We start from the raw sequence: 57,671 nt of genomic DNA on the forward strand, positions 1-57,671 counted from the left end.
GGGGGCTTACCCGGTGATCGACGACCCGCACCGACTCGCCCCGGACTCCGTGCCCGGAGAGTTCGTCGAGCACTTGCCGTGCGAGCAATTCACTGCTGGAAGGGTCCGGACTGGGCTTGAGACTGCATACCAGGGCGAGGGCCCGAAGATCGGAAGACATAACGGCACCCTACCCACCTCCGGTCTTGTTCTTCTGCGATTCAGGCGCTTCGATAAACCATTTTACAGAAGTATGGTGCCGACGAGTCCCTATCGAAGGACCTGAAAGACCTGAAGGGCCCACGAGAATAAGCCATGCGCCGTTGCGGGGTCGACAGGGTGTGCTCGGGCGACACGCTCCCACAACACCCGATGCGCGCAGCACACCATGACCGGCAGCACCGATCGGGGTCTGACTTATGAAAAGAGACCCTATTCGTGGATATTCTGCTAAAAGCCCGATTCCTGCTTCTTCCCAGCCCGGGCGTCCCTCTCATTTCATGCGCGAAGTGAAACAGGCGAGATGGAGAGCGCCACCACCAGAACCCGGACCGGTCCCCCAAGACGTTTCCCGCGGATCGCGACCCCACTTCGGTTCCCGCTCAGACCCTGCGGCGTTGGGCACGGACACAGCGCAGCAGTTCCTCCCCGTAGGGCAGGACGATGAAGCAGCCCACCGCCGCGGCGATCCCGGCGACATAGCCGCCGGACAGACGCTCACGTTTGGACTGGAGCTTCCATCGGTCGGGGTCGGTGCCGGCGAAGGCGCGGACCTGGTCCCAATGCAGGCAGGACAGGAAAGCGATGGCGGTCAGGGGCAGCACTTCCAGGAAGCTGTGGATGTGCTGCTCCACCGGACGTACCTCGCGGTCCTCGGTGGCCACGTGCACGTCCCACAGAGCCGTCGCAGCGTGGATGGCCGCGGCACCGTACATGGTGCTCAGTACCAGCGGATTGATGCGCGCGAACAGGCCCAACATGACCGGGACGCCGGCCTCGGCCATCATCAACGCGTGGATGGCGGACTCGCGGGTCCCGCTCGTGTGCTCGATGTCGGTGCGCCGATGCATGATGTGGTCGGCGACCGCCGGGACGAACCACAACGGCAGGACCCCGTACAGCAGAAACCGTCGCGTGATGACCTCGAGGTCCTCACTGCCCGCCGGGGCGGTCAACGTCGGTCGGCTGCGCCACCTGGCCACGGCCCGGCTCAGGGACTCGGAGAAACTCTGCATGCGCACGCTCCATAACCTCGTCTGTAGTGCCGATTCGGCCCATCACCGGGATCGACGTGCCGCTGCTCCGCAGCCGCGCCGCGCACGTGTGTGTTCGGGTGGACGAGGACGACCAAGATTCCGAACCAGCGCCACACCCACCTCACCGGCATTCGTGACCATTCAGACACAGGAACCCCGCCGGGGCCAGGACCGAGCGCAGCGCGTGCCGCGCGCCGCACGCGGTGCCCGTGTCCTCTGGCGGCGCTGGACGCCCGCCGTCTCGTTCCGTCTGCCTCATTTCGTTCCGGACCGGTCCTCGGCCTCCAGTTCCTGGACGATCTGCGCGACGGTCACCTTGGCGGTGCGCACCGCGCCGATCAGGGTGGCCGATGCCGACCCCGTCCAGTCCCCATAGCCCACCAGAGGCAAACGCGGTTCGGCCACCGACCGGGTGCCTTCCACCGCTACCCGCCCCTGCCCGTCCACGAGCCCGGAAGAGACGAGGGGGTCCAGCACCGGACGGAACCCCGTACACCACAGGACGGCGTCACATTCCATCGTGGTGCCGTCGGACCGGAAGACTCCCGTGCGGGTGAGGTGGTCGAACATCGGCTCGGCTTCGTAGGTCGGGGATGTAAGGGGCGTACCAAGTGCCGGTGGCACTGACGACCCGCCGGGCCGACCAGGTGTCGCCGTCAGCCATCAGCAGTCCCCGATGTGTCGCCCTCGGCCCTACCTTCCGGGGTACGGCTCATGGCCGCGCTACGCAACCTGGCCATGGTGCTGAAGACGGTGGGGATGGACGATATCGCCACATGATCCGGTGTCCACCCGAACGAACGCTGCCTTTCTTCGGTAACAGTCACGATCCCGACCTCTTGGGGGATTTGAAAGAGCCCTGCCCTTCATGAAGCCTCCGATGCCGCGTGGACTCCACTCGACCTCAGCCCACACGCACATTTCACGAGGACCTCACGAACGTCCGAATTCGAAGGCACAAAAGAGTCCTGCTCCGCAGAAAGACAGGCACGATCATGACATCGATCTCGGATAGGCATGTAAGACAATTCCACCTTCGGACCACGATTCGAAGAGTTGACAGTAACGCGCATCACAGTTACTCTATGTCAAGTATGTCGGAATTTGCATTGTTGGCGCAGCGCCGATCCAGGCTCGGACTCAAGGCGCGCCCTGCGACTCGAACCGCACTTGGCGACCGGTCCGGCTCGCATGCCACGCCTGACACGGTCGGCCATGAGAACGACTCATGGGCAGGAGTGGCGATCGGCTGGTGGGGCGGCGACCCCTAACCGAGAGCGCTCCGGGTGAATCGAAATCCCCAGGAACGGTGACCGGCACTTCCCGACATCTATGTGCGCGCAGAGATACACGCATGTCATTATGCGGCACCCTCGCCGGTGGGACCCCCTGCTTCTACCGGCGTTCGGTAGAAGCACCTCCACCCCTTCGATCCCCCTGATCGACCTTTCCCAACGCGCACTCGCGTCTTCCCGGACCCGATCTGCGCCTCTGTCTGAACATTCACGAGGAGGCCGAGTTCATAATGCCCGAAAACTCGAACCCAGGAAGAGATGAACCGAACCATCCCCCAAAAGGTCGCAAGGACGACAAAGACAACGATGAATCCTTGATCCCGCAGAATCGGACGGGCACCACGGCGTTCGGAAGCCTGGACTACAAGCATCCCGGATACCCCCACGACACGCACCCGGTCCTTGTTCCGGGTATTGCCATCGACGAACAGCGTCGCCGATACCGAATCGACTGGCTCGTGTTCGCGATCGCCGGTTCGCTGACGGTCGCTTTCGTCATCTGGGGCATTTTGTCACCGAGTAGCGTCGCCGGGGTCGCTGAGACAGCGTTCTACTGGTCGACCGACAACCTCGGGTGGATGTTCAACGTCGTGGCCATCGTCGTGCTCGTCGCTCTCCTGGGCATAGCGCTCTCGCCCTACGGGAACATCCCACTCGGAAAGGACGGTGAGAGGCCCGAGTTCAGTACTTTCTCCTGGACCGCGATGCTGTTCGCCGCCGGACTGGGTGTGGCGGTCCTCTTCTGGGGGCCTTCGGAACCCCTGGGCTACTTCATCTCGCCGCCTCCGCTGACCAGCGAGGCCGAGTCGGTCGAAGCCGTGCACACCGCTCTCGCCCAGATGTACTACCACTGGGGCTTTCACGCGTGGGCCATCTACGCGCTGGTCGGTGGATCCGTCGCCTACGCGGCATATCGCCGTGGTCGTTCCCTGCTCATGTCCTCGATCTTCTGCACGTTGTTCGGACAGCGTCTCACCGAGGGTTTCGCCGGGAAACTCGTCGACATCTTCGCGATCATCGCAACACTCTTCGGTACCGCCGCCGCTCTCGGTATCGCGGCCATGCAGATCGGCTCCGGCATCAGCATCATTTCGGGTGCCGGAGAGCTCACGAACGACATCCTGGTCGTCATCATCGCGGTTCTGACCATCGGCTTTATCATTTCTGCCGTATCGGGTGTGGCCCGGGGAATCCGCTACCTGTCGAACATCAATATCGTACTCACGATCGGTATGATCACGCTCGTACTCTTCCTCGGCCCCACACTGTTCCTCCTGAACCTGCTTCCCTCCGCGATCATGGAGTATCTCGGATCCATGTTCGACATGATGGGTCGCTCACTCTCGTGGGGTTCGGACACGCAGGAATTCCAATCACTGTGGACGGTATACTACTGGGCGTGGTGGATCTCCTGGTCGCCCTTCGTGGGTATCTTCCTCGCACGTATCTCCCGCGGCCGCAGCATCCGTCAGTTCACCCTCGGCACGATCCTCATTCCATCTTCGTTGCTCTTCATCGCATACGGGGTGATGGGTGGAACCTCCATCTGGATGTACCGGGGCGGCGCGGATGGATTCACTGACGACATGCCCGCACCCGAGGTGCTCTTCGCCCTCATCGGGAACCTGCCGTATGTCGAATGGCTGCCTTATGTCGTGATCCTGATACTCGCGATCTTCTTCATCACCGCGGCCGATTCCGCTTCGGTCGTGATGGGGATGCTCACCACACAGGGAGATCAAAAACCCCGCCGTTGGGTGGTCGTCTTCTGGGGCCTTGTCATGTCGGGAATCGCGATCGTGATGCTCCTTCTCGGTGATGCGCTGGCACTGGAAGGGTTGCAGCAACTCGTGATCGTCACAGCGGTGCCGTTCGCACTCGTGCTGCTCGTCGCCATCATCGCGTGGTTCAAGGAATTGCGTACCGACCCTCTCACGCTACGCATGCGCTATGTCGAGACCGCGGTGAACAACGCCGTGACCGAGGGGGTGGATCGGTACGGCGACGACTTCTCGTTGAAGGTCGTGGAATCCCCACCCGGAGGCGGGGCGGGTGCCGACATCGACTCCACCGATGAGAGTTACACCGAGTGGTATCAGCGCACCAACGAGGAGGGCGAACCGGTCGGCTACGACTTCGGGACCGGGGAGTGGGCCGACGGATATGAGGCGTCGCAGACCTGGGAAGCCCGTGGGGACCGCTGATTCCCTCGCCCCCGGCTCCTGTCCATCAGCCGACGTCGAGGGCCAGGCGAAGGCCCGCGTGGCCGAGGGTCGTGTCCGCGGTCGCCGCGATGCGTGCGGAGGTGCGATATCGACGGCAGTACGACGCGTGGCACAGGTACGATCCGCCTCGCAGCACGGGTCGTCCATCGGTATCGCCGAAGACGCCGGCGGTCCACTCCCAGACATTGCCCGTGGTGTTGTACAGCCCGTAGGCGTTGGGTGCGAACGACGCGGCGGGCACGGTGCCGACCACACCGGTCGGCCCGTCCGGGAAATCACCGGGGAAGGTGTTCATGCGAGGCACTCCGTCGGGTTCTCGCACGGCGCCCCAAGGGAAGGGCCGCTGTTCGAGTCCGCCGCGCGAGGCGAACTCCCACTCGGTCTCCGACGGAAGCCGGGCACCCACCCACTCGGCGTAGGCCATCGCGTCCCGCTGCGAGACGTGGGTTACCGGGTGCGCACCGCGGGACTCCACCGAGGACCCGGGGCCTTCGGGCCGGTGCCAGCAGGCACCCTCGACCCGACGCCACCATGGTGCCTGCGCGACCGCTGGGGCACCGCTGCGCAACCTCGCGGGCAGCAGTCCCTGGAAAACGAGGGAGTCCTCCAGCCTCTCGGCTTCACTGCGGTACCCGGTGTCGAGCACGAAGGCCGCGAACTCGGCCACCGTCACCGTCGTCGGGGCGATGGCGAACGGCTCGACCCACTCCTGGCGGACAGGTCCCTCTCCATCTTCCGGGTAGGCGAAGCGATCCGTGCTGCCCATGAGGAACGTGCCTCCTGCGAGGCCGACCATCCGCAGCTCGTCGTTCGCGGCGGCGGCAAGGCGCTCCAGCGTTCTCACGTCGGCGCCCGCCAAGCCCTCCGACCGTCTGCCGGTCGTGTCGCGTTCGGGACCACAGCAACTCATTCGGACCCCTTTGTTCCGTCTCGTCGAAAGGAAGACTCATGGCTCGGAACCGACCGAACATCATCGTGATCCAAGCTGATCAGATGGCCGCGCAGGCTCTCGGTGCCTACGGTGATCAGGCCGCGAGGACCCCGAACATCGACGCTCTCGCCGAGGAGGGGGCGGTGTTCGACCGTGCCTACTGCAACACCCCGTTGTGCGCCCCCTCTCGTGCGTCGATGATGACCGGCCGCATGCCCTCGGCGATCGGCTGCTACGACAACGGAGCCGATTTCGCGGCGTCCGAACCGACCTTCGCCCACCGGTTGCGGGCGATCGGGTACCACACGGCGTTGATCGGGAGGATGCACTTCATCGGACCGGACCAGCAACACGGCTTCGAGGAGAGACTGACCACTGACGTCTACCCGGCCGACCTCGACATGGTGCCCGATTGGAATCGCCGACCGGAGGACCGGCTTCAGTGGTATCACGACGCCGACGCGGTGTTCAGCGCCGGAGTCTCGAAGGCGACCGTGCAGCAGGACTTCGACGACGAGGTCGGGTTCCGAACCCTGCGGCACCTCAACGACAGGGTTCGTGTCAACCAGGCCGCCGGGGAGAGACGGCCCTTCCTGATGGTCACCTCGTTCATTCATCCGCATGATCCGTACGAGCCGCCACGCGAGCACTGGGACCGGTTCGCCGACGTCGATATCCCCGATCCGGTCCATCCCGAGGTTCCTGACCCCGAGCAGGATCCGCACAGCCACCGACTACGGGCGATGAGCGGGTTCGACGTACGGGAGCCCGGTATCGACGAGGTACGCAGGGCCCGTCGCGCGTACTACGCCGCGGTGAACTACATCGATGACCACGTCGGCCGCATTCGCGAGCGCGTCGAGGAGCTCGGTCTGGCCGACGAGACCGTCATCATCGTCACGAGCGACCACGGTGACATGCTGGGTGAGAAGGGCCTGTGGTACAAGATGTCGCCGTACGAACAGTCCTCGCGGGTACCGATGATCGTGCACGGACCTGAAGACCTGGTGCCCAAGGGACGCTTCGCCAACACGGTCTGTCTGCTCGATCTGATGCCGACCCTGCTGGAGCTCTCGGGTGCTCCCTCCCCGAGTGGGCAGGACGGGCGGTCACTGTTGGAGACCGCCCGTCAAGAGCGCACGGGCGAGGCGACCCCCAAGGACCGCGACATCGTGATCGAGTACCTCGCGGAGGGCACGTTGCGCCCCCAGCTGACGCTGGTGCGAGGGCACCTGAAATACGTGCTGTGCCCTGGCGATCCGGAACAGTTCTTCGATCTCTCGGTGGATCCGGACGAACTGAGGAATCGCGCAGCGGTGCCCGAATACGCAGAGATCGTCGGGCAGATGCGGGCAACGCTCCAGGCGCGATACGACGTCCTCCGCCTGGAATCCGACGTGCTCGCGAGCCAGGCGAGTCGCCGTCTCGTAGCCGAGGCGCTGCGGAACGGGCGGGTGCGCCGTTGGGACTTCGATCCTGAGCCCGAGCAGCGCTACGTGCGTGGCGACTTCTGGGCGGCACTCGGCTATGGGAAGGTCTCCGACCCTTCCAGGTGAGTCCCCACGGGTCGGGCTCACCGTCTCGTCGTGAGCCCGACCCGGTGCCGTGTGCAAAGAAGAGCGGACGGCACGGCGCCGCTCGTGCGGTCCCGGTGCGCCCTGGTGCCCGGCGTACGACACCGGCCCCTTCAATCTGGAGGAACCCCACTCAGGCTGTCGGAGCCCGTGCCGCCACCCTGGTCGCCCTGGAAGCAGGCGGCGGTCGGAACCAGCGTGCCCATGCCGCCGCGGTCGTGCACCACGACGGCGCGGGCGGAAACGAGTGGCGGCTCGCACGCCTCCGGGGCGGACGTGGAGTTCTGGTCGGTGCCGACCACGAGTGCGACGAACACGTCGACCTTGAGGGCTACGCCTCCTACTGAGGTGCCTCGATGCTCCCGAACACGTCCACGCCCGGGTGACCGCACCCCCGACGAAAGTCGGTGTCGCACACCGACCATGGCGACACGGCGAACCGGAGTCGCGCCGCCGAAGGCACGGGCGGGAACGTCCCGGCGGTGGATGTGGGGACGGGTGTCGCGCTTCTAGCGTGGACAACGTCCCCGGCGGTCGTGGAATCGACCGCCGCTCCGAAGCAGAGAGGCAATGATCATGACCCTGGAGAACCTTCTGGCCGACGTCTCCACCGAGACCCTCTTCGGCCTCGGATTCGCGGGGGTGTACCTGACCATCGCTCTGGCGGTGGTCGTGCTGGTCGTCGCCGCGGTGTTCAGCGTCCTCTTCTCACGGATCGGTTTCGGGATGAAGGTCGTCTGGTTGATCTTCGTCATCATCGCACCCGTCATCGGGGCGCTGCTGTGGTTCTTCATCGGTCGCAACCACACACCGGTCCGACACTGGTGAGGGACCGGTGGGAAGATCCCTCCGGGCCCCGGTCCGGCATCGTCACAGGGCGTCGAGAAGGTCCTGACAGGCCCGTGAGCACGCGCGGCACGCTTCGGCGCACACCCGACAGTGTTCGTGGTGTTCCGCGTGTTCCTCACACTCCTGCGCGCACCGATCACACGCCCGTACACAGGCCTGTAGGACCGAAGCGATGAATCCGTCCTCCTCGGCGGTCCGCCGCACGAGCACCCTTTGCGTGGCCTCGCAAAGATCCGCGCAGTCCAGGTCGGAACGAGCGCAGGAGACCAACTCGGCCACCGTCTCCTCCCGCATGCACGCGTCCGCACACACCACGCACACTTGGGCGCAGAGTCCACACGCCTCGACCGCGGCTCGTACCTTCTCTCCCACACCCTCCGGATCGTCGGGATGGGCGTACAGCATCTGTCCGACCACGCTCATACGTCGATACCTCCTTGTGCCGTGCCTTGGTAGGAGAAACGCAGGGTGAAGTGGTCGAGGGAGGCGGGCAGTTCGTGCGGGCGCAGGGGCGGTGCCTCGTCCACGCGGTGCAGCGGTCCGCCCCGGAGCAACGCTCGTAAGAAGAAGGAGACGGTCAACGGCACCAGGTCACGTCCAGGGCACCCCGCCGGACCATGGCTGAAGGGGAGGATGGCGGGTTCGTGTTCGGCGCGTCCGTCCGTCCAGATGGCCGGTTCGAAGGAGTCGGCGTAGGACAGGCGGGTGGAATCCCGGTGGAAGTAGCCGCTCATCACCAGGAACGCCGTGCCCGGTTCGATGGTCCGCTCGCGCCAGGTGGTCGCACGCAGGCTCTCCCGGATCACCACCAGCGTGGTCGGCCACAGGCGGACGGATTCGCGCAGGGTCGCCCGCAACAGTGGCAGGTCCACACCGTCCTCGGTGCGGCCCTCCGCGCGGACGGCCTCGGCCACGGTGCCCTGGGACGTCGACAGGGCCAAGGCGCGGAAGGTCGCGATGGCCGCCGCGTCGAAGGCGAAGAGCCAGTGGGCGACCTGGTCCTCCGGACGCTCCTCGGCCCCGGGCCGACCCAGACGTGCGGCCAAGGCGTCGGGGTCGGCCCGTTCGATGTTCGCGCGTACCCGCTCCAGGAACGAACTTCGGGCGCTTCGATCCAGTGGTGCCAGGTACGACCAGTTGGCGCGTGCCCGTAGGCGCCGCAGGAGTTCGGTGGTTCGGCGATCCCTCGCGGCGAACGCCCCGAAGACCACCCGGCGCGCGAGCGCGTCGAAGCTCCGGGAGAACCTGGCCCAGTCCAGGACGCCGTCCAGCGATCCGGCGTTGCGCAGCGCCGCGACCAGGGCTCGTGCCTCCTCGTCCGCGTGCGCGGCGATGGCGCGGGCCTCGGGGTGGGGCGATCGGCCCAGGGCCAGGGCGTGCTCGTTGGCCTCTCGACGGTGGGGCCGGTCCCCCTGCGTGGAGACCAGGACTCCGTGTGGTTGGAAGTGGGAGAGCGCGCCACGTTTCTCCGCGCCCCCGGGAGAGAACGGGTCCGGGGTACCGCGTAGGAGCACGCGCACGTCCTCGGCCGCCAGGACCAAGGCGATGCGCCGACCCATGTACCGCAGTGGCAGCGGATCGTCACCGTGCCGTGCGCGGAGTGCGCGCAGGGTCGAGACGAGCCTGCGGTCGCTGTCGGTGGCCGTGACCAGGGCCTCTCCGGCGGGGCGGCGCACGATGGCGCCACGCGCGACGGTGGGCAACAGGACCGACGACAGGATCTCCAGGCTCTCCCCGGGGGTCGCGCCGTTCGCCTCGTGGTGTGGCTCGCTGTACATGTGGGTTCGGGCTCCCCCCGGTTCGCGTTCGCTCATCACACGGTCGCGCGGCCCCACGTGGTCATGCGCTCAGCGGTCATGCGCTCACACGTGGTCGCGGGGCAGGGTCTCGGTCCACTGTCGGGAGAAGATCCTCTCCCCGGACTCGTAGGCGTCGAGGGTGGCGTGCACGCGGAATTCCTCCTCGGTGCACTCCAGGGCCGTGTAGGTCTCGGTACGGGTGTGCCACTCCCCCCGGGAGAAACACATCGTCCACGCGGTTCGCCCGCACACCGACGTGAAGTCGTCCCCCACCGCCTCGTAGTTCTCCTCGGCCTTGCGGGTGACGTCGAGGTCGGTGTCCTCCAGGTGCAGGACGCCTCCGTCCTTGACGATCTCCAGGGAGAAACGGTTGTCGACCAGGTCACGGCGCACCGACCAGTTGTGTTCCCCCGGTCGTGTTCGGGTGGTGGGGATCGCCGGCGTGGCCTCCGGCTGTTCGAACACCTCCTCGTTCGGGTCCTCGCCCGAGGACTCCTTCCGTACCGGCAGGACGAGGGCGCTGTTCTCGGGATGGACCGACATCAGCGCCGGCCGCGGTGGTGGCCAGGCCAGCGGCCAGTAGGAGGTGGACAGTGACAGTCGTATGCGGTGCCCGGGTGGGAAGGCCTGGGCGACACCGTTCATGGTGATCTCCACCTGGTAGGTCTCCCCCGGAACCAGGGACTCGGGGTGCTGGTGCCCGTTGCGATGGGTCAGGTTGAGCAGACCGTAGGTCACCCGGGTGGCGCTGCCGTCGGGGGCCACGTCGCACAGTCGCGCCGCGACCATGGCGACCGGTTCGGTGACCGAGAGTTCGAGGACGACTCGTGTGGGGCCCAGGATCTCGACCCGCTCCTCCAAGGGTTCGGTGTCGTAGACCAGGGAACCTCCGTCCTCCTCTCGTTGGTCGTAGGGCAGGTCCGGTGGCGCGCTGTAGGAAGCCCACTTACCGGCGAACTGCCCGACCGACAGGGGTGAGCGGATGCTCTGTGGGACGAGGTTCCCTCGTTCCCCGGCGATACCGATCCGGTTCTCCGACAGTGGCAGGGGCCGGTTCTCGACGCGCTCGGAGGGCCAGTGGGGCTCGTGGACCCAACGGCCGGGGCGTTCCTGGTAGGAGGTGGAGGGCGGGACGCTCTCCTGCATCCAGAGCCAGAGTCCGGTCTCCTTCTCGACACCGTTGTCCTCGCCCTTGGTCCAGTGGTCGAGCCAGCGCACCACCTCCTGGAGGTAGCCGATCGCCGGTCCCGGGACACCCATGTGCGGGTAGCGGTGGGACCAGGGCCCCACCAGGCCCTTGACCGGGGTGTCGAGGTTCTCCATGAGTCGCAGGACCGCGTTGGAGTAACCGTCCGCCCAGCCGCTGGATGCCAGCACCGGGCACTGGACCCGGGTGTAGTCCTCGTTGACGGATGCGTGTTTCCAATAACCGTCCCGGCGTTGGTGGCGGAGCCACTCCACCACCCAGGGACGGTTGGCCTCCAACCTTTCCAGCCACATTCGCCGCCAGGCCGGGCCGACGGTCTCCGGGTCGGGTGGGCAGGTGCCGTAGGCGAAGGTGGTCCCGGACTCCGCCAGGTTGTCCGAGAGCAGACATCCGCCCATGTAGTGGAAGTCGTCGGCGTACCGGTCGTCGGTGAACGAGCTGATGGCGATGGTCCGCAGGCTCTCGGGACGTCTGGCCGCGACCTGGAGCGCGGAGAAGCCGCCCCAGGACAGGCCCATCATCGCGGTGTTGCCGTCACACCAGGGTTGCGCGGCCAACCAGGCCAGGGCCTCCTCTGCGTCCCGCTGTTCGCGCTCCAGGTACTCGTCGGTGAGCACACCCTCGGAATCGCCCGTGCCCCGCAGGTCCACGCGTACGCACGCGTAGCCGTGTCCGGCGATGTAGGGGTGGTGCATGGAGTCGCGTACCGCCGTCAGGTCGCGTTTACGGTAGGGGATGTACTCCAGCACCGCCGGTACGGGGTTCTCGTCCGCCGACACCGGTCGCCACAGTCGCCCCGCCAGACGCACACCGTCCGACATGGGTATCCAGAAGTGGTCCTCGGTCCGGATCTCGCACGGCAGATCCTCCACCAGACGCATACGCACCTCCTCAGTTGCCTGTGACGCCCTCGACACTGCGGTCGCCGCTCTCGTCGTCCTCGAACTCGAACCGCAGGCCCTTCACACAGCGTTCGTACTTGGCCTGCATCTCGATCTCGCTCGCGGCGCCGATGACGATCTTGGCCAACTCGAAGCTGTAGCTGTCCTGGGCGATCATGTCGGAGAGGCGTTGTCCCACGCTCGGAACGATGTGGACGCTCACGCCCGACAGCTCCTTCTCCAGGGCCTCGATCTCCTCCGCGTCGGGCACCCGGGTGACGATTCCGTCCCGGAAGCGTCGGTAGTACCACTCCGCGGCGACGGAGAACTCTCCCTTGGATCCGTCGGACAGCGCGGGGTCCTCCCCCAACGCCATGCGAAGCATGCGTTCGTGGTTGGGCACGCCGTCCACGAGTTCGAAGAGGGGGGTGTGGCTCTGGGAGTGCCGGGGATTGATCTCCACGATGCCGAGGCTGTCATCGATCGGGTCGTAGAAGAACTCGACGCTGAACGTCGAGTCGTTCAGGCCGTGCTGTTCGATGACGCGCGCGGAGATGTCCCTGATGCGTTCCTGGACCTTCGGGGGAAGGCTGGAGGGGTACTGGTGACGCAGGAAGGACGGGTTGCCGGGGAAGTCCACCGAGTCCAGCACCGCGTACACGTTGACCTCACCCGCGTGGACGTAGCCCTCGGCGGCGGTCTGGAGCCCGTGCAGGGCGCCCTCGGCCAGGCAATGGTGTCGTCCCGCCTTCGCGACCTCCGAAGGCAGCTCCACCCGTTCCAGGATGCTCTCGAAGGGGCGGCCGATCCTGTCGATGCTTTCGCGGATGCGCGCCGCCGCCGCTTCGAAACCCTGGTCGTCCTGCACACGGTAGGCCAGTTCGGAGGAGGCGGACTTGATGGGCTTGAGCCACAGCGGATAGTCCAAGCCGTGCTCGGGGGTCTGCGCGTCCAGGTCGACCAGGGAGAAGGGAGGATGGGCCTCGGTCACCTGTGCCTGTAGGAACCTGCTCCAGTACTTGTGCTCGCATTTGACCACCGCTTCCAGGTTCGGTGCGGGCAGTCCTCGTTCGGCGCACAGGACCGGTACAAGCAGGGTGATCGGGAAGTCGCGGTAGCCGATGATGGCGTCCACCGTGCCGTCGAATCCGTCGAGCACGGCCCTCGCCGCGGCGAGGGTCTCCTCGATGTCGATCTCGCCTCGTTGCAGTTCCTCGATGCCCAGGAGTTGATGGAACCGGCAGTCTCTCCCGGTGGGGGGCCTGGCCAGAAGTTCCCGGTTGCGCTCGTCCAGTCCCATCACGAACACGTTCTTCATGCTCTCGCACCGCCCTTCACTCGTGGATGCTGTGTTGGGGGATGTGAGAGGGATCGTCTCTAGTAGCGCGCCTACCCGGTCCCATTCGTCCCATACGTGCGCATGACCACGGTTTCCTCGGTGAGGGTTCCGGGTAGCCGATCCCCACCTCCCTCGGCAACGAACCCGTCCAGACCGGGAGGACACCATGACACGGTTCGGATACTTCCTCGCCACCGAGGAACACGGTCCAGAGGAGTTGGTACGTCAGGCCGGAGCCGCGCAGGAGGCCGGCTTCGACGCCCTGTGGATCTCCGACCACTACCACCCATGGCTCGGCGCTCAGGGGCAGAGCTCGTTCGTGTGGTCGGTGATCGGAGCCATCGGACAGGTCACCTCGCTTCCCGTGGCCACCGCCGTCACCTGCCCGACCACCCGGATCCACCCGGCGATCGTGGCCCAGGCCGCGGCCACCGCGGCGGCCATGACGCCCGGCGGATTCAGCCTCGGCGTCGGTACGGGAGAGGCTCTCAACGAGCACATCCTCGGCGATCCCTGGCCGCACGCGGCCCGGCGGCTCGCGATGTTGGAGGAGGCGATCGAGGTCATGCGCGAGCTGTGGTCCGGTCGTACGGTGAGCCATCACGGCGAGTTCTACACCGTGGACACCGCACGCCTGTACACACTGCCGGAGGAACCTCCGCCGGTCCTCATGTCGGCGTTCGGTCCGAAGGCCACGGCACTGGCCGCACGCGCGGCGGACGGTCTCGTCCAGGTGGCCCCGGCCCCTGAGACCGTCGACCGTTTCCGGCGAGAGGGCGGGGCGGGCAAACCCGTCCAGGGCGGGCTCAAGGTCTGCTGGGCGCCGAACGAACAGGACGCTGTGCGTACCGCCTACGAACGCTGGCCCAACGAGGCGTTGTCCGGCGAGGCACCGCAGGTGCTGCCCTCGCCCCGACACTTCGAACAGCTCACCCAGGGGCTGGTGACCCCGGAGATGGTCGCCGATGAGGTCACCTGTGGTCCGGACCCCGAGCGGCACGTGGCCGCGATCGAGGCCTACCTGGAGGCGGGGGTGGACGAGGTGTACGTGTGCCAGGTGGGGGACGACCAGGATGGTTTCTTCGGGTTCTACTCCGAGGAGGTCCTGCCCCGGCTGCGTGGGGCGCGCTGAACACGGCCGTGAGGGCGCCACGACCGTGGCGCCCTCAGCGTCCCGTCACTCCTGCACCTGTTGGAGACGGGCATAGGCCAGTTGCAGCCAGTCCGACACCGCCACGGTGCTGAACACCGCCCCCGCGCTCCGGGTCAGGGTGGGGGCGAACACCAGGCCGAAGGCGTATCCGGTGGCGACCCACTGCGAGGTACAGAAGGGGCATGTGATCAGCTCCCCGATCGCCTTGCGGCCGCCCTCGCCGCGCACGTCCTCCTCGAGTTCGGAGGGCCCGGACGCCCCTTGGAACCTGGTGAAGAACGCCCGCAGTGGACTGGTGACGGGGTCCTTGGCCAGCAACCGTGACAGCTTGTGGGTGGTGAGCCCCATCAGGGCCAGGTCCCATGGGCCCACCGACGCGGCCGCCTCCCGTGTGCGAAGACGTCGTGCGACGAACACCCCCGCCGCGACCATGGCCGTGTAGGAGGCGGCGATCATGGCATACCCGGCGAGCGGCTGGTCGCTGCCCCCGCGGTAGATCTCCGCCTCCTCTCGGATGGTCCCTTCGATGTTCTGCGTGTCGGTGGCCTCGTCATGCATGGTTCTCCCTCTCGTTCGTTCTCCTTCGGGACCGAGCCGGGTCCCCGCCACGGGTCCTGGTGCGCGCCCAGCGATGCAGCGCCTCTCCGTCACCCGCGGTGTCGAGGTTGACGGCGGCCTCGATGAGCGCGAGCTGGGTGAACGCCTGGGGGTGGTTGCCCGTCTGAGTGCCGTCGGCCGTCATTCCCTCCGCCTGGATGCCCAGTTCACCGGTGCTCTCGCACAGGACCTCGAACCTGCGTCGGGCCTCGTCGGTGAGTCCGGCGAGCACCAGGGCGGAGACCATGTCGAACGAGCACAGGAGGAAGGCGCCCTCCGATGTACCGATCCCGTCGTCGGTCTCCTCCGGGTCGTACCTGTGGACGAGAGCGTCTCCATCACCCAGCTCCGCCGCCACCCGTTCCAGGGTGCGCCTCACCCGCGGGTCGGTCCCCTCGAGGAACCCCAGGAGCGGTATCCGGAGCAGGGACCCGTCGACGTTGGTCGTTCCGTACGCCTGGACGAAGGTCCCGCCGGCGGGATCGTAGCCGTGGGTCAGGATGTCCTCGCGTATCTCCCCCGCCTCACGGCGCCACTCGGCCAGCGGGACCCGATCCTCTCGGCCGGTGATCCGCGCGAGTTGGATCCCGCGATCGAGGCATCCCCAGGCGTAGACCTTGGAGTTGGTCCAGTGACGCGGGGACGAGCGCACCTCCCAAGGACCGTTGTCGGGCTCACGCCACAGGGCGCGGACGGCCTCGACCACGGAATCGAGTTGTGCCAGTTGTCCGGGTTCCAGACCGCCGGTGGCCTCCTCGTAGCACAGCGCCGCGTCGAGGACGTGCCCGTACACGTCCAACTGGTGTTGTGAATACGCTGCGTTGCCGATCCTGACGGGCCGGGCACCACCGTATCCGTCCAGGTGGTCGAGGACCTCCTCCTCGGGCGGTGGTCGCTCGTCGACCGCCTGCACGGGAGGGATCCAACCGATGGGGTGCCCGCACATCCGCAGCAGGAAACGCAGGTAGCTCCCGGCCTCCTCCTCGTGTCCCAGGCGGAGGAAGGCGAGGACCACCAGGGCCGCGTCACGATGCCACACGTATCGATAGTCCCAGTTACGCTCCCCTCCCGGGTCCTCGGGCAGGGAGGTGGTGGGAGCGGCGATCAGTCCTCCGCTCTCCTCATGCAGGAGGCCGCGCAGTACGAGCGCGCTTCGCCGCACGTGCGGGGCGCCGACACCGTCATAGTCGGTCCGGTCCGACCAGAGGCGCCAGGCGTCGAGGGTGCTCTTCAACAACGCCTGCCCCTCCCCCGAAGAGATACGGCGTTCGCCGCGCAGGTAGTCCAGGACGAACACCGCGCTCTCGCCCTCGGAGAGTTCCACCCTGAACTCGGGGTCCCCCTCGTCGAGGAGAACGAGGGCACGATCCCCCGACAGCAAAGGCCCGGACGACTCCTTCAACGATCCGTCCAGGTGTCGCCACGCAGCCACGGAACGGCCGAAGTCGGGTCGGGCCTGGAGTCGAGAGCGCACGGAGGTACTACCCGAGCGGCATTCGATGATCCTGACCAGGAGACCCTCCCGCCATAGACCGGTGCCCCGCGCCGAGGGGCGCACCGCGAGTAGATCGTGACCGACCAGTGTGAGGTCCTCCCCCTCCCAACGGGTCTCCAGGACCAGGCTGTCCTCCACGTAGGCGCGGCCGACGGGTCTCGCCCCCTGTACCTCCATCGTCCACCCGCCCCCGCGCTCGGGGTCCAGGATTCCGGAGAGGAACGCGGGCCCGTCGAACCGGGGCGCGCACAGCCAGGTGATCGTCCCGTCCGGGGTGGTGAGCGCCGAGGTGTGGCAGTCGGAAAGGAAACCGTGATCCCCGATCGGGGTGGTTCGATCCTCCATCGGTCCCTCCTCCATGATGCGGCTCGGGGCCTCTCCTGCCCGACTGCCCCGACGTGTACGCGACGAAACAGCGGTTCAACGGCCATCCGTTCGGGCACATGGGAGGCCCGTGTTCCGGGTAGTGCGGGCGTGAGCCGTTGATTCCTCGCCGGGAATGGGGGACGACATGCGTGAGCGCATTCGGGACCGTGGGGTGGTCGTCGTCAGTGGCGCCAGTGCCGGGGTGGGCCGTGCGGTCGTGCGGGAGTTCGCTGGTCGCGGGTACGCTCTCGCCCTGCTCGCCCGTGGCACGGAGGGGTTGTCCTGCGCCGAGCGAGAGGCCCGCGAGGCGGGGGTTCCGGTGGTCTCACGACGGGTGGACGTGGCGGACGCCGGCCAGGTGCGTGAGGCCGCGGAGTGGATCGAGGACACTTTGGGTCCCGTGGACGTGTGGGTGAACGCGGCGTTCGCGTCCATCATCGCCCCCTTCGGGGAGATCGAACCGGACGAATACCACCGGGTCACCGATGTCTGTTACCACGGATACGTGCACGGGACGCGCACGGCGCTGACTCTGATGGCGCCCAGGAAGCGGGGAGTGATCGTGCAGGTCGGTTCCGCGCTGGCCTACCGGGGCATCCCCTTCCAGGCGGCCTACTGCGGGGCCAAGCACGCGGTGCGCGGCTTCACCGACTCGGTGCGCGCCGAACTGGTGGACGCGGGCTCGCGGATCAGGGTGACCGAGGTCCACCCGCCCGCGATCAACGCCCCGCAGTTCTCCTGGGTGCGCTCACGTATGGGCAGCCGGACCAGGCCGGTGCCGCCGGTGTACCAACCGGAGGTCGCGGCCCGGGCCATCGTCTGGGCGGCGGAGCATCCCCGTCGCCGTCGGTACTGGGTGGGACCCTCGACCGTGGGCACCGTCCTGGGGCAACGGCTGGCACCTCGCCTTTTGGACCTTCAACTCGGGCGAATGGGGAGGAAGGCACAGGTCCGTGACGCTCCGGCCCCCGAACGCGACAACCTGTTCGCGCCGCTGGACGAAGTCCGTGACCTCGGCGCGCACGGGGAGTTCGACGACGAGTCGCGCAAGGTGAGTCTGCTGGACGAGCTGAATCGCAGGCGCCGCACGCTGATCCTGCTGGGCGCGGGTGCGGTGATCGGCGTCGTGGGCTACGCGAACCGCCGGATGGCGCGCCGACAAGGACGGTGACGCCCTGAGGGTTGTTTTGTGAACCACGAGGGTCCCCCGTTCGGTCGCCGTCAGGCCCTGTTCCTTCGGAAACCCGGGGAGGTGCCGCAGGTGGGATCCGAGGAACGAGGATCGCACCGTAGGCGCCACGGTGTTCCCTTCGACCCGTTCCCGACTTTTCGGGGCGCCCGAACATCCGACAGGACCGCGCCGCAGGCGTCCGTTGAGGTTGGTGGGCGACGGGTGGGACGAAGCGCCGTCGGGGGCTCTAAAAAACACTGCCTAACCGACGTAGCGTCGGGCCGGTGAGTCACGGCGGGGTTCTGCCAGCAGTCGCAGTCCTCGCTCCACGTGCGCGGGTACGGTCCGGCGTTCGCGCAGGACCCAGGAAAGCCCGGCCAGGGCCTCGCACACGGCCAGGGCGGTGGTGGCGTCGGCCGGTGCCGAACCGAGCACGGAACGGGTGTGCGCGAGCGCCCCGCGAGGAGAGCGCCGCAGCCAGGCGGTCCACAGGGTGTTGCGGATCCCCTGGCGTCGGCGGGCACGCGGATCCCGGACCAGGGAGGCCGCGTGGTGGGCCACCATGGACTCATCCCAGCACATCCACCAACCGGCGGCCGCCAGGTCCAGCGCGAGGAGTTCCTCCTCCCCGCCCAGCCACAGACGGTGTGAGAAGCCGCCCACCTGCCAGAACGCGTCGATCCGGAGCACGCTCACCCCCGCGAGGATGCCCAGGATCGCCGGACCGGGCAGCCCCTCGGGTCGAGGCAGCGGGGAGTCACGCAGTTCCGGGGTGAGCGGGTCCTCCTCACCCGCCGGTTCGACCAACAGACGCGCGGTGACCGCGCCGAGGTCGGGGTGGTCGTCGAGCAACCGGGCGGCCCTGGCCAGGGAACCGGGCTCCCACCAGGTGTCGTCGTCGCAGAAGGCCACGTAGGGGGTGGGCAGGGCCTCGACCCCCACGTTGCGTCCCACCGCTCCGAGGTTGGCTTCGGACCTGATCAACCCCACCTCGGGATGACGCGCGGCCACGGCCTCCGAGGTGCCGTCCGTGGAGGCGTTGTCCACGACCACGATGGGCGGGTCCTCGGGCAGCTCCTCCAGGTACCGCAAGGTCCTCAGCAGTTCCTCGCGGCGGTCCCGGGTGATGACCACGACGCCGATCGGGGAACTCACGCTCTCTCCAACAGGAGAAGGTCCCGCTCCACCGACGCGGGCACACGTCGTCGGTCGGCCAACGCACGGGGTGCCAGCAGCAGTGCCAGGCCCAAGGCGCTTCGCACCTCGGCGTCGCGCACCGCACGGGCCACGGCCCGGGCGGTGCGCGTCAGGACGGTCCTCGGGCTCCGGCGCGACCACACGGTGAGCAGGGCGTTGCGTTCCTCCAATACGCGTCGCCACCGCCCGGGCGGTCGTGAACTGGAGGGCCTGTGGTGGGCGTGCACGTCCGGCAGATGGCACAGTCCCCATCCCCGTGCCGCCAGGTTCTGGGCCAGGAGCGTCTCCTCACCCCCGAAGAAGAGCAATGATCCGAACCCTCCTGCCTGGTCGAAGGCCGAACGGCGCACGACCGCGGCGCAGGCCATGAATCCCATCGCGCGGGGCCCGGGAAGGTCGGCTGCGGGCTCCAACGGGCTCTCCACCAGACGTCGGTTCACCGGATCCTCACGTTCTTCCTCCCCGACGTAGACCGCGGCCGCGACCAGCCCCAGTCGGGGGTGGGCGTCGAAGGCGTCGGCCGCGCTTTCCAGGGCCCCCGGATACCACCAGGAATCGTCGTCGCTGAAGGCGACGTAGGGGGTGTCGGTACGCGCCACCCCCGTGTCGCGCGCCGCACACCCGGTGTTGCGCCGGTTCCGGACCAGGATGACCTCCGGGAAGTCGTTCCGGACCGTCTCTGCGGTGGTGTCCGTGGAAGCGTTGTCCACCACGACCACGGGTGGCCGTGGTCGCAGCGTTCGGAGCTCGGTCAGCGTGCGGCTCAGTTCGTCGACCCGGTCACGCGTGATCACCACGACCGAGACCCTGGGCTGCTCGGTGTGCGACACCATCCTGTGTCTCCTTCCGTGACGGGTTCGGGCGATCGTCCCCGGGACCGGTGGTCAGAGCGGTCTGACGCTCCATGAAGAAGGCGAGCGTGCGTCGCATCCCCTCCTCCAACCGGACGTGCGGACTCCAGCCGAGCTCGGCCCTGGCCTTGGTGATGTCCGGCTTGCGGTAGTGCGGATCGTCCTCGGGCCGTTCGATGAACTCGATCTCGGAGCGGGATCCGGAGAAGTCACGGACGAAGTGCGCCAACGTGAGCACGCAGACCTCCTCCTGACTGCCGATGTTGATCGGTCCGGGAGCTTCGTTGTCGCCGAGCATGAGCAGGCCCTCCACCGTGTCGGCGACGTAGCAGACCGAACGGGTCTGCTGTCCGTTGCCGGTGACGGTGAGCGGCCGACCGGAGAGCGCCTGCGTGATGAAGTTCGGGATCATGCGCCCGTCGTCCGGGCGCATCCGGGGCCCGTAGGTGTTGAAGACCCGCGCGATACCGACGTCGACCAAGCGTTCCCGGTGATGCGCCATGACCAGGGCCTCGGCGTAGCGTTTGGCCTCGTCGTAGACGCTGCGCGGTCCGACCGGGTTGACGTTGCCCCAGTAGGTCTCGCGCTGTGGGTGCTCCCTCGGGTCGCCGTAGACCTCACTGGTGGAGACCAGGACCAGGCGCGCCCCATGCTCCTTGGCGCAACGGAGCGCGTTCCTCGTCCCCAGGCTCCCCGCCTCCAGCGTCTCCACTGGCAGGCGCTGGTAGTCCGGGGGCGAGGCCGCGGACGCGAGGTGGAACACCGCGGTCAGCGGCTCGTCGATCTCCCATGTGTCCGTCACGTCGGCCAGGAACAGGCTGAACCTCGGATGGTCCAACAGGTGTCGCACGTTCTCGGTCCGTCCGGTGGCCAGGTTGTCCAGGCACACCACGCGCTGACCTCGTTCCACCAGCCGATCGCACAGGTGGGATCCGAGAAAGCCGGCACCGCCCGTCACCAGGACGGTGCCCTGTCCGGAGTTCCGCATGGCTTGTTCCTCCTCTGGGATGGGTTCGCGCCGAAGCGCCGGTTCCATCGGTCCCTCAGGGCCACGAGGTCTCGTTCGAGGGACACACGACCATCTCGCGGACCTCGCAGCCCTGTGGCTGGCGAAGAGCGAAGAGCACGGTCGCGGCGACGTCGGCGGGATCGTTGAGCTTGGCGTCGGGGCCCGGCTTGTACTGTTCGGGCCTGTCGTCGAAGAAGGCGGTGCGCATACCACCGGGGACCAGCAGGGTGACGCCGACCGTTCCGGCGAGTTCGGCCGCCAGCGCCCGGGTGAACCCGACGACGCCGAACTTGGAGGCACAGTAGGCGGTGGCGTCGCTGAGCGCCCTCAGACCCAGGGTGGAGGCGCAGTTGACGATCGTGCCCCCGCTGTCCTTCAGGTGGGGCAGGGCCGACCTGGTGACCGCGACGGTCCCCAGGAGGTTCACGGCGATCACGCGTTCCCATTCGTCCGCGCCGACCTCGGCCAGGGGCCCGCAGGCGTCCGTCCCGGCGGCGTTGACGATCGCGTCGATCCGTCCGTGGGACTCCACCACGTGGGAGACCGCCTTCTCCACGGCTCCGCGGTCGGCCAGGTCCACCTCCTCGAACGCCACGTCGATGCCGGGGTGCCGACGGTCCAGCACCACCGGGGTGCCGCCCTCCTCGGCGATCGCCCGGGCGGTGGCCGCTCCCAGTCCCGAGGCTCCTCCGGTGACCAGCGTCGTACCGATCTCACGCATCTGCGTTCTCCTTCTCCCTGGTCGGCGTTCGGTCTTCGGTCTTCAGAGCGCGGGTGCTCCCGCGCGTTCGCGTATGCGTTCGATGACCCCGCTGGTGGACCGTCCGGCCAGGAGCGGCATGGTGAGCACCTCGCCGCCCGCCTCCCGGACCACGGAGGTCTCGGGCAACAGTTCGGGGTCGTAGTCCCCGCCCTTGACCCACACGTCGGGTCTGATCCGTTCGAGGATCCGGACCGGTGTGGGGTCGGCGAAGAGGACCACCGTGTCCACGCACTCCAGCGCTGCCAGGATCTGGGCCCGGTCGTGTTCGGGGACCACGGGTCGGCCCCGACCCTTCAACGTCCGGACCGAGGCGTCGTCGTTGAGCAGCACGACCAGGTGGTCGCCGAGTTCACGTGCGCGCCGCAGCAGTTCCACGTGGCCGGCGTGCAACACGTCGAAGCAGCCGCCGGTGGCCACGACGCGTCCTCCACCACGCCGTGCGCTCTCGGTGATCGGTGAGGGGGTGAGGAGACTGATGGCCGGTCCCCGCCGCTTGGGCGAGGTCGCGTACGCTCCGGCCGCTCCTCGGTCGACGAACTCGGTGGCCGCGGAGGTGCCCGCCTCCACCGCGCCCTGGATGTCGGTGCCCACGGCCCTGGCCGCGACGCACGCGGCGGCGAAGGCGTCACCGGCCCCGCACGTGTCCGTGGGCACGCCCATCGGCCACGATCGGGAACGGCCACGGCGACCTCGGGCATCGGACCAGATCGCGCCCTCCTCCCCCAGCGTGACGGCGACCGCGCGGGCCCTCCACCGGTCGACGAGCCGGCTCGCCCTCTCCCAGGGTGTGTCCCGTTCCCCGTCTCCTGCGAGGAGCGACTCCGTCTCGTTCGGCGTGACCAGGTCCACGCCTTCGACGGGCGCGGCGCCCTTCGGGTGCGGGTCCCACACCACCGGTACACGTCCGACCGCTTCGGACACGGCCGCGCGAACGACGCCCTGATGGGTCGTTCCCAGGCCGTAGTCCGAGACCAGCACGGCCGAGGCCCGGTCGATGAGGGCGCGCACGTCCATGTCGTCGGGCCATTCGAAGTCGGGGTCGCACCCCTCGTCCACGCGCGCGACGGTGACGCCCTCGGCCAGGATCCGTGTCTTGGTGGGGGTGTGTTCCCGCGCGGACGGTGAGACGAGTCGGACCCCCGTCCCCAGGCCGCGTGCGATCTCCGCCGCCGCGTCGTCCTCACCCAGGGCGGTCAGGAGCACCACGTGTACCCCTTCGTGCTCGCTGAGCAGACCGGCGGTCAGTGCCGCTCCCCCGGGTCGGGACCAGCGCGTGGTGCGTTCCAGCACCGGCGCGGAGGTTCCCGGGCACGAGCGCCGGGACTCGCCTCGCAGATCCACGTCCAGCAAGGCGTCCCCGATCACCACGATCGTCGGGCCGCTCATGATGCCGTCCTCGGTGTGGGTGCGGTGACGGCCCGGTCGTTTCGTACCAGTCCCCGCTCCACGGCCGCGCAGAAGACGTGGACGAGCACCAGGTGCACCTCCTGGACGGTCGACACCGACCCCGCCGGAACCGCGACGGTCTCGTCGCTCAACGCCTCCAGGGCGCAGGAGACGGAACCGGTCAAAGACCAGCTCACGACACCGAGTTCATGGGCCGCCTTGACCGTCTCCACGACGTTCTCGCTGTTGCCACTGGTGGACAGGCACACCAGGATGTCCCCCGGTGCGGCGTGGGCACGGAGCTGACGTGCGTAGACGTGCTGATAGCCGTAGTCGTTGGCGATGGCGGTCACGCTGGAGGTCTCCGCGTGCAGGGCCAGGGCCGACAGGGGCCCGCGCTCGCGCTCGAAGCGACCGGTCAGTTCGGCCGTCAGGTGTTGCGCCTCCGCGGCGCTCCCACCGTTGCCGCAGGCGAACAGGCGTCGCCCCGCGGCCAAGGCGGGAGCGGCCCTGCTCCCCCAGTCCTCGACCCGTTCCACGTCGGTGCCCGCCAACGCTTCGGACAGTTCACGCAGGTGGGTGTGCATCAGTTGTCACCTCCCGCGAACGCCGTTCCCAACGTTCGCTCCACGGCACGTTCGGAGGAGATCCTCGGTCGGGGCGGTTCTGGCCGCGCCAGGGCCAGGTAGCACTCCTCGGTGGCCCGCGCCACCTCGGCCCACGAGTACAGTTCGTCGACCCGCCGCCGAGAGGACTCGGCGAAGGCCGCCCGTTCAGCGGGGTCGGCGAGCAGGTGGCGCAGGGACTCGGCCAGACTCCCCGGTGCGCGTGGCGGAACGAGTAGTCCCGTCTCCCCCGGCACGACGGTGTCCTTGTGGCCGCCCACCCGTGAGGCGATCACGGGGACGCCGCAGGCCATGGACTCCAGGGTCGAGAGCCCGAAGGGCTCGTACCAGGGAGTGTTCACCGCCACGTCCGCCGACCTGATCAGGGTCGGCACCTCGGCGCGGTCGACGCTGCCCAGGAAGCGCACGCGCTCGGCCAGGTCCAGACGAGCGGCCAGGGTGCGCAGACGACACACCTCCGGGTCGTCCTCCATGTCCTCCGGTCGGGGTCCTCCCGCCACGATCAGTTCGGCGCCGGGTACCTTCTCCATAGCGCGGATCACCGTGTCCACGCCCTTGCGCGGGACCATGCGTCCCAGGCTCAGCACCCGCGGGCCCATGGCCCGGGTCGCGACGGGGCCGAAGGGCGAGAAGCGTTCGGTGTCCACGCCGCACGGGACGACGGCCACCCTCTCCGGGTGCACGCCCCAGGTCAGCAGTTCGGACCTCTCCTCCCGTGAGGTCGCCACCACCATGGTGCTCTTGCGCGCCACGGTGCGTTCGACCTCGCACCGCTCGGGTGGGCTGGTGTCGGCCGCGCCCTGGAAACGACGCTTGACCGATCCCAGGGCGTGGAAGGTCTGGAGTACCGGTATGTCGAGGGCTTCGGCGGCCGGTATCGCCGCCATGCCGCTCATCCAGAAGTGGGCGTGGACGACGTCCGGTCTCCACCACGACCAGGCCCGACGCAACCCGCGCCCGAACGCGGGCATGTGGGGCGGCAGGTGGTCCTTGGCCACCGGGGCGGCGGGGCCGGCCCTCAGGTGGTCGACGCGCACACCCTCGGTGAAGGGCACCCGGTCGGGCGTCGTGGTGTCGGCCCGGCGCGTGTAGACCACCACCTCGTGGCCTCGTCGGGCCAAAGCGGTGGCCAGTTCCGCCACGTGGACGTTCTGGCCGCCCGCGTCCTCACCGGTGATGCACGCCAGCGGACTGGCGTGTTCGGAGACCATGGCGATCCTCATCGTGACACCTCCTCCAACAGCCGCTCCCAGTCGTCGAGGAACCGGGAGAGTCCGTACCGTCGCAGTGCGGCCTCGCGAGCCGCCGTACCGGTACGGATGGCGTGTTCGTGGTCCTCCAGGTAACCGCGGAGGGCCTCTCGCAGGACGTACGGGTCCGTTGACACCACTCCGGCTTCCGATGGCACCGCCTCGTAGGCTTCGGTGGTTCCCAGCGCGGCGACCGGCGACCCGAGCATCATGGCCTCGATGAGGGAGAGCCCCAGCGAGGTCCAGCGCAGCGGATGCAGGTAGGCCCTGCGGTGGGCCAGTTCGGCGTGCATGGCCGCCTGTGGCGGATCCTCGTACACGCGCAACGCCGCGTCCTCCAGGCCGAGTCGCCGCGGTACCTCCCCCACCGACATCCCGAAGAGGTCCAAGGGGACCTCCTCCGCCATGGCCGGAAGCAGGTCCGTGCCGGTGAAGCGCCACCGGCGCAGGGGTTCGTTGAGCACCACCCCCACACGTTCGGTCCGCCCCGTGTAGAGGTGGCCGGGGTCCGGAACGCCGTGTTCGACCACGCGGGTGGGCGCGCGACCACAGTCCCAGAACAGCGCGTTGAAGTGCGTGACGTGCACGACCGGTATGTCCGAGCGGTCGGCGAGGGGGTGTCGGGTGTTCGGCACGCCTCCCCGAGGTGTGTCGTGTTCGACGTAGACCGCCGGAACGTCTCGTCCCGGCACCCTGCCGAGCAGGCGTTCGGCCAGCTCCGGCTCATGTGGTCGTTGCAGGACCACCAGGTCGATCTCGGTGTCGTGGAGTTCGTCCACGGGGACCTCCACCGCGTTGACCGGCCAGTCCCAGGTCCGGGCCCTGCCCCGCCCGTCCGGCCCCCGCTCGGGATCCAGGGGAAGGACGCAGGTGTGTCCGGAATGGACGAAGGCGGTCGTCCACGACCCGTGGACGTGCCACATCAGGATCCGGCGGTGTCGTGTGGGTGTCCGTACCGCCGGTGTCTCCACCGGTACCGGTGTGTCCTGCCGTGGCGGCCGGACGGCCGCTTCCGCGCGCACGCTCATTCGGTGTCCTCCAGCTCCTCGATCGCGGTCAGCACGTCCTCGGTGGTGACGTTGTTCAGACACGGGTGACCGGGGACCGGGCACTCGCGGGCACGGGTACCGGCGCAGGGGGCGTCCTGATCACCCAGGACACGACGGTCGACCTTGTAGGGGGCCCAGGCCGAAGCCGGGACGACGGGCGCGAAGAGCGAGACGACGGGGGTGCGCAGAGCGGCCGCCAGGTGCGCGGGCCCGGTGTTGCCCACCGTGAGGACCCTGGCACGGCGGAGCACGTCGGCCAGTTCGGCCGTGCTCGTGCGGGCCGCCAGGTTCAGTGCGTGGTCGGCGGCCACCTCGGTGGCCCTGTCGTGGTCGTCGCCCGTCACCACGACCCGATGTCCCCGTCCGCTCAGCGATGCCGCCACGTCGGCGCCCAGCTCGAGCGGGAGTTCCCGGGAAGGGGCGTCGGCCCCCACGTGCACGACGACGTATCCGTCGGGCCCGGTGAGTCCACGGGTGTCGGGCAGGGAGTCGGTGAGGGCCAGTCGGCCGTCGTCGTCCGGGTCCGGCCGGTGGCCGGCGGCCACCATGAGGGACAGGGCCCGTTCGGGTTCGGGCAGGCCCCGCGCGACTCGGTGTCGTACGTCCAGGAGACTGCCGGGGTAGTCCTCACTGATGGCGGCGACGCGTCCCACCCCGGCCATCCTGAGCAGCAGGGCCAAGGGCAGTGGTGACTGGTGGAAGGAGGTCAGGATCATGGCCTCGTCGACACCGATGTCGGCGATGCGCTCCACCAGGTGTTCGACGTCCTCGCGCTCGACCGGGGACGGGCGCGGGTCGATCCACGGGCAGCGCCACACCAGGACGTCGTCCACGCCGGGCAGCAGCCGGGCCACCGGAGCACCTCGGGGACTCACCAACATGACGACGCGGTCCGCGGTGCGCGCCGCCGCGCGCACGGCCGGCCCGGACAGCACCACGTCCCCCATGCTGTCCATGCGTGCCACCAGCACGGTGCCGGCACTCATGTGCGCCCACCCTCGACCAGTCGCGACACCGCGGCGAAGGGGTCCTCGGCCACCTCGGGAGCGCCGCGGACCTCCTCCTCGCGGGTCCTTGGGGTGGGCACCAGGATCCCCCGCGCCCCGGCCGCCGCAGCGGCCTCCACGTCGGCGCCGATGTCGCCCACCACCGCGCACTCCGCCGGGGCCACGCCCAGGGCCCACGCCGCCCCGACGACCATCCCCGGTCGGGGTTTGCGGCAGGAACACCCGTCCTCCTCCCGATGAGGACAGAGCGACCACAGGTCCACCGGCCCGATGAGCCGGTCGATCCTGCGGTTGACGGCGGCCACGTCCTCCTCGGTGATCATCTTCCGGCCGATTCCGGACTGGTTGGTCACCACCGCGACCGCCAGCCCGTGTTCTCGGGCCAGGGCGACCGCCTCGGCCGCACCCGGTCGGGGCACCACCCGGTCGGGGTCGCCGTTGTAGGGGACGTCCTCCACCAACGTTCCGTCACGGTCGAAGAGCACGGCCCGCACCGAAGGCCGGCGATGGGCCCTTGCGTACCGGAGCTCGCCGACGCCCCTGTACCAGACAGCCAGAGGTGGGATGGCCACGCTGGTGAGTGCCATGTCGACCCATTCGTCGAACCGGGCCGGTCCGGCCACGATCCTGCGCGCCGCGAAGCCCACGGTGCGGGCGGCCCAGAGGGCGCCGGCCGCGGCCGCGAGTCGTGGATGTCCCTTGACCGTCGCGGCCAGGGCCGCCAACGGCAGGGCGGTGGTGATCAGGTGTGAACGCAGGGTGCCCCGTGGTTCCTCCACACGTTCGCGCCAACGCGTGCCGTGCAGGTGACGCATCAGGACGTCGTCGGCGTTGCCCCGTTGGGCGCTCAGGGAGGCGCGTGGCCTCCCCTCGGCCAGGGGATGGACGCACACCCTGGCGCCTTGGCGCAGGCGGAAACCGGCGTCCTCCAGGCGCAACGCCAGGTCGGTGTCCTCCCGGTAGGCCCGGCGGAAGCGGGTGTCGAACCCGCCGACCCGTTCCAGGGCGCTTCTACGCAACGCCAGGTCGGCGGTGATCCACCGGGCCCGTTCCAGGGCGATGGTGTTCCGTTCGGAGTCGGTGGGGCGTCGTCCCTCGGGTCGGGGAACGACGATGCGCCCCTGGGTTCCGGCCACACCCCGTGGCACCGAGCGAAGGTCGCCCCTCAGCCGGTGCGCCCAGTCCCACGGAGGTCGCACGTCGTCGTCGAGGAAGACGATCCACGGGGCGGTACAGGACTGCCATCCGGCCTGCCGTGCCGTCGCCGGCCCCCGACCTCCCGTACGTAGCGTCCGCACCCGCGGGTCGTCGATGCCCGGAAGCGGTCCGGTCGCCTCGTCCTCCGGGCGGTCGTCGACGACCACCACGTCGGACGGGGCGCTCTCCTCGGGCGCCTCCAACACGGGGCGCAGCAGTTCGGCCAGACCGGGACGGCCCACGGTCGGGACGACGATCGCGTACTCGGGCGCGTACTCGGGATCCATCATGAACGTTTGCCTCCAAGACCACCCCGACGGACGAGGAAGGGGCCCAGGGCCAGAACGTCCACCGGTGCGGAGCCGAAGCACTCGAGCGCGTCCCACGGCGAGTCGACCATGGGACGGCCCGCGGTGTTCAGGCTGGTGTTGACCAGGACGGGGACGCCGGTGAGAGCGTCGAACTCCGAGAGCAACCGGGCGGTGAGCGGATCGTCCTCGGGCGCCACGGTCTGCACCCGTGCCGTACCGTCGACGTGGACCACCGCCGGTACGCGATCGCGCCACTCGGGTGCCACGTCGTGGACGAAGAGCATGTAGGGACTGGGCAGGGGCCCTCCCGAGAAGATCTCGGGCGCGCGGTCCGCGGACACCATCGGCGCCACCGGGCGGAACTGCTCACGCCCCTTGACCGTGTTGAGCCGTTCGAGGTTGTCCTCACGCGCGGGATTGGCCAGCAGGGACCGGTGACCCAGGGCCCGGGGTCCGTATTCGGACCGGCCCTGGAACCAGGCGACCAGGGCGTCCTCCCCCAAGGCCCGGGCCACCTCCGCGGCGAGGTCGTCGGGACGTTCGAACTCCAGGTCGGCCTCGGTCAGGATCCGGGCCAACTCCTCCTCGTCCCAGCTGCGTCCCAGGTCCGCGCCGGGCATCGGGGTGATCGTGTCGCCCAGGTCGACGGCGACCTGCAGAGCCGCCCCCAGGGCCGTGCCGGCGTCGCCCGAGGCCGGTTGGACCCACACGTCCTCGAAGGGCCCCTCTCTCACGATGCGGCTGTTGGCGACGCAGTTGAGGGCGACTCCTCCCGCCATCGCCAGGCGCCGCTGCCCGGTCCGCTCGTGCAGCCAGCCCACGAGTTCGAGGAGGACCTCCTCCATCCTGTTCTGCACGCTGGCGGCCAGGTCGGCGTGTTCGCGGTCGGGTTCCTCCCCCGCGGTCCGGGCCGGGGCGAAGGAATCCCAGTCCACCCCCGAGGCCACGATCCGGCCGTCGCCCAGATAGTCGACGTACTCCTTCAGCGCCTCGTTCATGGTGGGTTTGCCGTAGGAGGCCAGTGCCATGACCTTGTACTCGTCGCTGGAACGTCGGAAACCGAGGTGTTGGGTGAGTTCCTCGTAGACCATCCCCAGGGACTCGGGCAGCGGCTGGCGGACGAGAACGTCCAGCTCGCCCTTCTCCGAGTAGGAGCCCGCCATGTGCGAGGTGTTCTCGCCTCGCCCGTCGGCGACCAGGAACGCCCGGTCCACACCGCCCTCGGCGGTGGTCGGCGCGGCCAGCGCGGCGGAGGCCGCGTGTGCGACGTGGTGCGGTACGTACACCACCTTGCCCGGGTCCAGTCCGGGAAGGGCCGTGGCCAGGAAGTACGGAGCGCGTTCGACGTAGATCAACCGCAGACGCTCCCAGCCGGGTTCCAGGCCGGGTCCCTCCTCCGTGGCGAGCCGCGGATCATAGGAATAGGCGACCGCGTCCAGGTCCGCGGGTGTCAGCCCGGCCTCCCGCAGGCACCAGTGCATCGACTGGGTCGGAAGCTCCCAGGTGGAGAAGGGGACCGCCTCCTTGCCGTGTTTACGGCGGGAGAACCTCTCCTCCTCCGCGGCGGCGACTGTCGTACCGTCCACCACCACCGCGGCGGCCGGATCGTGGAAGACGGCGTTGACGCCCAACACCCGCATGGCCTGCCTCCCTCATCTCGAGTTCGTGAGCCGATACCGAGTACAAGCACTCGACTACCTGGGGCGAACGTCGGTAAACGTGACTGTGGGGAAGGAGTGGCCCGTGGGTTCCCGAACCGTCCGAAAACGGGAGTAGTGGGCTGGCACCTCACCCCCGGGGGTTCGGAGAGGCCCGGGGGTTTGGAGAGAGTGGTGAAAGGTCAGGAGCGGGGACATGGAAGGGGTCGGGCGAGCCGTCGGAACCGGTGGGGGGGACGAACCACGTTCCCCTCGGAACGCGCCTTCGCTCTTGGTCTGCCGATCACTGGGTCTGGGCGACTTCGGCACCGCGGTTCCGGCTCTTCGCGCCCTGGAACGGGCCCTGCCCCATCACGACCGTTTCCTCGCGGCGCCCTCCTGGTATCGCGACCTGGTGTGGCTGGCCGGTCTGCGATGGACCGTCATTCCGACAGGACCACTACAGCCGCCACCGTGGAGGGGCGTGGCACCCGATCTGGCGGTGAACCTGCACGGTCGTGGCCCGCAGAGCACGGCCGCTCTGAACACCCTCGCCCCGAGACGGTTGTGGGCCTACGGGGGTCCCACCGGATCGTCGCACGAGGACGCCCCGTGGCCGGGGCCGGTGCACGACACCAGGCTCTGGTGCGGGCTCCTGGAATGGAACGGTGTGGCCACCGACCCGACGAACCTGCGCTGGCCCGCCCCTTCTCGGGGATCAGAGCCCGAACGGGACACGGTGATCGTGCACCCCGGCGCGGCGTCCGCCTCTCGCAGGTGGCCATCACACCGGTTCGCGTACGTGGCCAGGTGGCTGGCGGACCTGGGATTCGAGATCCTGTTCACCGGATCGAGCGGGGAGCGTCCCCTTGCCGAACAGGTGGCGCGGGAGGCCGGACTGGGGCGGGAGACGGTCACGGCGGGCCGGACCGACGTGCCGGGACTGGCCGAACTGGTCCGCCGAGCGCGACTGCTCGTGTGCGGGGACACGGGAGTGGCCCACCTGGCGACCGCCTACGGAACACCTTCGGTACGGCTGTTCGGTCCCATGCCCCCCTCACTGTGGGGACCGCTGGTGGACGGCGATCGCCACGAATGCCTGTGGTCGGGCACGAGGGGCGACCCCCACGCCGATCATCTCGACCCGGGCCTGGCCGCCATCACCGTCGACCGGGTCCTGAGCGCGTGCGAACGCGCGCTGTCCCGGAAGGGACCCCTCGACGAATGAGGATGGGGAAAACCTGGGAGCAAGAGTCGGCCAAGTCCGCACAGTCATGTTTCCCACGCCTCTGTTTCCGGGCAGAGTCGAGCCGATGCGTTCTCCGCGATCAGCCTCCCCCACTTCCATCACGCGGAGACACGACGCCCGTTTCCAGGCGCCGTGCACCCACGACACCGTCCGTACAGCGGACGGTTTGGAGGCTCGATATGCATTCCTCCGTGACCACCACGGTTCCAGCCCCCGCCAGACCCGGCGACGAACCGACCCAGGACGCCTCCGCCGAGGACCTGCTCTGGGCGCTCCAAGGCCTGGACCGGGACGACCCCAGGGCCAAAAGGCTACGAGAGCGTGTCCTGGCGCATTACAAACCGATGCTGAATCGCATCGCCCGCCGCTACCGAGGCAGGGGCGAAAGCGTCGAGGACCTGTGCCAGACGGCCTATCTCGGGCTGGCCAAGGCGATCAACGGCTATGAACCCGACCGTGGCAAGGCCTTCATCTCCTACCTGCTGCCCACCGTCACCGGGGAGATCAAACGCCACTTCCGCGACCACACGTGGGCGGTCCACACCCCGCGAGGGGCCCAGTCCCAACGCCCACGGTTGCGCAAGGCCAGACAGGAGCTGGAGCAGCGGCTGGCCCGCACACCGACCAACGAGGAGATCGCCCGGGAGATGGAGGTCACGGTCAAGGAGATCGAAGAGATTCTCTTGGTGTCGGAGGCCTACGACACCATGTCCCTGGACGCTCCCGAACCCCGCAGGGAGGACTCCTCCTCCGCCTGGGAGCGGTACCTGGGGGTGGAGGACCACGACCTGGACCTGGTGATGCAACGCGAGGCCGCCCGGTCCGCCCTGCTCGCGCTCCCCGACCGGGAGAAACTCATCCTCAAACGAAGCTTCTTCGACGAATGGAAGCAGGAGCGCATCGCCCAGGAGGCGGGTTGCTCCCAGATGCACGTCTCACGATTGCTCACCGCCTCGCTGGAGCGTCTGCGCAAGGAACTGGCGGAGGACGACCCGCCCGGAAGCGCGCCCTGGAACCGAAAGCCCGATCGTGGCTCATGAGCCCGGTCGGTCGCCGGCGGCGCGGCTGCTGTTCTCTTGCCCCTGGTCGATCTCCTCCAGGATTCGCTCGACGTCGGTGAGCAGGGCACCATAGACCGGCCATCGCTCGTCGTCCCAGGAACGGAGCATGCGTTCACGTTGCTCCACGACCTTGTCCAGAACCTCGTCGACCAAGGCCCTGAGGTCGTCGGAGGGGAGGTGGTGCTCCGGCTCCTCCGTGTCCCGCACGAGCGCGAAGGTCTTCGAGACCCGTTCCATCACGGGCGCCAACTCTTGGAGGAAGGCGTCGTCGAGCGTGGGAGAGCGGGCACCGACGTCGAGTGCCGCCCGTAGGGTCCGCACGAGGGATCGCATGTGCTGGGAGGCGCGGCTCAGGGCGTAGATCCAGTTCCGGTAGGTCCTCAGCCGACCGACCGGTACGGCCTGTCGTCTCACGAGGCGTCGGGGGTTCAGCCGGAAGCGGTCCTCCTGCCGACCGACCGTCTCCAGGGCGTTGCGCACAGTGCCGTCGAGTCTTTCACAGGCCTGGTCCCACCGGTCCAGAGTGAGCCCTTCCTCCCCACCTCTCAACCCTTCGGCGATGTCGCCGCTGAGGGTGGACAACCCGTCCGCGAAGTCCAGCACGGCGTTCTCCGCGTCCCGGAAACGAATGGCGGGAGCCATGAGGACGTTGACGACCAAGGCGCTCACCGAGCCGACACAGACCATGAGCATCAGCGAACCCAGTTCATCGACATTGGTCGCCGACCCGCTCGCCAGGGCGAACCCCGCGATCACCGCGAGCTGGCCGCTCTGGCCACCGAACTGCTTCACCTGCCCCAACAGCAACGCCACCACGATGGCCAGGGTGAACGACCACAGGTGCGTTCCCACCGTGAGGCCGATGACCCCGGCCAGCAGGGCCCCGAGGAACACGGCCACCACGTAACGGCTGGAGCTCAACACCGAACCGTAGACGGTGGGCCGAACCACCAGCAGCGCCGCGAAGACCGCGAACCCCAGCTGGGTCTTCTCCCCCATCAAGACTCCCACCGCGAAGGCGATGACGGAGGCCAACGCGGACTTGACGACGAAGACCAAGATCTCCCGTTCGAATCCGCGCCTCCGATAGGCGCGGCACAGTGCTCTCCTCAGCTTCTCCAGGACCATCGTCTTCCCTCGAACGGTGCCCTCCGCCCTAGACGGAGGAAAGCCTGACCCACAGTCTGCCGTCCACGATCGACGTCTCCAGGGGTTCCACGGGGGCGGTCGCGGGCCCGTGGACGACCGTTCCATCGTCGAGCCGGAACTCGCTTCCGTGCCAGGGGCAGCGTAGGCACCCGTCGGTCGACTCCCCCTCGGCCAGGGGTGCGCCCATGTGCGGGCAGGTGCCCAACAGCACCGACACCGAACCTTCCGTGCGGACCACCACGACCGGCACACCATCGATGTCACCACCGGCCGGGTTCCCCTCCGGGTACCCCTCCAACGGGCCCAGGTCGTGCCACCCTTGGGGCACCAGGTCTCCGAGGTGGTCGGCGCTGTTGGCACCACCCGCACGGTGGTAGGCGATGTGGCCGCCCAGTGTTCCACCGATACCGATGGAGCCGAGGCCGGCCAGGGCCAGGCACCTGCCCCAGCCCGCCCTGCCACGCGCACGCGCCAAGGAGGAGGCTCCGAACAGCAGCGTTCCCAACCCGTTCGCGGCCGCGTGCACCACTCCCACCCGCTGATGGCGCTCGTGCTGCTGGGACCAGTCGGCCAGCCCGCTGAACACCGCGGGGGCGACGGTCAGCAGCCCGATGTCGACCAGAGCGCGGGCCTCGCGACGGTGGTCGCCCGGCAGCAGGTCCAACAGGACGGCGGCCGTCCACGTGCCCATCGGCAGGTGGATCATGATCGGGTGGAGCGGGTGCCCCAGTTGGACGCCGTGCAGGACGTCGCGCGCCGTTCCCGAGGGCAGCCGTTCGGCGAGGCCCTTCAGGCGGGCGACCAGCGGGTCGAGACGGTCCTCGCGTTCGATCTCGCGGATGCGTTTACCGAGTCTCATGGTCGCTCGGCTACCCGGACGGCCCGCCGTCAGTCCCTCCCCGGGCGACATTTCGAGAGCCTTGACCGGTTTTTCCAGGCCCCTCGGGCCGCGCACCGGGCGTGTGCGGTGCTCAGTCGGGGGTCTGGGTCTGTCCCTGGTAGACCAGGCTGCGATGGTCCACGATCGCGTATCGGGCACCCTCGCCACCGCTGGTGTGCAGGACCAGAACCTCGGTGTCCGGGTCCACGGTGTTCACGGGCACCCGGGCTCCGTCCCAGGGGCCGCCGATCACCTCGAACGGGACCTGTCCCCGTCCCCCCAGGCAGAGCAGTGCGACGGCCAGGACCGGGACGAGGCTCGCGAGGAGGAACGCCGTGTCCCCGGTCCAGGTCCAGACCATCTTCAGCGCGGCCGTGCACAGCAAAAGGACGCAGACCGCGACGGCGCGGCCCTTTCGGGAGAGCCGTCGCTTCGCCTGGGCGCTCATGTCCATGACGTCCTCTTCTCGTGCCGCGCCGCGCGTCGTTGGGATCGCCTCGGTCGAGTCATTGCCGTTCGGGGTCGGTCCCAGAGGGCACCGCCGCGTACGGGTGGTGGAGATCGAAGGCCGGACGCTCGGACCGGATCCGCGGCAGCGCCGTGAAGTTGTGCCGGGGCGGCGGGCAGGGCGTGGCCCACTCCAGGGAGCAGCCGTAACCCCACGGGTCGTCCACACCGACCATCGGCGCCTTCTTCGCGGTGACGTAGATGTTCCAGAAGAAGATCAGCGTGGAGGCCGCGAGCACGAACGAGGAGATCGAGGAGATCTGGTTCAGCTCGGTGAAGCCGTCGTCGGGCAGGTAATCGGCGTAACGCCGGGGGAAGCCCGCCACGCCCAGCCAGTGCTGCACCAGGAAGGTGCCGTGGAAGCCCAGGAACAGCAGCCAGAAGTGGAACTTGCCGAGCTTCTCGTTGAGCATCTTGCCGGTGAACTTGGGCCACCAGAAGTAGAAACCCGCGAACATCGCGAACACCACGGTGCCGAACACCACGTAGTGGAAGTGCGCCACCACGAAGTAGGAGTCGGTGACGTGGAAGTCCAGCGGCGGCGAGGCCAGGATGACGCCGGTGATGCCACCGAAGAGGAAGGTCGCCAGGAAACCGATCGAGAACAGCATCGGCGTCTCGAAGGAGAGCTGCCCCCGCCACATCGTCCCGACCCAGTTGAAGAACTTCACACCGGTCGGTACCGCGATGAGGAAGGACATGAACGAGAAGAACGGCAACAGCACCGCTCCGGTCGCGAACATGTGGTGCGCCCACACGGTGACCGAAAGCCCCGTGATGGCGATGGTCGCCGCCACCAGGCTCTTGTAACCGAAGATCGGCTTGCGGCTGAACACCGGCAGGATCTCGGTCACGATACCGAAGAACGGCAACGCGATGATGTACACCTCGGGGTGGCCGAAGAACCAGAACAGGTGCTGCCACAGGATGGCACCACCGTGCGCCGGGTCGAACACGTGGGTACCGACCATGCGGTCGGCGCCCAGGGCGATCAGGGCACCCGTCAGGACCGGGAACGCGATGAGCACCAGGACACCGGTGAGCATGGTGTTCCAGGTGAAGATCGGCATCCGGAACATCGTCATACCGGGCGCGCGCATGCACACACCGGTGGTGATGAAGTTGACCGAACCGAGGATGGTGCCCAGGCCGGAGACGAGCAGACCCATGACCCACAGGTCGCCGCCGATCCCCGGTGAGCGGACCGCGTCCGACAGCGGGGCGTAGGCGAACCAACCGAAGCTGGCCGCGCCGCCGGGGGTCAGGAACCCGGCGATGGTGATGAGGCCCCCGAACAGGAACAGGTAGTAACTGAACAGGTTCATCCGGGGGAAGGCCACGTCGGGAGCGCCGATCTGCAACGGCATGATCACGTTCGAGAACCCGATGAACAGCGGGGTCGCGAACAACAACAGCATGACCGTGCCGTGCATCGTGAACATCTGGTTGAACTGCTCGTTGGTCAGGACCTGTAGGCCCGGCGAGAGCAGTTCCAGACGCATCAGGACCGCCAGCACTCCACCGAAGAGGAAGAAGGTGAAGGAGGTGATCAGGTACATGTACCCGATGATCTTGTGGTCGGTCGAGGTCAACCATCCCACCACGAGTGAGCCTTTGTTCCTCACCCCTTCGGGCTCGGATGTCCGCGTGTTCGTCTCGACCGTCATGAGGTTCCTTCTGGGGTTGCGTACAAGCGAAGCCCGCCCTGTGGCGTCTGGAGAGGCGAGGGAAAGGTGATCTATGAAAGTCCGGAAAACCTTCTCCTCCGACCCGGCCCACCACAGGCGAAACGGCCGGGAGCTCGGTTCGTCCATGAATACCGAATCGAGGGAAGGCGCGCTCTCGACGGGAAGTCGACGAGTGGTTCGCACTCGATCCGCCAACCTAGCAGTCCCGATGCCATTTTCCCAGGAGGGCACGAGCAACTCGCCGAGCGATTCACGTGCAACAATCGGGAGACTTTATACCAGAAGGGACATTAGCCCCGAATCCTTTCGAGACCATCCCTTCGAATGGTCACGTTATATCTCGACATCCGACGTCTCGCGCCGAGTCGTTCCCTCGTCCGGTGATTGACGAACCCGGCGACCGGACAGTGGAATGACCCCGGGGACCTTAAAATAGGTTTTTAAGCGACAACCCGAAACCTAAGGGAGAAACGGCCGTTCAGCGGACATAGACGTGGAGCGCCGGGGAGAAGGCGAGGTGTCGCATCTTGCCGGGCCACCGTGAAGGGCCCCACGTGATCACCTATCGCGCCACCCTCGACGCCTCCAGCATCCGGCGTCGACCTCCCGGGCTCCACGGCGTCGCCCGCGGTGAGAGGGGACCGTAGTCCCGGATTGCCTGGGTGAGCATGGGTCCGGGGATGTGCGTGGTAGTGATCCACGGTGTCTCGGCGTCGGAGTCGACGTCCACGGCATGGGCGGGGTGGAAGGCGCCGACCCTGCGCGCGGCATCGGCCTCCCGGGCGAATCAGGAGCGAAAACCGTCTTCCTGAGCGAGCTCGGGGCGGATCGTCTTGATGACGATCGGGTGTCCGGACACGGTCGTGGCGAGGTGGACTTGGGGCACTACTGCTCCTCTACCAAGCTGGTCTCGGACCTGATCACCCGCGCCGCCGGGTAAACACAACTGGACCCCGACCGCATCAGCTTCACCACCGCCCTCAACTCCGCCCGTCGCTCGGTCAACCAGACCGGTCGGCGTTTTTGCCCCTGAACACCTGGCGGCCTTGGACATGTGGGCGTTCGGCGAGCTGATGGACGACCTGCTGCCCCCTCGCCGCTGCCGGTCCGCTCCTCGCGAGGTCACCCGGCGCTCTTTCCGGTTCCCCACTCGGGACCGCACCAGGCCCGCCTCGGTCAGAGCACGACATCGAGTCCACCTCTGGTGCCTCACCCCACCAGTGAAAACACCTTAAAACAACGGTGTTGGCACCGAGCCCTCACCCGCCCGGCTACGGGCCGGAGCGGCCAGGTTCTCGAGTCGCGCCGCCGCCACCGCCGCCTGGCCGAGAGCGATACCTCCATCATGACAAGGAACCGATGTGTTCTTGTACACAGCGAATCCACGCTCCCGGAGCGAGACCGTGACCAGTTCGAGCAGAAGCGCGTTCTGGAATACCCCTCCGCTCAACGCCACTCGACCGTGTCCGTGGATGTGGCGGGCGGCCTCGCAACACGAGGTAATGAGGCCGGCGACGGCGTGATGGAAGCGGAAGGCGATCTCGGGCACAGGCACTCCTGCCGACATGTCGTCCACCACCCCTTGGACCATTGGTCGAGTCTCAATCGGGCCGATGTATGAGGGAGAGGTACCCCATGAAGGATCGGAAAGGACCGGCAACGCCTCACGTTCGGGCACATGGAGCAGAGCGGCCTCCTCTAACATCACCGCCGCCTGGCCTTCGTACTGATTCTCGTCGCAGATTCCGAGGATGGCCGATACGGCATCGAACAGTCTTCCCATACTTGATGTACGGGGTGAGACCGCCGGGTCGGCGATCAGCCTGTCGAGCGCCGACGACTTATCCGGTGACAGTTCCCGCAACAGAGGTACCGCGACCGTGTCGGTGTCCGCGCCGAAAGCTTCGCGCAGGTACACGTATCCGAGCATCCAGGGATGTGCCAGAGCACGACCGCCACCGGGCAAGGGCACTTGGGCAAGGTGAGCGAAGCGCTCAAAGCCCTTCAGGTCTCCTACGAAGAACTCTCCACCCCAGATGGTGCCGTCCGGGCCGTAGCCGGTCCCATCTGCCGCGACCCCGATGAGCGGGCCTTCGAGGCCGTGCTCTGCGATGACACTCGCGATGTGCGCCTCATGATGCTGGACGCCGATCTTGAGCGGAACAGCAGACTGGTGCGCGTACCGGGTCGATCCATAGTGCGGGTGTAGATCATGCACGACCACCGCCGGCATGACATCGAAAAGACGCTGGTAGTGCTCAACGGTTTCAGCGAAAGACCGAAGCGTAGCATCCGTGCTCAGCTTGCCGATGTGATGGCTCACAAACGCCTGATCGTGTTCGACCAAGCAGAAGGTGTTCTTGTTGTTGGCTCCGCATGCCAACAACGGCACCGGTGAGGAAAGTGCCAGCCGTAGTGGAGCGGGCGCGTAACCACGTGCACGCCGCAGGACCTGGGGAGATCCTGCGGTGATGCGGACCAGTGAGTCATCACATCGCATATGGATGGGGCGGTTATTCGTCAGTACCGCATCGGCGATATCCGGCAGCAGCGCTGAGGCCTCCTCATCATGGTAGATGATGGGATCGTCGCTAGCGTTGGCGCTGGTCATCACCAGCGCTACGGGGCTCTCTCGGGGAAAATGCTCTCGGCAGGAGGCCAGCAGGAGATGATGCACCGGAGTGTAGGGCAGCATGACTCCCAATGTCCCCACCCCCGGAGCGACACCTTCCATGATCGTGCCCTGTTCCTGTTCCAGCAATCGGCGCAAGAGGACGATGGGGCGCTGGACCGACCGAAGGAGTTCCTCTTCCTCAGCCGACATAACGCACATGGACCGCGCCACGGTCACATCCTCGACCATGACCGCCAGGGGCCTCGCCTCCCGGTTCTTCCTCCGACGCAGTTCGGCGACGGCCTTCGGATTACCCGCGTCGCAGGCCAGGTGAAAACCTCCCAGGCCTTTCACGGCGAGGACTCCGCCTCTAGCCAGCAGGTCAGCTGCTTGTGCGAGTGAGCCGTCCGCGACGGCCTGCCGGAGGTTCCCATCACCGTCCGGTCGTGTCCACCTCAGGAACTCCAGGTTCGGGCCACAGTCGGGACAAGCGTTGGGCTGGGCGTGGAAGCGACGATCGGATGGGGTGTCGTACTCCGTGGCGCACCGGGAGCACAGCGGAAAGTCGAGCATGGTGGTGTTCACGCGGTCATAAGGCACATCCATGGTGATGGTGAATCGCGGACCACAATTGGTGCAGTTGATGAACGGATATCGGTGGCGTCGGTCGGTCGGGGTGAGCAATTCCGCATGACATTGTTCGCACAGTGCACTGTCCGGGGATATCAGCGTGTTACGCCCATCGCGCCCCTGTCGACTGCGAGAGATACTGAACTCACAATCGTGCCGCAGTTCCATCGGCTCGTCGACCACCCGATCGACACGAGCCAGCGGCGGTGGGTGGTTCCGCAACCGAACGATGAACGCCGCGAGATCCGTGCCCTTACCCTCAACCTCGATGAACACACCGTCGCTGTCGTTACCGACGAAACCGTTGAGTCGGTGTCGCTGCGCCTCTTGATAGACGAACGGACGGAACCCGACACCTTGGACGATGCCCCGAACAAAAATCCTCCTGCGCACGATGTTCGTCGTAGACTGCATGGCTGTACCTTCCTCAGTGAGCCATGGGCGTGGTCACCCCTTGTGTGCCAGACATGCCAGGTAGCGGGGCCCATCCGTAGTGACATCCACCAATTCCCAGTCGCCGCCCTCAACGATTTCAGCGAGCTCTGTGGGTGACGCGAGCAGATAGTCGAACCAGTCAGTGGCCAAGGACCCGTCGCGAATACGGAATCGTTGTTGCCCCGGTAGACGGCCCACTGCCCGATTCCCCGCGGCGTAGGCCGTGTGCTCGGAGCTCGTGAGCATGCCCGGGTCGATACCGACCCCGAGCAACACTCCACCGGGTAGGGCCGCTCCCGCCAGCGCGGACAGCGCGGCGGAGGCCCTCTCCCGGCTACCCAGGAGTCCTAGGTTCTGCCCGCCGAGAAGAATGGTGCCGAACTGATACCGGATCCGGTCCAGGTTCTCGACGCCGGCCTCCACGACCTCGACCCCACGTTCCCTGGCGACCGCGGCCGCACCGGCGGAGGGTTCCACTCCGACGACCTCGACGCCCTGGTTCATCAGATGCACCGCGTGTCGCCCCGGGCCACATCCCACGTCCAAGACCCGGCCCTGCACTCGTTCACAGGCGAGTCTCTCCACACGATTCCACCCCTCCTCGGGGGCGAAGTACTTGGCCACGTCGTGCACGGTCAACATGCCGTCATCTCTCTCAATGACCTCGTAAGCGACACCGGAAACACCGCCCCGCCGCCAAGCCCTGGTCACGGCACGCCCGAACGCGTCACCGGTGCGCGTCACCGGATCACCGACGTATGGTCTTGTGCCCACGGTCATTCCTTCTCCCACTCGGGTGGCAGCGATCGGTGCTTACGCAGCGGCGAGCGGACCAGGAGCACCACGGGGATCGCCATGATGACAACGCCGATCCACAGGGCCGTCGAGGTGGACCACACGGCTGCCATGGCTCCACCGATGAGCGCTCCCAATGGGAGCGTGCCTTGAGTCACGACCCCGTTGGCAGCCGTCACCCTCGCCATGAACAGGGTGGATGTGACCCGGACTCGCAGCCCCGCGGCCGCGATGGCTCTGCCCACCACGACGAACCCGATGAGCATCTGGGCCGTGGCCACCAGCGGTACAGCGACTGCGGGAATGAGACCGGCCATGGGAGCGGCGACCACCGCCACAGGGGCGAGCGCGGAAAAGACCATGGTCATGCGGATCTCACCGAAACGCCTCCGTAGACCGGGGGCGACCAGGGACGCGGTGATACCGGCCACGGCTCCCATGGTGGACAGCAGGCCGTACATCCACGGTTCCATCCCGATGTCCCGCAACAGAAAGAGCGGCAAAACCGTGAGGATGACGCCGGCGCCCAGGTTGTTGAGCGCTGCCTGGGAGATCAACAACCGCAGCAACGGCTGGCGCACCACGATCCGTAATCCTTCGACGATCTCCTGCCGAAGTCGACGCCGTCGCCCGTGCCTTCGGTCACCAGCGTCCTCATCGACCCTGATGCTCCGTACAAGCAGAAGCGACACCAGGTGGAAGAACGAGGCCATCGCATACAGCAGGGGGGCCGCCACCACCTGCGTCAGAACGCCGGCCGTGCTCGGTGCCACGGCCTGGATGGTGCTTTTGGATGTTTGCAGCCGCGCGTTACCATCCGCGACACGCCGCTTCGTGATGATGAGCGGGAGGACGCTGATATGAGACACGTCGAAGAACACACCCGCGACGCTGGTGGCGACCGCTACGACGAACAGGTGTGGGACAGTCAACCAGTCCAGCCAGTAGGCCACCGGGACGCTCGCGAAAGCCAGGGCATAGACGATCTCCGCGATGATCATCACGGTGCGTTTCGTCCAGCGATCGATCCAGGCCCCTGCGGGCAGACCAACGGCCAGGTATCCGATCCTCGCGCACACGGCGATGAGGCCGATCTCCATCGGCCCCGCCTCCAGGAGGAGCACCGCGGTGATGGGAAGGGCGAACGCCGCGACCTCGGCCGCCGAGTAACGGAATCCGTCGGCGAACCACAGCCGCCGGAAACAAGGGTCTCGCATCACCTCTGACGTATCTTCACCACGCGATTCGGTCACCATACGACTGAGACCCCTTCACCTCGAAGGGCGTTGGAGGAGAGCGCGAGTTCGGACAGACGGCGGCGGTCCGCTTTCCCGTTGCTGAGGGTGGGCCATGTGTCGGTAAGGGAGATAATGCGTTGAGGCACCATGTATGGAGGTAGGGCTGTACGGACGGCTTGTGCCAACAGCGTGAGCGCCTCGGCCTGAGCCGACGGCGCGGGTTGGACGAACACGGTGATCGTGTTGCCAAAGAGGGGGTCGGGCGCGGCCACCGCCACACAGGCTCCCACTCCTGGCAATCCCGTGATCACCTCTTCCACCTCGCCCAGCTCGATTCGGTGCCCGCGGGACTTGATCTGCTGGTCGTTACGGCCGATGAACACCAGGTCACCGTGGGCGTCGATTCGGACGTTGTCACCCGTCGCGTACCAGATACGACCATCGGGGGTGGCGACGAAGGCGTCGCGGTCGTCCCGTTCATCGATGTAGCCGGCCATGACCGTGTCACCGCGCACCAAGAGTTCACCGACCTCCCCCTCTGGCACCGGTCTCCGTCGTTCGTCAACGATGGAGAGCTCGACCTCAGGCAAGGCCCGCCCGATCGGAACCGGTTCATCAAGGGGATGTCCGCTGCGCACTTCGTGGTAGGTACACACGTTGGTCTCGGTCGGCCCGTACAGATTCCACACCCGGATCGCGGGTATCGCCGCGCGCAGTGCGGCCACATCCGGCGGGCGCACCACTTCCCCCGCCAGAGCGACCACCCTCAGCGACCGGATTCCGGCCACGAGTTCGGTCCCGCGACGGGTGAGCCAGGCGAGGGTGGACGGCACCGTGTACCAGACGGTCGCCCCCGCATCGCGACAGAATTCGGCGTATCCGGCGGGGAGCGGCGCCACCGACGGAGGTAGTACAGCCACCGCCGCTCCGACACGACAGGCACCGAAAAGGTCGAGGATCGATAGGTCGAAATGTAAGGGGGCCGAGTTCACGAGTACGTCGTCACCGGTCAGTTCGAGTTCCGACACGGCCCAATCCAAGAAAGCTCGAGCACTGGCGTGGGTGTGTACCACCCCTTTGGGTCGACCGGTGCTCCCCGAGGTATGCAGTACATACGCGATGTCCACGATGTGAGAAGATCGCGGGTCGGGTAGCGGAGCGAACCACAGGTCCTCGGTGATCGGCCTCGGTACCGTGATAGGGGACCAACGTAAATCCGGATCCGTTCGCTCCCAGACCTCGCGGGTCGGACCGTCGGCCAGGAGGGCTCTGGGTTTTTGCCCATTGATGATGGCGTCGTTCCGATCGCGCGGCGCCGACGCATCGAGCGGCACGTAGCCCGCGCCGGCCCTGAGAATTCCATGCACGGCCGCGACGGCGGCCGCGGACTTGTGACCGTGCCAGGCGACACAATCTCCGTCGGTCACACCGTACGCGGCGAGCTCAACGGAGATCTTCTCCACCGCGGCGGTCAACCTCTCGTACGTGAGTACGCCACCCTCGTGGATCACCGCGACGCGGTCGCCGTGCTGTTCGGCGGCACGGCGCAGATCGCTCGCGAGAGCGCTCTCCCCCTTCATCAGCAACCCTTCGTGGCCAAGAACGCGCGCATCGCGCTGATAGAAGCGAAATTGCGCGGCAAGAGCTCTGCATCTCGGATGGGAACACCGAGTTGGTTTTCAAGTCGGGAGGCGACTTTGAGTACGGCGAGCGAATCCAGGACCTGTTGCGTGATCAACTGTGTCTCATCGTCGCCGTCGAATGCAGGGGCGGCCTTGTGCACGGCCTCCCTGATGACAGTGAGCACTCCGTCGTCAACGGTCACAGGCCAAGCCCTTCTGCGATGATCTTTGTTTGCATGTCGTCGGTCCCTGAGTAGAAACGGCTGGCCAACGCATCGTGAATCAACTGCGGAATCCCGGTGTCGGGCATCATGGCGTATCCGCCGTACACATCGGCCAGGCGGTTCGAAAGTGCGTTGAATTCACGGCTGACATGGAGTTTCGTCAAAGCGGCGCGTGCCTGGTCCAGTTCGTCCAGGTCCGCAGAGCCCGCTGTGGCACGCAGGACATCCTGTGCGGCGGCCAGGTGTAGAGCGGCGTCCACCAGCCGTTCCCGCACTGCGTCGTAAGTCGCGATCGGTCGGCCGAACTGGCTTCGTCGGCGAGCGTGTTCGACCGTGCGACGCAGCATCCCCGCCATGAGGCCCACTGCGGGCGCGAGGATGAAGGCCCGTTCGTGGCGCATTGCGTGCATCAGCACTGCGAACCCCGCACCCTCACCCCCCAGACAGGCCTGTTCGCCCACAGTCACGTCGGCCAACCGGACCACAGCCGTCCGTGCTCCCGCCGGGCCGACGATCTCCGTAGCGGACCCTACGGAGAGGCCGGGGCTCGAACGCGGAACCAGGAAGGCCGACAAGGAGCCGTAGGAGTCGTGTTCGGAGGTACGCGCCAACACCAGGAAGAGATCGGCGGTGGGGGCATTGGTGACGAAGGTTTTGACACCGTTCAGACACCACCCCTCGGTGTCCGTGCGAACGGCGCGAGTCCGCATCGACATCACGTCGGATCCGGCCCCGTCCTCGGTCGCGCCGAAGGCTCCGCACACCTTTCCCGCCATCATGTCCGGCAGGTAGGCCGCACGCTGTTCATCGGTACCGAAGGCGAGCAACGGTTCTTGACAGGCCCACAGATGTGCCGACATCGCGAACAGAAAACCACCCAGCACGTTGTTCCCCGAGAGCACGGCCCCCTCCCCCGCTGTCTCGAACGCGCGACACGTGGCGAGGAACCCGGCTCCCGCACCGCCCTCTCCCCGCGCCACCGGTAGGGCCAGCAGGTCCAGGGCCGCACCTGAACGCCAACCCGACATATCAGGCGCCGCGGTGCCTGCCCAGGCGCGGACGCCGTCGAGCCAGTGGGCGAACTCCTCGGTCCCTGAAGGATCGAAGGCCCGAGGCGAAGACTGCAGAGTCACACCGTCTCCCACTTCAGGACGTCAAGGAACGGTTCGAACCCTCGACGGGCGAATGACTCGGGCAGCCGATTCGCCGGAGCGAACACGACCACCTCGACATCCCGCCCCGCCCCCTTGTAGGCGACGAGCCATTCCAGGACGTCTTCCAATACATCGGTCCCCCTGAAGCGTGCACCGAGTTTGAACTCGTGCAACAGCAGACGAGGAGGGGTTCCCGGACGTAGGCGCCCAAGCTCGGTAAGGCCGAACACCGTAGCGATCTCCCCATCCGAATCCACCACGTGGTAGGTGGTCCCGGGTGGGCGACCGGTCGAGGACAGCCTGTGCTTCAGCTCCGCGAAGGCCGAGGTCTCATAGACCTCGCTGACGGCCTCGTAGTCATCGCCCCGAACCGGTCGAACAATCCGTCGCTCAGCCACCGGCCACCGCCGACATGATCAGAATTTTCGAGCCTCGTGCGACCTCGAAGTCCGTAGAACCCAGATCCCGCACATTGTCCTCATCGACATACATATTGACGAAGGGCAGGAGGTTTCCGGTGTCATCCAGCAGGTGCTTGCGCAACTGCGGGTGCAAGCCGCCGATCTGGGCGAGCACGTGGGCGACGGCACCTCGCTGCACACCGAACCGAGAACGCCCGCCCGCAAACCGCGACAGCGCGGTGGACAGGACGACCTCCACTTCGTCTTCCTGACGGTGGCCTCCCAGCCAGTGCCGCAATGCGGTCCGAAGCTGGTCATCATAGTCGACGTCCCCGATGAAACCGTGCCCTCGGTCATTGCGCAGCATCACGGCACGAGCGGTGCCATCGCCCTTGAAGAACCGCATGATGGGCCGCAGGTGCTCCAGAGCGAAATACGAATCCCGTTCCGACACCAAGGCATGCATCCGATGCCGTGCCCCGTTTGCTCCCCAACCGGAGAGCACACTCGTGGTGGGTTCCGGCTCCCCCATGGAAGGCAGGTCCGCGAAGGGAAGGGCCTCCTGGCCCCACTGCGGCAGAACCCTCGGGTCGTTATGCGGTGAGACGACGAACGCGAGCCCATCACGCCCCGAGCGGACGAGATGTCGGATCGCAGCGTACCCACCGGAGGAGAGCCCGTGCCAGACCGTGCTGCTCAAACCGTACTCGGCGATCAGCCTCTCCTGCAGAGAATGAATGCGGGGCATGAACTCATCCTCGCCCATGAGATACCAACCGCACGCCGAATCCCGAGTGAAACGGTGAATAGGGTCGGACACGAACAGGCACACCGCATCCAGAGAACGCGCCCATGACCGACGGGCGAAGACCGGTGGCACCTGGGCCTCGATTCGACTAAACCCATGGAAGAAGACGTGCAGATAAGGACTCGAAGGGGTTTCGGGTGCTTCCACAAGGTAATCGAGTAGATAACCTTGGGAATGTTCGATCTGATGAAGATCTGAGCGCATGTGTGTCCCTCTCTAACCCAGATAGTGACGGTCGAAACCACGTGGGATCACGGCGGGATAGAGCAACGGTCCACGCCGCGGAAGCACTTGCTCCTCACCATCCATCACGACCAGTCCTCCCTTTTCGTGATCCGCCCGGACCATTCGAGGCAAGAAGGATGTGGAGTGTTCTCGGGCGATGGATTCCAGGCGGTGGGCCACCGATTCGTGTACCGCGACCGTCGGCCTGGTGACCTCATAGATGAACTCGCCTCTCACCACTTTCAACAGGGTACTGGGGACCCGGTCGGGAAGGGTGAGAGCGAAATAGCGCGGGCCCGTGCGCGGCAGTCCCCGGTCCAGCCAGGTCCGACCGAACGGGCGCAGGCTGCTGAACATGGCGAAGCTCCATTCGAGCTTCAGGCCGAACACGACCAACAGCATATTGATGGTGAAACCGGTCACCATGGCCCAGTGGACCATTTCGGCACCGGGTGGGTGCCAGGCGTCGGGTGTACCGCTGTAAACCGCCGTTACGCTCAGCAATCCGAAAACGGCGCCCTTGAAAGCGTCGCAAGCGATCGTGTTCGGTGGCCTCGGTCCCGCCACGGTCCTACACAGGACGACCGCCAAGGTCACACTCGCGAGGACCAGGACCACGGCCAGGACATCGAACTGGACGTACACTCCCTGCGCCGGTGAGGCCAATGCACAGCACCACAGTGCCATGGCGACCACGGAAAAGGTGAAGTTACCCGAGATACCGAAGACCAAATGCATTGCAAGGGCCGCGAACAGACCTATATGGGACCACTCGCTGTCGAGCAAACCGACTCCGACCGCGACTTCCCACAAGATCACGATGAACGGCGTGGCGGTGAGCACGAATACGGGCAGCCGTACTCCGTGCAGCCGAGCATAGAAATCCGCGATCAGGCGACCGGCACTGTTTCTCGTCCAAAGATAAGAGTGATTCACCTTGAACAGGGCGGCGGACAAGTACACCCCGGCCAACAAATCCCGTGCCACGATCGCCTCGAAGCGCACCGGAAAGGCCACAATGAGCACCACCGCGACGACGCCGAGCCACACATGGTTGGCCAGGCGACGCTGAACGGAGAACAACCACAGCAGTACGAGGCAGGAGGCGACGATCCTGCCGAGGTCCGTGGAGAAGGCGGTCACCGCCGCCAAGGCGACAGGCAACGCCAGCACGGCGATACCGGCGTTGAGGGGGCGAGGCAGTCGTACACCCATCACCGGTGCGACGTTCTCCCATGCGTCGGACAGGCCACGAGCCCACAGGCGATCGATCTGATGGACGATCAAGGCGGCGATCACCAACGCCTCGGGGGCGAGCCACACGTGCGGCGCCACAGAAGTCATCCCTTCGCCTTTCGCCCGGCCTCAATGCGCAAGGGTGCGACCTTCCGCCCATGCCAACCCCGGAGCGACCACCCGAACCACGCTGAAGAGTTCCGGGTGCGAGGACAGGTCGACGCACAGCGGTGCACGGCCGGTGGATGAAACCACCCGGCCCGCCACCGTGGTGAGTTCGTCCTCCATGGTCATGAACCCCTCCTCGCAGCCGACCAAGGCCTGCTCCAGTGCGATCCCGTCCTCGGGCCGGCCGAACCCCGGATCCGCGGCCGAATCCACGATGAGATCCTGGTCCGAGGGGATGTCGTCCCGTGTGGCGGTGATCTCGGTGAGTCGACTCTGCACCGCTTCGGCGACCGCCCGGGACAGCGCGATGTGCGGATCAGAATGGCTGCCGGACCCCGCGCACACGATGGGAAAGAGCGGCGACCACACGCGCGTGGTGAAGGTGGGGACCCGGTGGCGGTTGGGTATGAAGGTGATCTCGTAGCTCACCGAGGCGGCGTCGAGGTGCCCCAGCAGATCCCGCAGATTCTTGTCCTCAACAGTCCGCGGATCAACCGGAAGACGATCCTCCCTTCCCCGTCCCGGAGCCAGTGCGTCTCGCTCTATCGCCTCGTACAGCGCATGCAAACATGCCTCGGTCCAGGTGTTTCCCGATGCAAGGCCAGTGCTTCCCGAACGGAGGATCCGCGGGTGCCAGAAATGTTCGCGACTGAAGGACAAGCGCACCGCGTCCGCGGGAACAGGTACCCGCGCACCATCGACAAGGGAGATTCCTTCGGTCCAGGCCAGAGTGAACTCGTCCACTCGCGAAACATGGTCGGTGAGATTGAGGTCGCTCAACTCATAAGGCAAGGACATGTTTTGGGCCGCGGCACGCCAGGTGGCGATGGTCGGCTGTTCGGCATGCCACAGCTCGATCGATTCCATGACGGCGGACAATTTGGCCAGCAACGGTGTCGCTCCCTTGCCCTGCGACACGGCAAGGGTCTCCGACGAGGGACGAACCGCCAGCATGACCGGTATTCCGATGGTGTCCAGGCGGGTCACGTCGGCGACGCGGGTGATACCGAACCGACGAAGGAGAGGTTCGACCCTCGACCAGGTCACTTCCGGCGCCACCTCTCGGTGGGTTCCGGGAAGGATCGGTTCAGGCACGGGCGGACTCCTCCGTCTCTGCTGCGGATACTGTGGCGATGAGGAATCCGATTACGAACGGTTTGAAGGCTATGACCGCTTGACGCGGAGACTGAAAGCCGCGCCGCCCACACTCGGTGGTTATGTCGGTGGAATGCCAGATCCCGGCGAGCAGCCGCAGGCACTGATCTTCCGAGATATTTCTGAGACCGCGTCCCGGCCTGCGCCCGAGATACTCCCTCGACTCGGCGAGATAGCCTGCCACGGTGGAACGGTCTTCGGAGGATTCCTCACTCAACAGCAGCGCACTGTGTTCTGGATCGGATAGATCCGGTGTGGGGCGGATCAAGTGTGTAATCCGGTCCCGACCCAATTCGGTCTTCAACCACACCGCCGCCGACTCTCCCAGCGTATAGATCACATGATCGCGCAGTCGGTCACCCGGATCACCCGCCGGACCAGGACAGAACCGATTCAGGTATTCCCACCAGATCCGAGGGAACCGCACGTTGAAAATCTGCTGGTAGGCGAGACGGCGGTGGAGGTCCTCGGTGAACGTGTTACGCCAGCGACGCTCGAACTCAGTACGCCAGTCGCGGCCGTCATCGACAAACGAGACTTTCGCGGATCTCGGTGATATACGCGATGGACTCCTGGAAGCGGCCTCGTTCGCCAGGACCCGCTCACGGGCGACATCAAGCGCTCGCAGACAGTCCGCTCTCTTTTGGTCGAAGGCCGCAGGATCGGCGTTCGTGTGCGCGGCGAACCAACGAGCGAATCCATGCACCCCACCCTTTCTCGCGGCGTCGATCACGAAACCTCGGGTGCGCTGGGGGTAGTACCGCCGCTCATATTCGAGTAATAGGCGATCGGCCGAACCGCGATCCAGGACCGTCTCGTGGACCGCACGCTCAAGAGCGGCGTGAATATTGACAAGAGGAATGCTCAGAGCTGACGTGGTGGAACCGGAACCGGCCTGTGCCACCGCCACTGCGTCGTCCCCGTCGAAGATGCCTTCCTGGTACCACTTGTAGACCTCACCTACGCCGATCATGCCGAAAGATGATAGTTCGACAGCGCGCAACGCGCCGATACTGGCGGCCCCGATGACGCCGACACCCCGCGACATCGCATCCATGATCTCTTTGTGTCGTATGGCCAGGTGGTGATGGTAGAGACCATCCAAGATGACAACGAGATCACCGTCGGCCAGCGAAGATGAATAGAGATCACCGTGTTCCACAGGGGGTTTCACCAAGAAATTTGGAAATCGCTTCCCAATTACAGGTTCGGGGCACGAAGGCCCGACATACACATGGACATTCATGCCCCTCACCCGATTCTTCTCATGGGTCACAGACTCGATCCACCCGCGTGGGCGGACAAGCCAAAAAGACGGTCAGCCGTTCAGCAGTCCACGATCTCAGAGTCGGTGATCACCAGCGGCATGTCCCCGAAGAGCGCCTCGAAGTCATCCTTCGTGAGCTCCTCGGCGGCACTGACGACATCGCTTCGCTCTTCGGTCTTCGCCTGCTCGGACATTTTTTCTCCTTACGACTTCCTGGAATGTGAAACCTGCGCGCGCACATTTGACACTAGCAACGCCACCTTTCCCCATCAACAGGGTTCTCAAGGGTTTTCAGATTTCCGCACATGGAAGAAAAAGGGCATGCGAAGGAACCATGAAGCCGCCATCTCGGTCACGAAAACCCGAAGAGCACCTGAGCAGGTGAATGCCCGAGTGCCCACCCCTACACAACCCACAGAAATAACGCATCGGTCGACGCCGCACCGATCGACCCCACTCCGGACAGCGATACTACGCACTGACAAATGGAGAACGGACACATTTATACACACGTACATCGAGCGGACTTCTGACTCCGCTGACCAACCCTGCACCATCACTCAATGCTTGTCAACGGTGACAACAGGATATCCTTCCATCCTCTCTTGAATGTGGCGTCAACGTGGGAAGACATCAGGATTCACAGTCGAAGTGCAACCACTTCGGAAGCCGAACCGGTTCGATCTTTCAGCTTCGAAGTCCAGCAAACATGAATGACCGACAGCGGCCAAGGAGGGCCGACCTGGCCCGATGAGAAGTATTTTTCCAGGTTAACGGATAAAAGCGAACGATTCGAGACATGATTCAAGTCTTCACGATCAATGGCGAAGACTCGGTACCGAATCCTCTTGACTGTGCACCACCTGTCTGATCAGAACCACCGACACCCCATCGACGAAAGCCAGCGCCCGTACCGACCAAGGAGAAGTCCCCGGTGCTCCGGGTACCTCCGAAGGCGATGGCGCGGACAGTTCCGGCGGTTGATGTGCACCCGGGGCCGAGTTGTTGGCGCGGAACACGACATCGGCGACCTCATCGCGAGCCGCCAACCCAGCAGACCCGATACCGTTTTCCCAGGAGAACACTCCGAATTATCGCGTCATATCGCGAGATCGAACGTCTCGCGCCGAATCAGATCCACATCCGGTGGTTGACGGGCGTCGCGACCGGGCAGGGCGGCCGACAGCAACGGAGGAACATTCGTGGTTCGAACCGAAGCGAGGTATGCCATGCGTGACGACGAGTTCCTGGCCCGGGTGCGTGAGCTCGGGGAGTACGAGGATCAGCGGGAGGCCGAGGAGGTGACGACGGCGGTCCTGTCCGTCCTGGCCACGCGTCTTCCCGGCGACACCGCGGAGAAGCTGGCCGCACAACTGCCCGAACCGCTGCGCGAGGGTTTCCGGGAGGCCGCACAACCCGAGGCCGAGGCCTTCGGTGTCGAGGAGTTCCACCGGAGGGTGGCCGAACTGGTCGGTGGGCGCGCCCTGACCGCGGAGCAGGACTCGGGGGCCGTCCTGACGACCGTGGCCGAGGCGGTCTCCGGCGGCGAGCTGAACCAGCTCCTGAGCCACCTGCCGTCCGCTTACGCCACGATGTTCGGCAAGCCCGAACTCGCCTGAGGCGGGCGGGCGCACGCGGGCGCCCACGGCGGACGTGCCCGGGTGCCGACATGGTCGTGGTTCGGTCAAGTCCCGGCGTTGTCCCGTGCACGTCCCCATGTTCGTGTCCCACGGTGGAGGACCGTGCCCCGGTGTCGAACCGGGGCCCGGAACGTGTCGAGGGCCCGCGGGTCCGGGAGGTTTTCCATGAGCGTGTGGACATGGCTCGGTTCGTGGCCGGTGCTGCGGCAGGTCACCGGTGAGGACCGAATGGGACTGGGATCGGCCGCCAGGTCCGAGCGCAGCGAACGGCTGCGTCCGCGTACCGCGGAGGCCGATCGGGTGGTCAAGTCGGTCTGCCCCTACTGCGCGGTGGGCTGTGGACAGAACGTCTACGTCCGTGACGAGAAGGTCGTCCAGATCGAAGGGGACCCCGACTCCCCCATCAGTCGGGGCCGTCTGTGTCCCAAGGGTTCGGCGAGTCTGCAGCTGACGACCGGCCCGTCCCGGCGGGACAAGGTCCTGTACCGCCCTCCGCACGGCACCGACTGGGAGGAATTGGACCTGGACACCGCCATGCGGATGGTGGCGGACCGGGTGGTGCGCACCCGCGAGGAGACCTGGGAGGAGGAATACGAGGGCCGGCGCGTGGCCCGCACCCTGGGTATCGCCAGTCTGGGCGGGGCGACGCTGGACAATGAGGAGAACTACCTCATCAAGAAGCTCTTCACCGCCCTGGGCGTGATCCAGGTGGAGAACCAGGCCCGTGTGTGCCACAGCTCGACGGTCGCGGGTCTGGGAACCTCCTTCGGTCGGGGCGGGGCGACCATGTTCCTACAGGACCTGCAGAACTCCGACTGCATCGTGATCGAGGGATCCAACTTCGCCGAGGCCCACCCGGTGGGTTTCCAGTGGGTGATGGAGGCCAAGGCGCGCGGAGCCGTCGTCATCCACGTCGACCCCCGGTTCAGCCGCACCAGTGCCCTGGCCGACCTGCACGTACCCATCCGCGCCGGCACCGACATCGCGTTCCTGGGCGCGATCATCAACCACGTGCTCACCGAGGAGAAGTACTTCCACGACTACGTGCTGGAGTACACCAACGCGGCGACCATCGTCGGCGAGGACTTCCGTGACACCGAGGACCTGGACGGGCTGTTCTCCGGTTTCTCGGGCGAGGATCGTTCCTACGACGTCACCTCGTGGAGCTACGACGGCACGGAGGTGGCCGCTGCCTCGGGCGACCGTGGTCAGCTGTACCGAAGCCAGGGGGACCCGCATCCGAGCACCCGGCACTCGGGACGTCCGGAGCAGCACGGTTCGGGTGGGGCCGTGATCCGGAATCCGCCCAGGGTGGACCGTACGCTCACGGATCCGCGCACCGTGTTCCAGGTCCTCAAACGCCACTACTCGCGGTACACGCCCGAATTGGTCGAGGAGGTGTGCGGTATTCCGCGGGACGTGTTCGAGCGGGTGTGCGAACACCTCACGAGCAACTCCGGCCCCGACCGCACCAGCGCGTTCTGCTACGCCGTGGGCTGGACCCAGCACACGGTGGGCTCCCAGTACATCCGTACCGCGTCCATCCTCCAACTGCTGCTCGGCAACATCGGTCGTCCGGGCGGCGGAATCCAGGCGTTGCGCGGTCACGCCAGCATCCAGGGGTCCAGCGACGTGCCGACCCTGTTCGACCTCTTGCCCGGTTACCTGCCCATGCCGCACATGCAGGAAGAGCAAGACCTGGAGGGGTACGTCAAGGCCGCCGGAGAACCGCTCAAGGGCTTCTGGTCGAACATGGACGCCTACACGGTCAGCCTGCTCAAGGCCTGGTGGGGTGAGCACGCCACCGTCGAGAACGACTTCCTCTTCGATTACCTGCCCCGCCTCAGCGGATCGCACAGTACCTACGACACGGTCATGGCCCAGATCGACGGTGTCTGCAAGGGCTACTTCCTCATGGGCGAGAACCCGACCGTGGGTTCGGCCAACAGTCGGGCCCAGCGGTTCGGGATGGCCGAACTGGACTGGCTGGTGGTGCGCGACTTCTCACTGATCGAGAGCGCCACCTGGTGGAAGGACGGCCCCGAGATCGAGTCCGGGGAGATGCGCACCGAGGACATCAGCACGGAGGTGTTCTTCTTCCCGGCGGCCGCGCACACGGAGAAGTCCGGCACCTTCACCAACACCAACCGCACCCTGCAGTGGCACGATCGTGCGGTGCAGCCCAGTGGTGACCGGCGCAGCGACCTGTGGTTCATGTACCATCTGGGGCTCTTGCTCCGAGAACGGCTCCACGGCTCCGAGGACCCCAAGGACCGTCCACTCCTGGACCTGACCTGGGACTATCCGATGGAGGAGGGAGACGATCCCAGCGCCGAGGCGGTCCTGCGCGAGATCAACGGCCACGACGCCCAGGGGCGTCCGCTGAGCATGTACACGCAATTGCGCGCGGACGGCTCCACCAGCTGTGGCTGCTGGATCTACTGCGGTGTCTTCAAGGACGGCGTCAACCAGGCCGCCCGCAAGAGACCGGGCCGGGAACAGGACTGGATCGCCGCCGAATGGGCCTGGTCCTGGCCGGACAACCGGCGAGTGCTCTACAACCGTGCCTCCGCCGACCCCGAGGGGCACCCGTGGAGCGAACGCAAGGCCCTGGTGTGGTGGGACGAGGAGTCCGGGCGGTGGAGCGGCTACGACGTCGCCGACTTCGAACCCGACAAGGCACCCGGATACCGGCCGTCCGACGACGCCCGGGGCGTGGCGGCGCTCAGCGGCGTCGACCCGTTCATCATGCAGGCCGACGGTAAGGGGTGGTTGTACGCCCCGGCCGGGCTCAACGACGGCCCGATGCCCACGCACTACGAACCTCAGGACACCCCGTTCACCAACCCGTTGTACGGGCACCAGCGCAACCCCACCCGCGTGCTGTACCCGCACGAGCTCAACCGCTACCACCCGGCGCCCGACACTCCGGAGGCGTCGGTGTTCCCGTACGTGGTGACGACCTACCGGCTCACCGAGCACTTCACCGCCGGTGGGATGAGCCGGTGGACGCCCTACCTGTCCGAGCTGCAACCGGAGTTCTTCTGCGAGGTCGGCCCGGAACTGGCGGCCGAGGAGGGGTTGGAGCACGGCGGGTGGGCCACGATCGTCACCGCCCGCAACGCCATCGAGGCCCGGGTACTGGTCACCGACCGTATGAAGCCGTTGCGGGTGCAGGGTCGAACCGTGCACCAGATCGGTCTGCCCTACCACTGGGGCCCCAACGGGTACTCGACCGGCGACGCCGCCAACGAGCTCATGTCCATCTCGTTGGACCCCAACGTGCACATCCAGGAGGTCAAGGCACTGACCGCGCACATCCGGCCAGGTCGGCGTCCCCGGGGCCCGGAGCGGGTGGCCCTGGTCGAGGAGTACCGCGACAGGGCCCGCATCACCGAACGGACCGGAACGGAGGACTGATGACGCAGGACGAGAGTCCCTCACGCAAGGGTTTCTTCACCGACACCAGCGTGTGCATCGGATGCAAGGCGTGCGAGGTGGCCTGCAAGGAATGGAACATGGTGCCCGAGGACGGGCTGGACTTCCTGGCGATGTCCTTCGACAACACTGGTCGGTTGAGCGCCGACACCTGGCGGCACGTGGCCTTCATCGAACAGCGTGAACCCCTGGGGCACCAGGACTCGGGGGTGGGCCGCCCCGCGGGCGAGGGTCCCGGCCCGGTGAACCTGGGCATGCCCTCCTTCGGGCTGCCCGGTCAGCGCACCGGGGAGCACGACGAAGCGGAGGGGGGCGACTTCCGCTGGCTGATGTCCTCGGACGTGTGCAAGCACTGCACGAGCGCCGCCTGCCTGGACGTGTGTCCCACCGGTGCGCTCTTTCGGACCGAGTTCGACACCGTGGTCGTGCAGGAGGACATCTGCAACGGATGCGGCTACTGCGTGCCCGCCTGCCCCTACGGGGTGATCGACCGTCGCGAGGTCGACGGTCGGGCCTGGAAGTGCACCCTGTGCTACGACCGGCTCGGCGCGGGGATGGAACCGGCCTGCGCCAAGGCCTGCCCCACCGACTCCATCCAGTTCGGCGACGTGGACGAGCTGCGCGAGCGCGCACGGAAGCGGGTCGAGGACCTGCACGAAGCGGGAGTGTCCTCGGCCCGGCTGTACGGGGAGGATCCCGACAACGGGGTCGACGGTACCGGGGCCTTCTTCCTGCTGTTGGACGAACCCGAGGTGTACGGCCTGCCACCGGACCCGGTGGTGACCACCCGGGACCTGCCATCGATGTGGCGCCACGCCGGGGCGGCGGCGCTGGTGCTGCTGGCGGGGGCGACCGCCGCGTTCGCGGGGAGGCGATCATGACCAACCCCGACAAGACCGGAGAGGGCGCGGGTACGGCGGGCCGCGAGGCGATCACCGGCGCGACCGACGTGGTCTCCGCCGAACAACGCGAACGGCACAAGGACCACCCTCGGCGCGGTAGGCGTGGCGGACGCGGCCGGGGCGAGGCCACCCGGGTACCCGACGCCGACTTCCGCTCCTACCACGGCAGGCCGGTGCTCAACCAGATCGTGTGGGAGGCCCGCGACATCGGCGGCTACCTCTTCCTGGGCGGGCTGGCCGGGGCCTCGTCCGTGCTCGCGGCGGGCGCCGAGCACACCGGCCGCCCAGAGCTGGCCCGACCGTTGAAGTACACGGCCCTGGCGGCCATCTCCGGTTCGACGGCGGCGCTCATCCACGACCTGGGGCGGCCCGAGCGCTTCCTCAACATGCTGCGGGTGTTCAAGCCGACCTCGCCGATGAGCATGGGTTCGTGGATCCTCATGGGGTACGGGCCGTTGGCCGGGGTGGCCGCGGTGACGGCCGCCACCGGATGGTTTCCCCGAATCGGACGCGCCGCCACGATCGGCGCCGCTCTGACGGGTCCACTCGTGGCCACCTACACGGCGCCGCTGATCTGCGACACGGCCGTACCCGCCTGGCACGAGGGGTACCGGGAGATGCCCTTCGTGTTCGCTTCCTCGGCCGCCTCCGCGGCCGGAGGCATGGGCTTGATCGTCGCGCCCACGGCACAGAGCCGTCCTGCCCGTCGGGTCGCGGTGGGTGGCGCCCTGATCGAGGTCGCGACGTCCACGTACATGGAACGCCGCATGGGGCTGGTGGGTGAA

At 67.0% G+C, this 57,671-nt stretch carries 47 protein-coding genes and 1 pseudogene (1 of these 48 running past the window's edge); 11 read left to right on the forward strand and 37 right to left on the reverse strand.

Annotation, left to right across the window (positions count from 1 at the left end):
- Nucleotides 1–581 precede the first annotated feature (581 nt).
- Both NLI01S_RS10650 and NLI01S_RS10655 read right to left on the reverse strand, forming a co-directional pair.
- A complete protein-coding gene (locus tag NLI01S_RS10650; RefSeq protein ID WP_067603178.1) occupies nucleotides 582–1,214 on the reverse strand; it encodes a diguanylate cyclase in 633 nt (210 codons plus the stop codon).
- A 276-nt stretch (nucleotides 1,215–1,490) separates the two neighbouring features.
- Nucleotides 1,491–1,817: pseudogene (locus NLI01S_RS10655) on the reverse strand (pyridine nucleotide-disulfide oxidoreductase); the annotation flags it as partial.
- Nucleotides 1,818–2,760: 943 nt separating this feature from the next.
- Between NLI01S_RS10655 and NLI01S_RS10660 the strand changes: the two are divergent.
- Nucleotides 2,761–4,734 (forward strand): BCCT family transporter, encoded by a 1,974-nt coding sequence (locus tag NLI01S_RS10660; RefSeq protein ID WP_067603183.1) that lies wholly within the window; start codon nucleotides 2,761–2,763, stop codon nucleotides 4,732–4,734.
- Between the two features lie 25 nt (nucleotides 4,735–4,759).
- Here NLI01S_RS10660 and NLI01S_RS10665 read toward each other — a convergent pair whose 3' ends face one another.
- Nucleotides 4,760–5,665 carry a formylglycine-generating enzyme family protein gene (locus NLI01S_RS10665; RefSeq protein ID WP_084392476.1) on the reverse strand — a complete coding sequence of 302 codons (906 nt, stop codon included), beginning with the start codon at nucleotides 5,663–5,665 and terminating at the stop codon, nucleotides 4,760–4,762.
- Nucleotides 5,666–5,703: 38 nt separating this feature from the next.
- Here NLI01S_RS10665 and betC point away from each other — a divergent pair, with 38 nt between their 5' ends.
- Nucleotides 5,704–7,242: a choline-sulfatase gene (gene betC, locus NLI01S_RS10670; RefSeq protein ID WP_067603185.1), complete on the forward strand. Its 1,539-nt coding sequence runs from the start codon at nucleotides 5,704–5,706 to the stop codon at nucleotides 7,240–7,242.
- Between the two features lie 131 nt (nucleotides 7,243–7,373).
- Here the strand turns inward: betC and NLI01S_RS25690 are convergent, their stop codons facing one another.
- Complete coding sequence (locus tag NLI01S_RS25690; protein WP_067603187.1) at nucleotides 7,374–7,577, reverse strand: hypothetical protein; 204 nt, start codon at nucleotides 7,575–7,577, stop codon at nucleotides 7,374–7,376.
- 259 nt (nucleotides 7,578–7,836) lie between these two features.
- On the opposite strand from NLI01S_RS25690, the gene NLI01S_RS10680 reads away from it, so the two are divergent.
- Nucleotides 7,837–8,088 carry a PLD nuclease N-terminal domain-containing protein gene (locus NLI01S_RS10680; RefSeq protein ID WP_084392492.1) on the forward strand — a complete coding sequence of 84 codons (252 nt, stop codon included), beginning with the start codon at nucleotides 7,837–7,839 and terminating at the stop codon, nucleotides 8,086–8,088.
- Nucleotides 8,089–8,130: 42 nt separating this feature from the next.
- Here NLI01S_RS10680 and NLI01S_RS10685 read toward each other — a convergent pair whose 3' ends face one another.
- The 4 genes from NLI01S_RS10685 to NLI01S_RS10700 all read right to left on the reverse strand — a co-directional run bounded on the left by NLI01S_RS10685 (nucleotide 8,131) and on the right by NLI01S_RS10700 (nucleotide 13,314).
- The gene (locus NLI01S_RS10685) at nucleotides 8,131–8,532 is read right to left on the reverse strand and encodes a four-helix bundle copper-binding protein (RefSeq protein ID WP_067603188.1); all 402 of its coding nucleotides are present in this window, start codon (nucleotides 8,530–8,532) and stop codon (nucleotides 8,131–8,133) included.
- Entirely contained in the window at nucleotides 8,529–9,887 is a 1,359-nt protein-coding gene (locus tag NLI01S_RS10690; RefSeq protein WP_067603190.1) for a cytochrome P450, read from the reverse strand. Before NLI01S_RS10690 ends, NLI01S_RS10685 begins: the two co-directional genes overlap by 4 nt.
- Before the next feature lie 84 nt (nucleotides 9,888–9,971).
- A complete protein-coding gene (locus NLI01S_RS10695) occupies nucleotides 9,972–11,996 on the reverse strand; it encodes a CocE/NonD family hydrolase (protein ID WP_067603192.1) in 2,025 nt (674 codons plus the stop codon).
- A gap of 10 nt (nucleotides 11,997–12,006) precedes the next feature.
- Nucleotides 12,007–13,314: an ATP-grasp domain-containing protein gene (locus tag NLI01S_RS10700; RefSeq protein WP_067603193.1), complete on the reverse strand. Its 1,308-nt coding sequence runs from the start codon at nucleotides 13,312–13,314 to the stop codon at nucleotides 12,007–12,009.
- A 187-nt stretch (nucleotides 13,315–13,501) separates the two neighbouring features.
- Here NLI01S_RS10700 and NLI01S_RS10705 point away from each other — a divergent pair, with 187 nt between their 5' ends.
- Complete coding sequence (locus tag NLI01S_RS10705; protein ID WP_067603196.1) at nucleotides 13,502–14,467, forward strand: TIGR03557 family F420-dependent LLM class oxidoreductase; 966 nt, start codon at nucleotides 13,502–13,504, stop codon at nucleotides 14,465–14,467.
- A gap of 45 nt (nucleotides 14,468–14,512) precedes the next feature.
- Here the strand turns inward: NLI01S_RS10705 and NLI01S_RS10710 are convergent, their stop codons facing one another.
- A complete protein-coding gene (locus NLI01S_RS10710; RefSeq protein WP_067603198.1) occupies nucleotides 14,513–15,046 on the reverse strand; it encodes a DUF1360 domain-containing protein in 534 nt (177 codons plus the stop codon).
- Complete coding sequence (locus NLI01S_RS10715) at nucleotides 15,039–16,925, reverse strand: glycoside hydrolase family 15 protein (RefSeq protein ID WP_067603313.1); 1,887 nt, start codon at nucleotides 16,923–16,925, stop codon at nucleotides 15,039–15,041. The genes NLI01S_RS10710 and NLI01S_RS10715 overlap by 8 nt, the downstream gene beginning before the upstream one ends.
- Nucleotides 16,926–17,091: 166 nt before the next feature.
- On the opposite strand from NLI01S_RS10715, the gene NLI01S_RS10720 reads away from it, so the two are divergent.
- The gene (locus NLI01S_RS10720; RefSeq protein WP_067603314.1) at nucleotides 17,092–18,117 is read left to right on the forward strand and encodes an SDR family oxidoreductase; all 1,026 of its coding nucleotides are present in this window, start codon (nucleotides 17,092–17,094) and stop codon (nucleotides 18,115–18,117) included.
- 261 nt (nucleotides 18,118–18,378) lie between these two features.
- On the opposite strand, the gene NLI01S_RS10725 is transcribed toward NLI01S_RS10720, so the two are convergent.
- The 11 genes from NLI01S_RS10725 to NLI01S_RS10775 all read right to left on the reverse strand — a co-directional run bounded on the left by NLI01S_RS10725 (nucleotide 18,379) and on the right by NLI01S_RS10775 (nucleotide 30,403).
- Nucleotides 18,379–19,272 carry a glycosyltransferase family 2 protein gene (locus NLI01S_RS10725; RefSeq protein WP_067603200.1) on the reverse strand — a complete coding sequence of 298 codons (894 nt, stop codon included), beginning with the start codon at nucleotides 19,270–19,272 and terminating at the stop codon, nucleotides 18,379–18,381.
- Nucleotides 19,269–20,144 (reverse strand): glycosyltransferase family 2 protein, encoded by an 876-nt coding sequence (locus NLI01S_RS26320; RefSeq protein ID WP_067603318.1) that lies wholly within the window; start codon nucleotides 20,142–20,144, stop codon nucleotides 19,269–19,271. Before NLI01S_RS26320 ends, NLI01S_RS10725 begins: the two co-directional genes overlap by 4 nt.
- Nucleotides 20,095–21,153 (reverse strand): UDP-glucuronic acid decarboxylase family protein, encoded by a 1,059-nt coding sequence (locus tag NLI01S_RS10735; protein ID WP_067603316.1) that lies wholly within the window; start codon nucleotides 21,151–21,153, stop codon nucleotides 20,095–20,097. The genes NLI01S_RS26320 and NLI01S_RS10735 overlap by 50 nt, the downstream gene beginning before the upstream one ends.
- A gap of 55 nt (nucleotides 21,154–21,208) precedes the next feature.
- Entirely contained in the window at nucleotides 21,209–21,895 is a 687-nt protein-coding gene (locus tag NLI01S_RS10740; RefSeq protein WP_067603202.1) for an SDR family oxidoreductase, read from the reverse strand.
- A 42-nt stretch (nucleotides 21,896–21,937) separates the two neighbouring features.
- Nucleotides 21,938–23,323 carry a PfkB family carbohydrate kinase gene (locus NLI01S_RS10745; protein ID WP_067603204.1) on the reverse strand — a complete coding sequence of 462 codons (1,386 nt, stop codon included), beginning with the start codon at nucleotides 23,321–23,323 and terminating at the stop codon, nucleotides 21,938–21,940.
- Nucleotides 23,320–23,910, reverse strand: coding sequence for a D-sedoheptulose-7-phosphate isomerase (locus NLI01S_RS10750; protein WP_067603206.1), 591 nt, complete (start codon nucleotides 23,908–23,910; stop codon nucleotides 23,320–23,322). Before NLI01S_RS10750 ends, NLI01S_RS10745 begins: the two co-directional genes overlap by 4 nt.
- Nucleotides 23,910–25,172, reverse strand: a complete 1,263-nt coding sequence (locus tag NLI01S_RS10755; protein ID WP_067603209.1) for a glycosyltransferase — start codon at nucleotides 25,170–25,172, stop codon at nucleotides 23,910–23,912. Before NLI01S_RS10755 ends, NLI01S_RS10750 begins: the two co-directional genes overlap by 1 nt.
- Nucleotides 25,169–26,122 carry a glycosyltransferase gene (locus NLI01S_RS10760; protein ID WP_157091010.1) on the reverse strand — a complete coding sequence of 318 codons (954 nt, stop codon included), beginning with the start codon at nucleotides 26,120–26,122 and terminating at the stop codon, nucleotides 25,169–25,171. Before NLI01S_RS10760 ends, NLI01S_RS10755 begins: the two co-directional genes overlap by 4 nt.
- Before the next feature lie 101 nt (nucleotides 26,123–26,223).
- A complete protein-coding gene (locus NLI01S_RS10765; RefSeq protein WP_067603210.1) occupies nucleotides 26,224–27,234 on the reverse strand; it encodes a glycosyltransferase family 9 protein in 1,011 nt (336 codons plus the stop codon).
- Nucleotides 27,231–28,742 carry an HAD-IIIA family hydrolase gene (locus NLI01S_RS10770; protein WP_223809192.1) on the reverse strand — a complete coding sequence of 504 codons (1,512 nt, stop codon included), beginning with the start codon at nucleotides 28,740–28,742 and terminating at the stop codon, nucleotides 27,231–27,233. The genes NLI01S_RS10765 and NLI01S_RS10770 overlap by 4 nt, the downstream gene beginning before the upstream one ends.
- Nucleotides 28,739–30,403 carry a carbamoyltransferase family protein gene (locus NLI01S_RS10775; RefSeq protein ID WP_067603213.1) on the reverse strand — a complete coding sequence of 555 codons (1,665 nt, stop codon included), beginning with the start codon at nucleotides 30,401–30,403 and terminating at the stop codon, nucleotides 28,739–28,741. Before NLI01S_RS10775 ends, NLI01S_RS10770 begins: the two co-directional genes overlap by 4 nt.
- A gap of 289 nt (nucleotides 30,404–30,692) precedes the next feature.
- Between NLI01S_RS10775 and NLI01S_RS10780 the strand changes: the two genes are divergently transcribed.
- Nucleotides 30,693–31,628: a glycosyltransferase family 9 protein gene (locus tag NLI01S_RS10780; RefSeq protein WP_067603329.1), complete on the forward strand. Its 936-nt coding sequence runs from the start codon at nucleotides 30,693–30,695 to the stop codon at nucleotides 31,626–31,628.
- Nucleotides 31,629–31,828: 200 nt separating this feature from the next.
- Nucleotides 31,829–32,689, forward strand: coding sequence for a sigma-70 family RNA polymerase sigma factor (locus NLI01S_RS10785; protein WP_067603214.1), 861 nt, complete (start codon nucleotides 31,829–31,831; stop codon nucleotides 32,687–32,689).
- Here the strand turns inward: NLI01S_RS10785 and NLI01S_RS10790 are convergent.
- The 16 genes from NLI01S_RS10790 to NLI01S_RS26575 form a co-directional block, all read right to left on the reverse strand.
- Nucleotides 32,684–33,838, reverse strand: coding sequence for an FUSC family protein (locus tag NLI01S_RS10790; protein ID WP_067603216.1), 1,155 nt, complete (start codon nucleotides 33,836–33,838; stop codon nucleotides 32,684–32,686). The two genes, NLI01S_RS10785 and NLI01S_RS10790, sit on opposite strands and share 6 nt — an antisense overlap.
- A gap of 28 nt (nucleotides 33,839–33,866) precedes the next feature.
- Complete coding sequence (locus NLI01S_RS10795) at nucleotides 33,867–34,718, reverse strand: Rieske 2Fe-2S domain-containing protein (RefSeq protein ID WP_067603218.1); 852 nt, start codon at nucleotides 34,716–34,718, stop codon at nucleotides 33,867–33,869.
- Nucleotides 34,719–34,830: 112 nt separating this feature from the next.
- Nucleotides 34,831–35,187: a hypothetical protein gene (locus NLI01S_RS10800; RefSeq protein WP_223809193.1), complete on the reverse strand. Its 357-nt coding sequence runs from the start codon at nucleotides 35,185–35,187 to the stop codon at nucleotides 34,831–34,833.
- 58 nt (nucleotides 35,188–35,245) lie between these two features.
- The gene (gene ctaD, locus NLI01S_RS10805) at nucleotides 35,246–36,913 is read right to left on the reverse strand and encodes an aa3-type cytochrome oxidase subunit I (RefSeq protein WP_067603222.1); all 1,668 of its coding nucleotides are present in this window, start codon (nucleotides 36,911–36,913) and stop codon (nucleotides 35,246–35,248) included.
- A gap of 1,252 nt (nucleotides 36,914–38,165) precedes the next feature.
- Entirely contained in the window at nucleotides 38,166–40,592 is a 2,427-nt protein-coding gene (gene hypF, locus NLI01S_RS10815; RefSeq protein WP_084392482.1) for a carbamoyltransferase HypF, read from the reverse strand.
- Nucleotides 40,593–40,625: 33 nt separating this feature from the next.
- Nucleotides 40,626–41,255 carry a class I SAM-dependent methyltransferase gene (locus tag NLI01S_RS10820; protein WP_190318427.1) on the reverse strand — a complete coding sequence of 210 codons (630 nt, stop codon included), beginning with the start codon at nucleotides 41,253–41,255 and terminating at the stop codon, nucleotides 40,626–40,628.
- Nucleotides 41,256–41,389: 134 nt separating this feature from the next.
- Complete coding sequence (locus tag NLI01S_RS10825; protein WP_067603229.1) at nucleotides 41,390–42,625, reverse strand: MFS transporter; 1,236 nt, start codon at nucleotides 42,623–42,625, stop codon at nucleotides 41,390–41,392.
- A gap of 32 nt (nucleotides 42,626–42,657) precedes the next feature.
- Nucleotides 42,658–44,226, reverse strand: coding sequence for an amino acid adenylation domain-containing protein (locus tag NLI01S_RS10830; protein ID WP_067603231.1), 1,569 nt, complete (start codon nucleotides 44,224–44,226; stop codon nucleotides 42,658–42,660).
- Entirely contained in the window at nucleotides 44,226–44,471 is a 246-nt protein-coding gene (locus tag NLI01S_RS10835; RefSeq protein WP_067603233.1) for a phosphopantetheine-binding protein, read from the reverse strand. The genes NLI01S_RS10830 and NLI01S_RS10835 overlap by 1 nt, the downstream gene beginning before the upstream one ends.
- Nucleotides 44,468–45,520 (reverse strand): acyl-CoA dehydrogenase family protein, encoded by a 1,053-nt coding sequence (locus NLI01S_RS10840; protein WP_371850609.1) that lies wholly within the window; start codon nucleotides 45,518–45,520, stop codon nucleotides 44,468–44,470. Before NLI01S_RS10840 ends, NLI01S_RS10835 begins: the two co-directional genes overlap by 4 nt.
- A gap of 101 nt (nucleotides 45,521–45,621) precedes the next feature.
- A complete protein-coding gene (locus tag NLI01S_RS10845; RefSeq protein WP_067603238.1) occupies nucleotides 45,622–46,044 on the reverse strand; it encodes a hypothetical protein in 423 nt (140 codons plus the stop codon).
- Nucleotides 46,037–47,059, reverse strand: a complete 1,023-nt coding sequence (locus NLI01S_RS10850) for a MoaD/ThiS family protein (RefSeq protein ID WP_157091005.1) — start codon at nucleotides 47,057–47,059, stop codon at nucleotides 46,037–46,039. The genes NLI01S_RS10845 and NLI01S_RS10850 overlap by 8 nt, the downstream gene beginning before the upstream one ends.
- A gap of 12 nt (nucleotides 47,060–47,071) precedes the next feature.
- Complete coding sequence (locus tag NLI01S_RS10855; protein ID WP_157091006.1) at nucleotides 47,072–48,424, reverse strand: hypothetical protein; 1,353 nt, start codon at nucleotides 48,422–48,424, stop codon at nucleotides 47,072–47,074.
- A gap of 21 nt (nucleotides 48,425–48,445) precedes the next feature.
- The gene (locus tag NLI01S_RS10860) at nucleotides 48,446–49,579 is read right to left on the reverse strand and encodes a YcaO-like family protein (RefSeq protein WP_067603246.1); all 1,134 of its coding nucleotides are present in this window, start codon (nucleotides 49,577–49,579) and stop codon (nucleotides 48,446–48,448) included.
- Nucleotides 49,572–50,813 carry a TfuA domain-containing protein gene (locus NLI01S_RS10865; RefSeq protein WP_190318429.1) on the reverse strand — a complete coding sequence of 414 codons (1,242 nt, stop codon included), beginning with the start codon at nucleotides 50,811–50,813 and terminating at the stop codon, nucleotides 49,572–49,574. Before NLI01S_RS10865 ends, NLI01S_RS10860 begins: the two co-directional genes overlap by 8 nt.
- 152 nt (nucleotides 50,814–50,965) lie before the next feature.
- Nucleotides 50,966–51,100, reverse strand: a complete 135-nt coding sequence (locus NLI01S_RS26575; protein ID WP_263363303.1) for a hypothetical protein — start codon at nucleotides 51,098–51,100, stop codon at nucleotides 50,966–50,968.
- Between the two features lie 1,035 nt (nucleotides 51,101–52,135).
- Here NLI01S_RS26575 and NLI01S_RS10870 point away from each other — a divergent pair.
- The 4 genes from NLI01S_RS10870 to nrfD form a co-directional block, all read left to right on the forward strand.
- A complete protein-coding gene (locus NLI01S_RS10870) occupies nucleotides 52,136–52,525 on the forward strand; it encodes a DUF2267 domain-containing protein (protein WP_067603249.1) in 390 nt (129 codons plus the stop codon).
- Between the two features lie 186 nt (nucleotides 52,526–52,711).
- Nucleotides 52,712–55,966 carry a formate dehydrogenase gene (fdh, locus tag NLI01S_RS10875; RefSeq protein WP_067603250.1) on the forward strand — a complete coding sequence of 1,085 codons (3,255 nt, stop codon included), beginning with the start codon at nucleotides 52,712–52,714 and terminating at the stop codon, nucleotides 55,964–55,966.
- Nucleotides 55,966–56,865 carry a 4Fe-4S dicluster domain-containing protein gene (locus tag NLI01S_RS10880; RefSeq protein ID WP_067603252.1) on the forward strand — a complete coding sequence of 300 codons (900 nt, stop codon included), beginning with the start codon at nucleotides 55,966–55,968 and terminating at the stop codon, nucleotides 56,863–56,865. The genes fdh and NLI01S_RS10880 overlap by 1 nt, the downstream gene beginning before the upstream one ends.
- A protein-coding gene (nrfD, locus tag NLI01S_RS10885; protein ID WP_067603254.1) for an NrfD/PsrC family molybdoenzyme membrane anchor subunit crosses the window boundary here: on the forward strand, nucleotides 56,862–57,671 show its 5' portion. Its footprint extends 261 nt past the window's final position; 810 of the gene's 1,071 nt are visible here — the first part of the coding sequence; it begins with the start codon at nucleotides 56,862–56,864; its stop codon lies beyond the right edge, outside the window. The genes NLI01S_RS10880 and nrfD overlap by 4 nt, the downstream gene beginning before the upstream one ends.

It is taken from the genome of Nocardiopsis listeri NBRC 13360 (assembly GCF_001570765.1).
Lineage (GTDB): Bacteria > Actinomycetota > Actinomycetes > Streptosporangiales > Streptosporangiaceae > Nocardiopsis > Nocardiopsis listeri.

Bases quoted from the DNA above. Each gene is read 5' to 3' on its own strand.
- NLI01S_RS10650 (WP_067603178.1), bottom strand. From the start codon at position 1,214: ATGCAGAGTTTCTCCGAGTCCCTGAGCCGGGCCGTGGCCAGGTGGCGC.
- NLI01S_RS10660 (WP_067603183.1), top strand. From the start codon at position 2,761: ATGCCCGAAAACTCGAACCCAGGAAGAGATGAACCGAACCATCCCCCA.
- NLI01S_RS10665 (WP_084392476.1), bottom strand. From the start codon at position 5,665: ATGAGTTGCTGTGGTCCCGAACGCGACACGACCGGCAGACGGTCGGAG.
- betC (WP_067603185.1), top strand. From the start codon at position 5,704: ATGGCTCGGAACCGACCGAACATCATCGTGATCCAAGCTGATCAGATG.
- NLI01S_RS10680 (WP_084392492.1), top strand. From the start codon at position 7,837: ATGACCCTGGAGAACCTTCTGGCCGACGTCTCCACCGAGACCCTCTTC.
- NLI01S_RS10685 (WP_067603188.1), bottom strand. From the start codon at position 8,532: ATGAGCGTGGTCGGACAGATGCTGTACGCCCATCCCGACGATCCGGAG.
- NLI01S_RS10690 (WP_067603190.1), bottom strand. From the start codon at position 9,887: ATGTACAGCGAGCCACACCACGAGGCGAACGGCGCGACCCCCGGGGAG.
- NLI01S_RS10695 (WP_067603192.1), bottom strand. From the start codon at position 11,996: ATGCGTCTGGTGGAGGATCTGCCGTGCGAGATCCGGACCGAGGACCAC.
- NLI01S_RS10700 (WP_067603193.1), bottom strand. From the start codon at position 13,314: ATGAAGAACGTGTTCGTGATGGGACTGGACGAGCGCAACCGGGAACTT.
- NLI01S_RS10705 (WP_067603196.1), top strand. From the start codon at position 13,502: ATGACACGGTTCGGATACTTCCTCGCCACCGAGGAACACGGTCCAGAG.
- NLI01S_RS10710 (WP_067603198.1), bottom strand. From the start codon at position 15,046: ATGCATGACGAGGCCACCGACACGCAGAACATCGAAGGGACCATCCGA.
- NLI01S_RS10715 (WP_067603313.1), bottom strand. From the start codon at position 16,925: ATGGAGGATCGAACCACCCCGATCGGGGATCACGGTTTCCTTTCCGAC.
- NLI01S_RS10720 (WP_067603314.1), top strand. From the start codon at position 17,092: ATGCGTGAGCGCATTCGGGACCGTGGGGTGGTCGTCGTCAGTGGCGCC.
- NLI01S_RS10735 (WP_067603316.1), bottom strand. From the start codon at position 21,153: ATGCGGAACTCCGGACAGGGCACCGTCCTGGTGACGGGCGGTGCCGGC.
- NLI01S_RS10740 (WP_067603202.1), bottom strand. From the start codon at position 21,895: ATGCGTGAGATCGGTACGACGCTGGTCACCGGAGGAGCCTCGGGACTG.
- NLI01S_RS10745 (WP_067603204.1), bottom strand. From the start codon at position 23,323: ATGAGCGGCCCGACGATCGTGGTGATCGGGGACGCCTTGCTGGACGTG.
- NLI01S_RS10750 (WP_067603206.1), bottom strand. From the start codon at position 23,910: ATGCACACCCACCTGCGTGAACTGTCCGAAGCGTTGGCGGGCACCGAC.
- NLI01S_RS10755 (WP_067603209.1), bottom strand. From the start codon at position 25,172: ATGAGGATCGCCATGGTCTCCGAACACGCCAGTCCGCTGGCGTGCATC.
- NLI01S_RS10760 (WP_157091010.1), bottom strand. From the start codon at position 26,122: ATGTGGCACGTCCACGGGTCGTGGACGACCGCCTTCGTCCATTCCGGA.
- NLI01S_RS10765 (WP_067603210.1), bottom strand. From the start codon at position 27,234: ATGAGTGCCGGCACCGTGCTGGTGGCACGCATGGACAGCATGGGGGAC.
- NLI01S_RS10770 (WP_223809192.1), bottom strand. From the start codon at position 28,742: ATGATGGATCCCGAGTACGCGCCCGAGTACGCGATCGTCGTCCCGACC.
- NLI01S_RS10775 (WP_067603213.1), bottom strand. From the start codon at position 30,403: ATGCGGGTGTTGGGCGTCAACGCCGTCTTCCACGATCCGGCCGCCGCG.
- NLI01S_RS10785 (WP_067603214.1), top strand. From the start codon at position 31,829: ATGCATTCCTCCGTGACCACCACGGTTCCAGCCCCCGCCAGACCCGGC.
- NLI01S_RS10790 (WP_067603216.1), bottom strand. From the start codon at position 33,838: ATGGTCCTGGAGAAGCTGAGGAGAGCACTGTGCCGCGCCTATCGGAGG.
- NLI01S_RS10795 (WP_067603218.1), bottom strand. From the start codon at position 34,718: ATGAGACTCGGTAAACGCATCCGCGAGATCGAACGCGAGGACCGTCTC.
- NLI01S_RS10800 (WP_223809193.1), bottom strand. From the start codon at position 35,187: ATGAGCGCCCAGGCGAAGCGACGGCTCTCCCGAAAGGGCCGCGCCGTC.
- ctaD (WP_067603222.1), bottom strand. From the start codon at position 36,913: ATGACGGTCGAGACGAACACGCGGACATCCGAGCCCGAAGGGGTGAGG.
- hypF (WP_084392482.1), bottom strand. From the start codon at position 40,592: ATGCAGTCTACGACGAACATCGTGCGCAGGAGGATTTTTGTTCGGGGC.
- NLI01S_RS10820 (WP_190318427.1), bottom strand. From the start codon at position 41,255: ATGTTGACCGTGCACGACGTGGCCAAGTACTTCGCCCCCGAGGAGGGG.
- NLI01S_RS10825 (WP_067603229.1), bottom strand. From the start codon at position 42,625: ATGCGAGACCCTTGTTTCCGGCGGCTGTGGTTCGCCGACGGATTCCGT.
- NLI01S_RS10830 (WP_067603231.1), bottom strand. From the start codon at position 44,226: ATGAAGGGGGAGAGCGCTCTCGCGAGCGATCTGCGCCGTGCCGCCGAA.
- NLI01S_RS10840 (WP_371850609.1), bottom strand. From the start codon at position 45,520: ATGTCGGGTTGGCGTTCAGGTGCGGCCCTGGACCTGCTGGCCCTACCG.
- NLI01S_RS10850 (WP_157091005.1), bottom strand. From the start codon at position 47,059: ATGCGCTCAGATCTTCATCAGATCGAACATTCCCAAGGTTATCTACTC.
- NLI01S_RS10855 (WP_157091006.1), bottom strand. From the start codon at position 48,424: ATGACTTCTGTGGCGCCGCACGTGTGGCTCGCCCCCGAGGCGTTGGTG.
- NLI01S_RS26575 (WP_263363303.1), bottom strand. From the start codon at position 51,100: ATGTCCGAGCAGGCGAAGACCGAAGAGCGAAGCGATGTCGTCAGTGCC.
- NLI01S_RS10870 (WP_067603249.1), top strand. From the start codon at position 52,136: ATGCGTGACGACGAGTTCCTGGCCCGGGTGCGTGAGCTCGGGGAGTAC.
- fdh (WP_067603250.1), top strand. From the start codon at position 52,712: ATGAGCGTGTGGACATGGCTCGGTTCGTGGCCGGTGCTGCGGCAGGTC.
- NLI01S_RS10880 (WP_067603252.1), top strand. From the start codon at position 55,966: ATGACGCAGGACGAGAGTCCCTCACGCAAGGGTTTCTTCACCGACACC.